Here is a 56,794-nt window from a genome sequence, read left to right as displayed (position 1 = left end):
CGATTTGTGCAACAAAGCCGACCGTTATGGTTAACACATTGCAGTGGTGGCACGGGGATTCAGCTACCGCCAACGCAAGACGGGAGGAAGGCATGTCTATCCAGTACGAATACGATTTACAGACGTATAACGCCGGGGCGAACATCACCGGCACCGGCTACAGGCCGTTCACGCAAGAGGAGGGAACCTACACCTGGCAGACCACCGTCGAAGAATTTAACGGCGATGGCCACGTCGACATCCTGCAGGGCATCGACGGCGGGCTGTTCAAGATCCACAACGGCGACGGCAACGGCAATTTCACCCAAGGCGCGGAGCCCATCCCCGAAGTCTCGGGTCACACGCGCGGCGCCGGGTTCTCTGCCATCGATCTGAATGGTGATGGCTTGCTGGACCTGATCGGCATGCAGGCCAGCGGGGCGTCGAAACTTGCGGTTTTCATCAACCAGACCGACGCGTCCGGCAATCCTGCGTGGTCGGGGGACATCGCCGCATCGACCCCGACGCTTGGCTTTGTGGAATCAAACGCCGGCCCGGCGGCGGCCGACATAAGCCACGATGGCTATTACGAGCAGATCGCGCTCGAAATCGAAACCGTGAATTCCGTGCTGCAAACCAATGCCTCTATGACGGCGGCGAGGATGCGGGCGACAACCTGACATGGACCCCGCGCATCATCGACACCTTTAGAGGCCGTGGCCATCGAGGCAATCGTGGGCGGCGCCGACGATGACGAGTTCAGGTGGGTCCAGTCCTCCGATGGGGCAGAGCGCGACACGTTGATCGGCGACGACCATCTGACCGCCTCCTGCGCCACCGATGACGGCATCGTGGTGGTCGAGAACGGCTTTGACACTAGCCTCGGCTTCGATGTCGCGCGGTTGTGGGTCGACACTGCCGCGACCGCCGACGCGCTGATCGCCGAGATCGCAGCCGGCTACGGCCCGAACGCGTTGACCACGCTGACCTCGGTCGCGCTTACCGTCGCCGAGATCGATGAGTTCTATATCCGCATCGAGGGCGAAAGCGGCGTCTACGCAAGGCTCGACGCGGATGATTTCGCCGTCTGACAAGAGGGCCGAAAAACCGGGCCGTGCGGGACAAGCGACATCCCGCACGGCCCTTTTGCTGCGTCCAACACGTGGCGGACCCTGCGCCCCCATCGGGCGCTTGCGGACAGGCCCCCCAAGGCCCGCCGCACGGGGGTCCCTCAGCGCCTGCGGATCTGGCGGGCGAGCGCCGCGATTTCGGCAGCGTGGTCTTCCTTTATCTCGCTGATGGCACGGCTGATGCAGGCGCGGTCTTGCGAGGTCCACGGTCTGGGATAGTGAGACACGGCACTCATGGTTAATGTCGGGAACCCCGCACCGAACGGCAGCCCGAGATAGGCTCCGATATTCAGGTCTGGGATGGCAAGGCAATCGCGCAGCAACGGATGCGCGGCGGCGTTTTCGATGCTCAGCGGAACGCCCATTCCGACGGTGTGCTGACAGATCGAATGGCTCAGCGGCATCTCGCGCGCGAATTCCGGTGGCAGCGGCGCACCGATATGCACCAGCACGTATTGCCTGTCTGACGTCACATCGTTGATCAGCACCTGATCCGCTTCGAGAAATTCATGCGCTCTCTTGACGATGCCAAGAAGGTTTCTCTTCGGCGCTCTACAGGTATCGCACCCGTGCATGTTCGCCCACCCGCTGTTCGCGCAGGGCAATGCCGAAAGAAGTCACACGGCCCCGCCCGTCCTGCTATGCGGGAAAATCCGCAAAAAATCCATCCTAAAATCACCTTTAGCCTGCGCGTCGGCGGGCGTCTCCCGCAGAGCCATGCCATCTGAAACGCCGATATCGGGAACCAATTCGGTGCCATCGCGCTTTTACTCGAACAAAGGAGAGGTTCGATGCCTGATAAAGCCCCCGCCTGGGTCGTGCCCGTGATGCGTGCTGGCTACGCCGCGCGCGGCGCCGTCTACATCATCGTCGGGGGGCTGTCCCTGTCCGCCGCCATCTACGGAGGACAGGCCCAAGGCACCACCGATGCGCTCTCGACCCTGCGCGACGAGCCGTGGGGCATTGCCCTGCTCTGGGCCATCGCCATTGGCATGATGGCCTATATGGTCTGGCGGCTGATCGACGCCGCCATGGATCTTGAGTGCGAAGGCTCGGATGCCAAGGGCCTCGCCGCCCGCGCCGGTCAGGCGATCACCGGGTTGATCCACGGTGCCATCGGTGCCTCGCTCGCCGCCACCGCAATGGGGGCCGGCTCGCAAGGCGGCGGCGCGCAGACCGCCACGCAAAAGCTGATGGCGATGCCGTGGGGGCCCTATCTGGTGATGGTGGTCGGGATCGTGACCATCGGCGCGGGTTTCTATTATGGCTACAAAGGCATCGCGGAAACCTACAAGGCCGATATCCGGGTCACCGATCTGACGCAGAAGCTGAATCCGGCAATGAAGGCCGGGTTTATCGCCGAAGGTGTCGTTGTCGCCATCATCGGCGGGCTCATCTTCTTTGCCGGTCTCAACCACAACCCCGGCGATGCAGGCGGCGTTGGCGAGGCGCTCTCGACCCTGCGCGCTGCCCCCTATGGCGCGATCCTGATGGGAGTTATCGCCGCTGGTCTCGTCGGCTTTGGCATCGAAAACCTTGTCGAGGCCCGCTACCGCATCGTGCCGCGCCATTCGGGCGAGGATGTGATGACTTTTGCCCGTCGTGCCAAGCTGAAAGCCGAAGGCAAGCTGCGCGAGGCGACGGCATGAGCCTGTGGGCGGGCTAAGCGCTTTACCCTGCCCGCTCATCCAGCTATCCACCACCGCAACAAATGCTGTGGTGAGACGATGCCCGACCTTCTGATCGAACTCTTTTCCGAAGAAATCCCCGCGCGTATGCAAGGCCGTGCCGCCGAGGATCTCAAGAAGCTCGTCACCGATGGGCTGGTCGAGACCGGTCTGACCTATGCCGGTGCCGCCGCCTTTTCCACCCCGCGCCGACTGACACTGACGGTGTCCGGTCTGCTTGCGGCATCCCCGGCGATCCGCGAAGAACGCCGTGGCCCCAAGGTCGACGCCCCCGCGAAGGCCATCGAAGGCTTCCTGCGCGGCGCGGGCGTGAGCCGCGAGCAATGCGAGGAGCGCACCGACAAGAAGGGCACGGTGCTGTTCGCCATCATCGAAAAGCCGGGCCGCCCCGCCGCCGAGATCGTCGCCGAGGTGCTTGAAAAGACCATCCGCAACTTCCCTTGGCCGAAATCCATGCGCTGGGGCGCGGGCAGCCTGCGCTGGGTGCGCCCGCTGCAATCGATCCTGTGCCTGCTCAGCGATGACGGCGGCAGCGAGATCGTACCGCTAAGCGTCGATGGCATCACCGCCGGGCGCAGCACGCAGGGCCACCGTTTCATGGGCAATGGCGCCTTCGATGTTTCTGGCTTTGATGATTACGAGGCCAAGCTCAAGCGGTCCAAGGTGATCCTGTCAGCGCGAGAGCGCGCCGATACCATCTGGCACGACGCCACCACCGCCGCCTTTGCGCAAGGGCTCGAGGTAGTCGAAGATGCTGGCCTGCTGGCCGAGGTCGCCGGCCTCGTGGAATGGCCGGTGGTGCTGATGGGCAAGATCGGCGCGCCCTTCCTTGGCCTGCCACCCGAGGTGCTGCAAACCTCGATGAAAGAGCATCAGAAGTTCTTTTCGGTGAAAAATCCCGCCACTGGCCGGATCGAAGGCTTTGTGACCGTCGCCAACATCGAGACCAGCGATGACGGCGCGACCATCCTTGCGGGCAATAACAAGGTGCTGTCGGCGCGCCTGTCGGATGCGCGGTTCTTCTGGGAAAACGATCTGCGCGTCGCCAAGACCGACGGGCTGGAGGCGTGGACGGAACGTCTGTCGAACGTGACCTTCCACAACAAGCTCGGGAGCCAGAAGGACCGGATCGAGCGCATCGCCGCCCTCGCCCGCGAGATCGCGCCGATGGTCGGCGCCGATGCGGATCTCGCCGAACAGGCGGCGCGGGTCGCCAAGGCGGATCTGTCCTCTGAAATGGTGTTTGAATTCCCTGAACTTCAGGGGCTGATGGGCCGCTATTACGCCGATGCGGCGGGCCTGCCCACCGAGGTTGCGGCGGCCTGCCAAGAGCATTACTCGCCCCTCGGCCCGTCCGACGACGTGCCCACCGCGCCGGTCTCCGTCGCCGTGGCGCTGGCCGACAAGCTCGACACGCTGACCGGGTTCTGGGCCATCGACGAAAAGCCCACTGGCTCGAAAGACCCCTTCGCCCTGCGCCGCGCCGCGCTTGGGGTGATCCGGCTGGTGCTGGTGAACGGGCTGAAGGCCAGCCTTGTGACGACGCTCGGCAAAGCATTCACCGCACATGGCGAGAACGCCCCTGCCGACGATCTCCTCTCCTTCTTTCACGACCGGCTCAAGGTCCATCTCAAGGATGAAGGCATTCGCCATGACGTGATCGACGCCGTGCTGGCGATGCCCGGCAACGATGACCTGTCGCTGGTGGTGGCGCGCGCGCGGGCGCTGTCCGAGACGCTGAGCACCGAAGACGGCGCAAACCTCGTGCAGGGGTTCAAGCGGGCCAACAACATCCTCACGCAGGCCGAGGAGAAGGACGGCGTTGAATATAGCTTCGGCGCTGACGTGAAATTCGCCGAAACCGACGAGGAAACGGCGCTTTTTGCGGCACTCGATGCGGCGGATGCCACCATCAAGCCCGCCATGCAGGCCGAGGATTTCGGCAAGGCCATGTCGTCCATGGCCAATTTGCGCGCGCCGATCGATGCGTTTTTCAACGCCGTGCAGGTCAATTCCGACAATCAGGTGGTGCGCCGCAACCGGCTCAACCTGCTGTCGCGCATCCGCACCACCTGCCTTCAGGTCGCCGACCTGACCCGGCTCGAAGGCTGACGCGAGGCCGATTTCACAAATGGTGCCTGAAGGTTGCAAAGCGACCTTCGGCAGGGGCAGCCATGTATACCATTGTTGCCCCCGAGGCCCACGCGGATTAACGTCATCTTCGCTACCAAACGTGATAGTGTCAAAACCCGTTTTCGGGTTATGCTGCGCCGCAGAAACTTTAGATGGACGCCCTTGTGCCCGATACGCTTCGCCCCGAAGATCACGACCCCGACGTGACGCTGATCACGTCATCGGCGCCGATTTCGGTGCCGACCCATGGCGGGCGGGCCAAGTGTCTTCAACGGCTTGTGCGGCTCGATCTGCCGGTGCCCCGGACCGTCGCGCTCAGCTTTGACACGGTGCACCGTATCGCGCAGGGCGATCTGCCAGATATCAGCGCGATTCTGTCGCGCTTTGCCGAAGGCGCGCTGCTTTGCGTGCGCCACTCCTCCGAAGACATGGATTGGGGCGGCCCCGGCTCGGTGCTCAACATCGGGATGAACGACGCGACCTATGTGGCGCTGTGCGACGAGATCGGCAAGGAAGCCGCCAGCGCGCTGTATCAGCGCTTTGTCATGGCCTTTGCCATCCATGTCGCCCGGCTTGATCCCGATGTGTTCGAAGACATCGGCTGCGTCGGCCAAGAAGGGCTGTCAGCCGCGCTCAAAGCGTATGAGGAAGAGGCCGAAGAACCGTTTCCCCAATGCGCCGAACGCCAGTTGGCCGAGGTGCTGCGCTCGATGGCGCGGGCATGGGAAGGCACCACCGCCCGGTTGCTGCGGCAAGCGCGCGGCGCGCCGGTCGATGCCGGTCTGGGGCTGATCGTGCAGGAAATGGCGCTGGGTCTGGGCATCGGCGAGTGCGGCTCGGGGGTGTTGCAACTGGTCGATTCCGACACCGGCCTGTCGCAGGTGACTGGCCGCTACCTGAGCCAGAGCCAAGGGCGCGAGGCGCTGCACGGCACGGCCTCGCTCTATCTGGCGCGCGATCCGCGCGGCCCCTCGCTCGAAGAGCTGGAGCCAGCCGCCTTTCAGGAACTGAAGGAATACGCCGCCTTCATGCGCCAGAAGCTGCGCGCCGAAATGCAGATCGAATTCACCATCGAGAACGGGCAGGTGCATATTCTCGACGGGGTGCGGGTCAAGCGCAGCTCGCGCGCGGCGCTGCGCATCGCGGTGCGACTGGCCGAAGACGGCATCATCTCCAGACAGGAAGCGGTGATGCGGGTCGAACCGCACGCGCTGACCGAATTGCTGCACCGGCAGGTCGCCCCCGAAGCGCAGCGCGATTTCATCGGGCGCGGGGTTGCCGCCTCGCCCGGCGCCGCCACCGGGCGGATCGTGTTCAGTTCGAACGAGGCGCAGGCCTCGGCGGCGCGGGGGGAACCCTGCGTTCTGGTGCGGCGCGAAACCTCGCCCGAGGATGTGCGGGGCATGCATTGCTCCGCTGCGGTTCTGACCGAGCGCGGCGGCATGACCAGCCACGCGGCGGTGATCGGGCGCGGCATCGGCCTGCCCTGCGTGGTGGGTGCGGTGCGCATGGGATTCCGCCACGATGACAAGGTGTTGCTGGCCGAGGATGGCCGCCGCTTTCGCGAAGGCGACATCATCACTGTCGATGGCAGCGCCGGGCAGGTTCTTGCCGGTGCGCCAAAGATGATCGAGGCGGCGCTGGACGACGTGTTCCACGTCTTCATGTCCTGGGCCGACGCGGAACGTGACATCGGCGTGCGCGCCAACGCCGACACCCCGCAAGACGCGGCAACCGCGCGCAACTTCATGGCGCAGGGCATCGGCCTGTGCCGCACCGAACACATGTTCTTCGAAGAAGACCGCATCACCCCGATGCGCGAGATGATCTTTGCCGACAGCCCCAAGGACCGCGAGGCGGCGCTGGCGCGACTGTTGCCAATGCAGCGCAAGGATTTCACCGAGCTGTTCCGCATCATGGAAGGCATGCCGGTCTGCATCCGCCTGTTCGACCCGCCGCTGCACGAATTCCTGCCCAATGATCGCGCCGGGCTGCGCGCGCTGGCCGAAGCGGTCGACCGCCCGGTGTCCGAGGTGACCCGCCGCGTTGCAAGCATGGGGGAATACAACCCGATGCTGGGGATGCGCGGCGTGCGGCTTGGCATTGCGGTGCCCGAGATCTACGACATGCAGGCCCGCGCCATTTTCGAGGCGACGCTGGATGCCAGCCGCATCGGCGCGCCGGTGGTGCCCGAGATCATGCTGCCGCTGGTCTCGGCCTGCCGCGAGGTCGAACTGGTGCGCAACCGCATCGACGCTGTCGCCTCGGCAGTGCGCAACGAGCGCGGGCGCGATTTCGACTACTCGCTTGGCGTCATGGTGGAAACGCCGCGGGCCTGCCTGCGCGCCGACGAAATCGCGCAGCACGCGCATTTCCTGTCCTTCGGCACCAACGATCTGACCCAGATGACCTACGGCCTATCTCGCGACGACGCGGGGCGGTTCATGTCGCATTACGTGCAGCAGGGCGTCTTTCCCGAAGACCCGTTCCATCGGCTCGATGCCGAGGGTGTGGGCGAATTGATTCGCATCGGGGTCGAACGCGGGCGACGGGCGAATGGCGGCGTAATGCTGTCGGTCTGCGGCGAACATGGCGGCAATCCCGAATCGATTGCCTTCTGCCGAAGCGCCGGAATCGATTATGTCAGCTGCTCTCCGTTCCGGGTTCCGGTCGCCCGGCTGGCTGCTGCTCAGCTTGCGATCAGAGACAAGATCTCGTAGTCGCTGGAATTTTATCCACTGAATACATCGCCTTAACAGAAGCTTTTGGCCAAAATCCGCCGATCTGCCGCCCTGCGGGTAGACGCGACGGAACAAATTCAATAGCTCACCCCCCGGACGAACGGCGGCTTTGGGGAGCCGCACCGGGACGTAACGAGGGACTGATGATCAAAGCAACGATGTTTGCGCTGGCTGCGTTTGCCGCGGCCCAGCCTGCTGCTGCCGAAGTGAAGCAGGATAATCTTCGCCACTTGGTGAATCTGGAACAAAAAGGGCTGAGCAGCGCGAAGCCATCGCATCTCAGATCGCTGCTCGCGCTAGATGCAAGCGGGGCGATCACCCCCATCTCATACAACCGGGAATGGCTGTCAAGCCAGCCGGTCGCCAAGGGCGGCTCGCAATGGGAATGCCTCGCCGAAGCGCTGTATTTCGAGGCACGCGGTGAAAGCGTCAAGGGGCAGTTCGCGGTGGCCGAGGTGATCCTCAACCGTGTCGACTCGCCGCGTTTTCCCGCCACGGTCTGCGGCGTGGTGAATCAGGGAACCGGGCGCAAGCACGCCTGCCAGTTCACCTTTACCTGCGATGGTGTGCCCGAGACGATCTCCGAGCCGTTGGCCTGGGACAGGGCTGGCAAGATCGCCCGCCAGATGCTTGACGGCGCGCCGCGGGCGCTGACCGAAGGCGCCACCTTCTATCACACCCACGCCGTGAACCCCTACTGGGCCAAGAGCTTCACCAAGACCACGTCGATTGGCGATCATCAGTTCTATCGCGCTGGCTACCGCGTCAGCAGCAACTGACGCAGGCGGGCGGTGAAATGCCGCCTCCGGGCCTCGCGCCCGCGCGCGGCCTGCGCTAAAGGTCGCGGCAAGGACCACAACCCGGAGCCCCCGCCATGGCCGACGAGATCCGCCTTGCCTTTGCCCACCCGTCGGAACGGGCGATTTCCACCGAAGGCACGGCGCCGCGCGACCGCATCTCGCTGCGCGAGCATGTGCGCGAGGTCGAGATCGGTGCCTTTCAGGCCGAACGCGGCCACACCCAGCGCATCCGCTTCGATGTGGTGGTCGAGGTCACGCCCACCGGCGGGCCGCTTGACGACGATGTCGACCGCATTCTCAGCTACGACCGCGTCACCGAGGCGATCAGCACCGAGCTGGACGCCGAACGGGTCAACCTGCTGGAAACGCTGGCCGAGCGCATCGCGGAACGCATCCTGCTTGAGCCGCAGGCAATGCGGGTGTTCCTGCGCATCGAAAAGCTTGATCGCGGCCCCGGTGCGCTGGGGGTCGAGATCGTGCGTGCGCGCAGCGATTATGGCCGTCACCTCGCCGAAGTCGCCCGCCCGCGCCCGCATCCGCGCCTTGTGTACCTGTCGAACGAGGCCATCGCCTCGGGCAGCCTGACGGCGCGAATCGACGCGCTGGCGGCGCTGCCCGAGCCGCTGATCCTCTGCGTCGGCCTGCCCGATCTGCCCCGCCCGCACGCCAGCCACCCGCTGGCACAGCGGCGCATCGATCTGCTGGCCATCGAACAGAACGGCTGGGTGCTGGCGGCGCGCGATCCGCGCTGCAAGGTGGTCGCCACCCGCACCGAACTGGACTGGGCGATGAAGAACGGCCAGATCTGCATCTGGGCCCCATCGAAGATCGTGCTCGACGCGACGCAAGGCCCGGCCTCGCAGCAAGCCGACAGCGTGGCGCTGGCGGGCTGGTTCGCGGCGCAGATCGACGCTTGCGAACTGGTCACCATCGGCGCCCCTCTGCCCGAGGCGATCACGCTGCCCGCGCGGGCTGTCACGCTTTGAAACATCGCGCCGGGCGGACGCTTGCCAATGCCCGCGCGCAGGGGCACAAGAGCGCCCATGCGTGACTATTTCCGACCCCTCATCCGATCCGATGCCCCGCGCCCAAGCGATGCCCTGCCACTTGCGGGCGGCCCGCGTTGGTTCACCCATGTCGCCCGCCACCGGCGCGACGGCAGCGTCACCCGCCTGCCCGCCAGCGCCCTGCCAGATCCGGTGCGCGACCGGCTGACAGCGCCGCGCGGCACGGTGATGGGACTGCGCATGGATCGCCCGCAGATCATGGGGATCCTCAACGTCACCCCCGACAGCTTTTCCGACGGCGGCCGTGACAGGTCCGCCCCCGAGGCGGCACTGCGCGGCCGTCGGCTGATGCAGGACGGCGCAGACCTGCTGGACATCGGCGGTGAAAGCACCCGCCCCGGTGCCACCGAGATCAGCACCGGCGAAGAAGTCGCCCGCACCGAACCGGTGATCCGCGCGCTCGCAGGGGTCCCGATCTCGATCGACACGCGCAAGCTGGCAGTCGCGCGCGCCGCGATCCGCGCCGGGGCCTCGATGGTGAACGACGTGTCCGGGCTGACCTTCGATCCGGATCTGGCGCGTTATTGCATCGACAACGCGCTGCCGGTCTGCGTGATGCACTCCAAGGGCGATCCGCAAACCATGCAGGACGCGCCGGAATATGAAAACGTGCTGCTTGACGTTTATGATTTTCTGGAAACCCAGGTCGAGATGCTGCTGGCAAACGGGCTTGACCGCGCCAAGATCATCGTCGATCCCGGCATCGGCTTTGGCAAGTCGCAGGCCCATAACCTTGCGCTGCTGAACGGATTGTCCCTGCTGCACGGGCTTGGCTGCCCGATCCTGCTTGGCGTATCTCGCAAGGGCTTCATCGGACGCATCGGCAATGCACCCGAGCCAACGCAGCGCGCCCCCGGCTCGATCGCCGTTGCGCTGGCCGGCGTGGCGCAAGGCGCGCAGATCCTGCGCGTTCACGACGTTGCGCAAACCCGTCAGGCGCTGGCGCTCTGGCAGGCCGTAGAAACAGGAGCCCCCCATGACGCGTGATCTTTTCGGCACCGACGGCGTGCGTGGCACCGCCAACCTGCATCCGATGACCGCCGAAATGGCGCTGCGCATCGGGGCCGCCGCCGGGCGCTATTTCCGCCGCGAAGCGGGCGGCGTGCACCGCGTGGTGATCGGCAAGGACACCCGCCTGTCAGGCTACATGTTCGAAAACGCGCTGACGGCAGGGCTGACCTCGACCGGGATGAACGTGCTGCTGCTCGGCCCGGTGCCGACCCCGGCGGTGGGCCTGCTGACGCCCTCGATGCGCGCCGATCTCGGCATCATGATTTCCGCCAGTCACAACCCCGCCGACGACAACGGCATCAAGTTCTTCGGCCCCGACGGCTTCAAGCTCTCGGACGAGGCTGAATCCGAGATCGAGGCGATGGTTCTGGCCGGCGTCGCCCCGGCGCAGGCGGGTAACATTGGCCGCGCCAAACGCATCGACGACGGGCGCTTCCGCTATCAGGAACGCATCAAAGGTTCGCTGCCGCACGGGCTCAGCCTCGAGGGCGTGAAGGTGGTGATCGACTGCGCCAATGGCGCGGCCTATCGCACTGCCCCTGAGGTGCTCTGGGAACTGGGCGCCGAGGTGATCCCGCTCGGCACCGCGCCAAACGGGCGCAACATCAACGACAACTGCGGCTCGACCAAACCGCACGCCGCCGCCGAGGCGGTGGTGGCCCATGGCGCGGATGTCGGCATCTGCCTTGACGGCGACGCCGACCGCATCATCCTCATCGACGAGACCGGCAGCATCGCAGACGGCGATCAGCTGATGGCGCTGATGGCCTCGCGTTGGGCCGCCGAAGACCGTCTCAAGGACGGCGTGCTTGTCGCCACGGTGATGTCCAACCTCGGGCTTGAACGCTATCTCGGCGGCAAGGGCCTGCGGCTCGAACGCACCCGCGTCGGCGATCGCTACGTGGTCGAGGCGATGCGCGCCAATGGCTGGAACCTTGGCGGCGAACAGTCGGGCCATATCGTGATGACCGATTACGCCACCACCGGCGACGGTCTGCTGGCGGGCCTGCAATTCCTCGCCGAAATGGTCCAGACCGGCCAGCCGGCCTCGGCGCTCGCACGTCGCTTCGATCCGGTGCCGCAGCTGCTGAAAAACGTCCGCTTCACTGCCGGGCAGAAACCGCTAGACGCAGCCTCCGTGCACAGCGCCATCAAACACGCCGAGGCGCAGCTGGTCGGCAAGGGCCGCCTGCTGATCCGCAAATCGGGCACCGAGCCGCTAATCCGCGTCATGGCAGAATGCGAAGACGACGCCCTGCTCACGCAACTGGTCAATACCATCGTCGCCGAAATCGAAGCCGCCGTCTGATCACTGCGCCGACCCCCGGCTTCTTCTGGCCATAAATATCCCGGGGGCGCGCGCAGCGCGGGGGGCTGGCCCCCCTCTGCCCTCAACCCGGGGCGCGCCCCTCCGGGCAAGCCGCCCTGTCACCCGCGCACAACCCGCGGTCGGCGGCGCAACATCCGACGCGCCAACCCCGCCACAAGTGCCAGCGCCAGCCAGCCCGCGCCGAACCCGGCGGCAGCATAGGTCACGCCCTCGAAACTGACGGGCAGCGCCGGGCGAAACGCCTGCCAGGCCCGCGCGGCAATGTCCGGATCGCCCAGATGCCCCGCAAGCCGCGCCCGCATGAACGGCCCCGCCCCGTCGAGCGCCGCCAGATCCCCGGCCAGCCGTTGCTGCCGCGCGATGGTCTGGCGCATCGACTCCGCCCGCGCCGCGCCAAATTCACCCCCCGTCGCAAGCTGTCGCAGCGCTTCGCCGCGATCCAGCCCCACCCCCGCCGCATCGCGGTCGAACTGGGCGACAACAGCGCTCAGCTCATCGACCGCGCCGCCAAGGCGCTGGGTGTATTGCTGCGAATATTCGGGAAACTGTGACAGCCCGACCGCCCCGGTCATCCCGGCGATCATGGCAAATGCGCGTGTGATCATCTCTGCCTCCTGACCCTCTGGCGGGGTCGCTGGGCGCGATCATAGCGCAGAAGGGCCCGCCCTGTCAGCGGGCCCCGTGCAAGCTCAATCCATCAGATCAGGCGGCAGTCACACCGTAGATCGCCGCGATCTTGGCCACGGCGGCCTCGGGCGGCAGCTCTTCGCTCTCGCCGGTGCGGCGCGAGGTCAGCTCGACCACGCCATTCTTCAGCCCGCGCGGGCCGACGGTGATGCGCCACGGCAGGCCGATCAGATCCATCGTCGCGAATTTCGCGCCAGCGCGTTCCTTGCGGTCATCATATAGCGGGTCGAGCCCCAGCGCGACAAGCGCCGAATGCAGCGCATCGCAAGCTGCATCCGCCTCGTCATCGCCTTGCTTGAGATTGACGATGCCGCAATGGAACGGCGTCACGCCCTCGGGCCAGATGATGCCCTTGTCGTCATGCGACGCCTCGATGATCGCCCCCAGCAGGCGCGACACGCCGATGCCGTGGCTGCCCATATGCACCGCCACATCCTTACCCTGCCCATCATTGACGGTGGCGTTCAGCGCGTCGGAATATTTGGTGCCGAAGTAAAAGATCTGTCCGACCTCGATGCCGCGCGCGGTGCGGCGGCGTTCCTCGGGAACCTGCGCTTCGAACTCCGCCTGCACATGGGTTTCATCGGTGCGGGCGTAGCGCGAGGTGAATTCCTCCATCACTGCCTGACACTGTTCCACGCTGTCAAAATCGATGGCGCGCTCGCCGAATTTCAGATCGGTGATCTGCGAATCGTAGAACACCTCGGATTCGCCGGTCTCGGCCAGCACGAGGAATTCATGGGTGTCCTCGCCGCCGATCGGGCCGGAATCCGCGCGCATCGGAATCGCCTGAAGGCCCATGCGCTCATAGGTGCGCAGGTAGCTCACGAGGTGGCGGTTGTAGGCGTGCAGCGCATCTTCTTTCGTCAGATCGAAGTTGTAGCCGTCCTTCATATAAAATTCACGACCCCGCATCACGCCAAAGCGCGGGCGGATCTCGTCGCGGAATTTCCACTGGATCTGGTAAAGCGTCAGCGGCAGATCCTTGTAGGACGACACATTGGCGCGGAAGATGTCGGTGATCAGCTCTTCGGCGGTGGGCGTGAACAGCATGTCCCGGTCGTGCCGGTCGGTGATGCGCAGCATCTCGGCGCCGTAAGCGTCATAGCGGCCCGACTCGCGCCACAGATCCGCAGACTGGATGGTCGGCATCAGCATCGGGATATGCCCGGCGCGCGCCTGTTCCTGATGGATGATGTCCTCGATCTTGCGCAGCACCTTGAAGCCGAGCGGCAGCCAGGAATAAATTCCGGCGCTCGCCTGCTTGATCATGCCAGCGCGCAGCATGTAGCGGTGGGAAACGATCTGCGCCTCGGCGGGCGTTTCCTTCAGGACGGGCAGAAAGTAGCGGGATAGGCGCATGGGGTGCGGGCCTCAAACTGAATTCAGGGGTCCGCGTCGGGGTATGCCAAAGGCCGCGTTCAGGCAAGGGGGCAGCGCTTGCAGACCCCGGCAAGATCGGACCATTGACGCAAGCAGCCTATGGCCGCGCCCGGCCAGCGCCCTTGCAACCTGCCCCGCAAATCGCGATGTAGGGTCAGGACCTACTCAACGAGGCGCGACATGGCCCTGCCCGTCAGGATGCAACTGAAATACTGGGGCATCGCCGCCATCGTGCTGGCGGTGATCCTGTGGTTCCTTGGCGACGTGCTGCTGCCCTTTGTGCTGGGCAGCGCCATCGCCTATTTCCTCGACCCGGTGGCCGACCGGCTGGAACGCGCGGGGCTGAGCCGGGCCGGGGCCACCGCAACGATCACCGTTGCCGCGATCCTGATCTTCGTCATCCTTGCACTGGCGGTGGTGCCGGCGCTGGTCAAGCAGACGACGCAGCTTGTCGACACCGCGCCGCAGCTGTTCCGCAACCTGCAAACCTTTCTGACCACGCATTTCCCCGAGATGATGACCGAGGGCAACCCGGTGCGCGAAACGCTGGTGTCGCTGGGCGACACCGTCAAGGAGCGCGGCGGCGAGCTGATCAATACCGTGCTCAGCTCGGCGGCCTCGGTGATCAACATCCTGATGCTGTTCGTCATCGTGCCGGTGGTGGCGGTCTACATGCTGCTGGACTGGGACAACATGGTCGCCCGCGTCGATGAGCTGCTGCCGCGCGATCATGCGCCGGTGATCCGCCGTATCGCCAGCGACGTCGATGACACGCTGGCCGGGTTCCTGCGCGGCATGGGGTCGGTCTGCCTGATTCTGGGCTGCTATTACGCGGTGGCGCTCTGGGCGGTGGGGCTGAATTTTGGCCTTGTGGTGGGGGTGGTCGCAGGGCTGCTGACCTTTATTCCCTATGTCGGGGCCATTGTTGGCGGCGCGCTGGCCATCGGGCTGGCGCTGTTCCAGTTCTGGGGAGACTGGGTGTGGATCGCCGCCGTGGCGGGGATTTTCTTCATTGGCCAGTTTCTCGAAGGCAATTTCCTGACGCCCAAGCTGGTCGGAGAATCCGTCGGGTTGCACCCGGTGTGGCTGATCCTTGCGCTGTCGGTGTTCGGCTCGCTGTTCGGCTTCATCGGGATGCTGGTGGCGGTGCCGCTGGCCGCGGCGCTGGGGGTCATCATGCGTTTCGTGGTAGACCAGTACCGATCGAGCCGTCTATATACCGGCCTTTCCAGCGACCCGGACCAGTGACCCAGCCCATGCAACCGCCGCCGCGCCAGCTTACCCTTCCCCTTCCCGTGCGCGAAGCACTGGGGCGCGAGGATTATTATGTCTCGCGCTCGAACGGGCTGGCGCTGGCGCTGCTGGATGACTGGGCGGGATGGCCCAATGGCAAGATGATCCTTGTCGGCCCGCGCGGCGCGGGCAAGACCCATCTGGCCCACGTCTGGGCCAAGGAGACCGGCGCCACCATCATCCCCGCCGCCGATTTGCCGGGCGCGGATATCCCCGCCCTTGTGCGCCGTCCCGTCTGCGTCGAGGATGCCGACCGCATCGCCGGCATGCGCCCCGCCGAAGAGGCGCTGTTTCACCTGCACAATCTTGCGCTGGCCGAAGGGCGCGCCTTGCTGCTGACCGCCTCGGCGCCGCCGCGCGGCTGGGGGCTGACCCTGCCCGACCTGCGCAGCCGGATGGAGGCGAGCCAGACCGCCACCCTGCCCGACCCCGATGACAACCTGCTGAGCGCGGTCATTGCCAAGACCCTCAATGATCGCGGCTGCCTGCCCGCCCCCGAGGTCATCCCCTATCTGGTGCGCCACATGCCGCGCAGTTTTTCAAGCGCGCTGGCTCTGGTCGATGCGCTGGATTCACAGGCGATGGGGCGGCCCAAGGGCATCACCCGCGCCCTTGCCCGCGACGTGCTGGTGCGGATGACCGGCCTGCCGGACGCAGACGATTGACCCTGCTGTTCGCAATGCGCATGATCCGTCACGTTCCTGTTGCAATTTCTAAGACATAAGCGGTTCCATGAACATCGCAGATTTCCTCACCGCCCCCATCCCGCCCGCCACCGAAATGCCCGAGATGGACATCACCGGCCCCGAGCGGTTTTACAATCGTGAACTCAGCTGGCTGGGCTTCAACTGGCGTGTGCTGGAAGAAGCCGAGAACCCGCGCGTGCCGCTGCTGGAACGGCTACGGTTCCTGTCGATCTCGGCCACCAACCTTGACGAGTTCTACACCGTGCGCGTCGCTGGCCTGCGCGAACTCGCCCATGCTGGCAACACCAACCCCGCCGCCGACGGGCTGAGCCCGGCGCAGCAGCTGGTCAAGATCAACGAGATCGCGCGCGCGCTGATGATGCATCAGCAAAAGGTGCTGCACCAGCTCGAAGCCGAGCTGGCCGAACAGGGCATCGACATCGTGCGCCTTCACGAGCTGACCGATGCCGACCGCGCCCATCTTGAAGAGCAGTTCCTGACGCAGGTGTTCCCGGTGCTCTCGCCGCTGGCGATTGACCCGGCGCACCCGTTCCCGTTCATCGCCAACATGGGCTTTTGCCTTGCCATCCAGCTAGAACGCAAGCGCGACCGCCGGGTGCGCTCTGCCCTGCTGCCGATCCCGCATCAGATCGACCGGTTCATGCGCCTGCCCTCTGACGATGGGCAGTTCCGGTTCATCTATCTTGAAGACGTGCTGCTGTTGCACATCGAAAGCCTGTTCCCCGGCTACCGGGTGAAAGAACATTTCGGCTTCCGCGTGCTGCGCGACAGCGATCTGGAAGTCGAGGAAGAGGCAGAGGATCTTGTCCGTGAATTCGAGGTGGCGCTGAAACGGCGCCGCCGGGGCGAGGTGGTGCGCCTGACCATCACCGCTGGCACCTCTGAGACCCAGCGCCGCGCGCTTCAGCGCGAATTGCATGTGCAGGACGACGAGGTGATCGAGCTGGACGGCATGATCGGCATCGCCGACCTCAAGGAGCTGGTGCTGGATGCCCGCCCCGACCTGCTGTGGCCGACCTTTACCCCCCGCGTGCCGGAACGGGTGCAGGATCACGACGGCGACATGTTCGCGGCCATCGCGCAAAAAGACATGCTGCTGCATCACCCCTATGAGACCTTCGACATGGTGGTGCGCTTTCTCAATCAGGCGGCGCTGGACCCCAATGTGGTGGCGATCAAGCAGACCCTGTACCGAACCTCGCGCAATTCGCCCATCGTCGCCGCGCTGTGCGAGGCCGCCGAAGAGGGCAAGTCTGTCACCGCGCTGGTCGAGCTCAAGGCCCGTTTCGACGAGGCCGCCAACATCCGCCAGTCGCGCCGGCTGGAACGCTCGGGCGCGCATGTGGTCTACGGCTTCCTCGACTGGAAGACCCACGCCAAGATCAGTCAGGTGGTGCGCCGCGAGGGCGACCGGCTGGTGACCTACACCCATTGGGGCACCGGCAACTATCACCCGATCACCGCCAAGATCTACACCGACCTGTCGTTCTTTACCTGCGATGCGGCGCTCGGGCGCGATGCGGCCAAGGTCTTTAACTACCTCAGCGGCTATGCCCGCCCCGAGGGGATGGAGAACGTGGTGATCTCTCCCAGTGCGCTCAAGCCGCGCATGCTGGAACTGATCGCCGCCGAAGCCGAACACGCGCGGCAGGGTCGACCCGCGCGGATCTGGATCAAGATGAACTCGCTGATCGAGCCCAACATGATCGACGCGCTCTATGCCGCCAGTCAGGCCGGGGTAAAGATCGATTGCGTGATCCGTGGCATCTGCGGGCTGAAGCCGGGCATCAAGGGCCTGTCGGACAACATCCGCGTCAAATCGATCATCGGGCGGTTTCTGGAACATTCGCGCATCGCCTGTTTTGGCAACGGCCACGGCCTGCCGCATGCGAAATCGCGGGTGTTCATCTCGTCTGCCGACTGGATGGGGCGCAATCTCAACCGGCGGGTCGAAACCGGGGTCGAGATCATGAACGCCACGGTCAAGGCGCAGATCGTCAGCCAGATCATGGCGGCGAACCTTGCCGACACCGCGCAAAGCTGGGTGATGGAACCGGATGGCACCTTCCTGCGCCACCCGGTGCCCGAAGGTGCGCCGCTGTTCTCCTGCCACCGGTTTTTCATGGAAAACCCGTCGCTTTCGGGCCGCGGCTCTGCCGGGGCCAAGGACGTGCCCTCGCTGACCCACGACGACTGAGGCCACGAAAATGCGGCGATCCGCGCACGGCTCGCCGACATATTCCGGCCATAGAATCAACACCTTGATACCGTGAACGCTTAAGTCGCGGGTAAGCTGGCCTTGCGAGGGTGATCTCGCGCCTGCGAACAGGTGGCACGTGTGGTCGATGGCATGTCGCCAGGGCGCGTTTCCGGCCGAAAGAGTCGGACAGGACGGCTCATGAACAGGGGGCCAGCTCTGCGCGAAATGCGCCGGTCAGACAAGGCGGGGCCCATGTCCAGTTTGCTTACCAACAGCGGCGCGTCGGTCGCGCTGCAAACACTCAAGTCGATCACCAGCGAAATCTCGACCGTTCAGGCCGAGCTATCGACCGGGCGCAAGGTATCGGGATCAGAGGACAATGCCGCCGTCTGGGCGATCGCAACGCGGATGGAAGCCGACGTGGCGGGCTATGCCAAGGTCTCGGCCAGCCTCGCGCTTGGCAGCGCAACCGTGGCGGTGGCGCGCTCCGCCGCCGAGACCATCACCGAGCTGCTGACCGACATCAAGGGCAAGGTCATCGCCGCACAGGAAGAAAATGTCGATCGCACCAAGATCCAGTCCAATATCGACGCGCTGCGCGAGCAGATCGGCGTGGTGGTCGAGATGGCCCAGTTCAACGGTCTGGATCTGCTGACCAACACCGATACCACCGTTGGATCGGGCCGCGAGGCCATTCTTGGCTTTCTGCAACGCGACTCCGCCGGGGTGCGCGAGGTCGATATCCATGTGGCGCGGCAGGATCTGGGCACCGGGGCCAGCGCGGTTTCCGCCACCGGGGGCACGTTTTCCAACGGCGTTGCCAGCGCCACCCTCAGCGCGACGAAGACCGCCACCATTGATGCCTCTGCCGTGAGCGTGGTGGCCGGACAGGCGTTCTCGCTCAATGTTTTCGGAACCGATGCCGATGGGTCCGGGTTTGCTCAGGCCGATCTGCGCACCAGCGCCGCCAACAGCCAGACCCAGAGCGAAATGGCGGCCTCGGAGATCACCTACGTGGCGCGCGACGGTGACACCGCCAGCGACGTGATGCGCGCGCTCGCCAGCCGCTTCACCGGCTATGCCACCAGCAAGGGCATCGAGCGCAATGTGCTGAGCATCACCGCCTCGGGCCGGTCGCTGAACCTGACCAGTTCTGTGACCAGCGCCGCCGATCAGATCGCCGTGTCACTGACCTCGCTCAGCGCCGATGCGGGCAACACCATCGGCGGCGGGCTGGAACTGCTCGCAGGCCTTGATGTGACAAGCGAGGCTGGCGCCGATCTTGCGCTCAGCAACCTCGACTCCCTGATTGAAGTGTCGATCTCGGCAGCCGCCGGGTTCGGTTCGGCGCAGAACCGCCTTGCCACGCAGAGCGCCTTCAACGACATGCTGGTCGACGCGATGAAGAGCGGCATCGGCACATTGGTCGATGCCAATCTCGAACAGGCCTCGGCCCGGCTTCAGGCCTTGCAGGTGCAGCAACAGCTTGCCGCGCAGGCGCTGGCGATCGCCAACAGCGCCCCGTCGAACATTCTGAGCCTGTTTCGCTGATCGCCCCTAAATCATCGGCCCGCAGGGAACCCTTCAGCGCTGACACAGGTTCCTCCCTGCGAACCCCTTTCGCCTAGCGCGCGATACATGCTAGGGAACGGACCAGAGACAGCCGGAGAACGACATGGACGGGCAATCCGATTCCGCTCAGGGCGAAAACCGGGGCGACTGGGGGCCTTTCGGCCGTCCGCTCTTCGATGACCCCAAGGCGCGCCGCCTCGCCCGCGTTGGCGTTGTCGACATCGGGTCGAATTCGGTTCGGCTCGTGGTGTTTGACGGCGCAGCCCGCAGCCCGGCGTATTTTTACAATGAAAAGGTGATGTGCGGCCTTGGCGCGGGGTTGACCGAAACCGGCCATCTCAACGTGCAGGGCAAAGAGCGCTGCCTCTCTGCCATGGCGCGGTTCAAGGCGCTCGCGATCGGGATGGGCCTGCCGCCCCTGACCGCCGTTGCCACCGCCGCCATGCGCGACGCCAGCGACGGCCCCGCCTTCCGCGCCCAGATCGAGCGCGAGACCGGCATCAAGATCTGGGTGATCGACGGCGAAGAAGAGGCGCGCCTGTCGGCACAGGGCGTTCTGCTTGGCTGGCCCGGCGCCAGCGGCATGGTCTGCGACATCGGCGGCTCGTCGATGGAACTGGCCGAACTGTCGGGCGGACAGGTCGGCAAGCGGCATACCTCGCCGCTGGGGCCGCTGCGCTTCAAGGATCTGGACGGCGGGCGCAAGGCGCGCGAGCGGCACGTGCAAAAGCACATCGCCGCCCTTGCCGAAAAGATGCAATGGAACGGCGAGCGGATCTATCTGGTCGGGGGGTCATGGCGGGCCATCGCCCGGCTGGACATGGAACGCCGCGCCTACCCACTGCACGTTCAGCACGAATACCGCATGACCTGCGAAGACGTGCTGGAAACGCTGAAATTCATCGAGAAAGCGGATCTCGAGGCGCTGCGGTCAACCTGTTCGATCTCGTCGGCGCGGATGAGCCTTGTGCCCTATGCCGCCGAAGTGCTGGCCGAGCTGATCTCGGCCTTCAAGCCCAAGGACATCGCGATTTCCTCCTATGGCATCCGCGAAGGGCTGCTGTACGAGCAGATGCCGCAAAGGCTGCGCGACCGCGATCCGCTGATCGAAGCCTGCCGCTTTTCCGAAGCCAAGGATGCGCGCCGCCCCGGCTTTGGCAAGACGCTGTACAATTTCGTGCTGCCGCTGTTTCAGGATGCAACGCCTATGCGGCTGCGGCTGGTCAAAGCCGCCTGCCTGCTGCACGATGTCAGCTGGCGCGACCATCCCGATTACCGCGCGCAGACCTGCTTTCACAACGTCACACAGGCGGAACTGAGCGGGCTGAACCATCCCGAACGGGTGTTCCTCGGCCTGGCGCTGCTGCATCGCTACAAGAACAAGCGCGACGGGCTGGATTTCGAACCGCTGTTCGCGCTGATCAGCGCCGAGGATCAGCGCCGGGCCGAGATTCTCGGCAAGGCCATGCGCTTTGGCGCGATGCTGTGGATGCCGCATGATGACGAACGCGCAGCCGCCGCGCTGGAATGGGATGCGGACTCGGGCCGCTTGCTGCTGAAGCTGACGCAGGACAGCGCCCCGCTGTTCGGCGAAGTGGCCGAAGCCCGGTTCAACGCGCTTGGCCGCGCATTCGGCGCGCAGGAGCTAAGCACAAAGATCGGCGCGTTATAGATCGATGCGGTTGCCGTCGAGCGGCGGCAGCCCCTTGCGCTCGCGCGGCTCCAGCGGGCGATCCTGCGGCATGGCAGGCATGTCGGGGATATCCGGCAACGCGGGCTGCGCCTGTTGCGGTGCGTCCTCCTCCGCGTCGGGTTTGCGGCGAATGAGAATGTCGCCGTTGGGCAAAGTCTCCGGGGCCTCATAGACCGACCAGTCCTCGACCTCGCCCATCAGATCGCGAAAGCCGGGGCCGATACTGCCCAGAAACTCTTCGATCGCCGGCCCGGCGCTTTCGGCGCGCTCGCGCAGGCCGCGCATCGCCGGGTCCAGCTCGTTGCGCAACCCGTCGAGAAACATCCGCGCGCCTTCGTCCATGAGCAAGCGGCCCTCGTCCTGCGCAAGCGCAGGAGAGGCGATCAGCGAGGCGACAAGCAAGGCAGAAAAACGTGTCATGCCCTGCAATATAGCACTGCCAGCCGGTTTGATAAGGGTCAGAGCGGCCCGGTTCGCCACAGCCGCACCTTGAGCGAGCCATGCGCCACATGCGGCCCCGGCGGCAGGAACGGCAGGCCCGTCGCCTTGGCAAGGCCCGGATCTGTGGTGATGATGCCGACGCGCCAGCCCCGAAAGCGCTCCATCAATGCCGCCCCGACATCGCGGTGCAGCCCGTGCAGAGGCCCCGGCTTGCCGATGCGCTCGCCGTAAGGCGGGTTGATCATCACCAGACCGGGCGGGCCGTCGGGCCGCTCGATCGCGGTGGCCGAGCGGCAGTCGAACCGCACCAGCTGCTCGACCCCGGCCCGCGCGGCGTTCTCGCCCGCCATGCGCACCGCGCCCTCGTCGCGATCCGAGCCGTAAAACCGCAACGCGATCGGGCGCGGCGCGGCATCGGCCTTCATCTGCGCCCAGGCTTGCGGGTCGAACGATGCCAGCCGTTCGAAATCGAACCGCCGCGCCCGGCCCGGCGCAAGGCCGCAGGCGATCTCGGCCGCCTCGATGGGAAAGGTGCCCGAGCCGCACATCGGGTCCAGAACAGGCTCGGTGCCGGTATAGCCGCATTCGCGCAGGAACAGCCCCGCAAGCGTCTCGCGCATTGGCGCCTTGCCAACCGCCACTTTGAACCCGCGCCGGTGCAACGGCCCGCCCGAGGTGTCGATGGAAAAGCTCACGAGGTTTTCCTCGATCCGGGCCAGCAGGCGCACACCATCATCGGCGATGGGCGCGCCCAGCTCTTCGGTGATGGCCCGCTCGACACGGCCCTTGACCGCGCCCTCGTGGTAAAGCTTCGAGCGATAGCAAGTCGCCTCGACCCGCACCGGCACGTCAGCGCGCAGGATCTCGCCCCAGCCAAAGCGTCGCGCCCGCTTGTCGAGCTGCGCCAGATGCACCGCCGGAAAACCGCCGATGCGCGCCAGCACCCGCGCCGCACCGCGCAGCAGCAGATTGGCCCGCCACACATCGCGCCAGCCGCCGTCAAAGGCCACCCCGCCCGCCATCGGCCGCAGCGGCCCAAAGCCCTGCCCCTTGGCCTCGCTTACCAGCGAAGCCTCCAGCCCTGGCGCACAGGCCAAGAAAATCTCGAATCTGTCATCCATCGCTCAGCCAATAACGCGTGCGCGCAGCTTTGCACAGATGCGGTGCGCGCGATGCGGATTGATGCCCCCTGCCTGCGCCCCCTATCTGACAGGCAACAGACACAAAGGAGACAGGCCCAATGAAAAGCATCGGCTTTCTGTCCTTCGGACATTGGTCGCCCACGCAGGGCTCGGCGGTCAAAAGCGCCTCTGACGTGCTGCTGCAAAGCATCGATCTGGCCGTGGCCGCCGAAGAGCTCGGCCTCAACGGGGCGTATTTCCGCGTGCATCACTTCGCGCGCCAACTCGCCTCGCCCTTCCCGCTGCTGGCGGCGGTGGGCGCGCGCACCAAATCCATCGAGATCGGCACCGGCGTCATCGACATGCGCTACGAAAACCCGTTCTACATGCTCGAAGACGCCGGCTCCGCCGATCTCATCTCCGGCGGGCGGCTGCAACTTGGCATCTCGCGCGGCTCGCCCGAACAGGTCATCGACGGCTGGCGGCATTTCGGCTACGCGCCAGAGCCAGGCGAAACCCACGCCGACATGGCCCGCCGCCACGCCGAGGTCTTCCTTGATCTGCTCGACGGCAAGGGCTTTGCCCAGCCAAACCCGCAGCCGATGTTCCCCAATCCGCCGGGCCTGCTGCGGCTTGAACCGGTTCCGGACGGGCTGCGCGAGCGGATCTGGTGGGGCGCGGCCTCGAACGCCACCGCCCGCTGGGCGGCGACGCTGGGCATGAACCTGCAAAGCTCGACCCTGAAGATCGACGAGACTGGCGAGCCGTTCCACGTTCAGCAAGCCAATCAGATCCGCGCCTACCGCGACGCATGGAAAGACGCAGGCCACACCCGTAGCCCGCGTGTCTCGGTCAGCCGGTCGATCTTCGCGCTGACCAACGACCAAGACCGCTATTACTTCGGGCGTGCCAAGGAAAGCGATCAGATCGGCGTCATCGACGAGACCCGCGCGATCTTCGGGCGCGGCTATGCCGACGAGCCAGACCGACTGATCGAGGCGCTCAAGGGGGACGAAGCCATCGCCGAAGCCGACACGCTGCTGCTGACCGTGCCCAACATGCTCGGCGTCGATTACAATGTGCATGTGATCGAATCGATCCTCAAACACGTCGCCCCGGCGCTCGGCTGGCGCTGACCCAGCCAACACCGGGCGCAGGCTACCCCCCTGCGTCCGCCCCGCGCCTTCATCTTGCCAGATAAACTCCGGGGGGAGTCGCCGCTCAGGCGACGGGGGCAGCGCCCCCACCACCGCGCCGCTGTGGCCAAGATCAGACACCTCGTTGCGCCAAAGGCACGCAGCCCCGCATTGCCCCCTTCCCCCCGCCCGCCTTCCGCGCCATAACGCCGCCATGCTCAAGACCCGCATCATCCCCTGTCTCGATGTCGCCGATGGCCGTGTGGTCAAGGGCGTCAACTTCGTCGATCTGCGCGATGCGGGCGATCCGGTCGATGCCGCCCGCGCCTATGATGCCGCCGGCGCCGACGAGATCACCTTTCTCGACATTCACGCGACGCATGAAAATCGCGGCACCATGTTCGACGTGGTGACGCGTACCGCCGAGCAATGCTTCATCCCGCTTACAGTGGGTGGCGGCGTGCGTACGGTGGCCGATGTCCGCGCCCTCCTGCTCGCGGGCGCGGACAAGGTCAGCTTCAACTCCGCCGCCGTGGCCAATCCCGATGTGGTGGCCGAAGCGGCGGATCACTTCGGCTCGCAATGCATCGTCGTTGCCATCGACGCCAAGACCGTCGCCCCCGGTCGCTGGGAAATCTTCACCCATGGCGGGCGCAAGCCCACCGGCATCGACGCGGTGGAATTCGCCCGGACGGTAGCGGCAAAAGGCGCCGGAGAGATCCTGCTCACCTCGATGGACCGCGATGGCACCAAGGCGGGTTTCAACCTGCCCCTGACCCGCACCATCGCCGATGCAGTCGACATCCCGGTCATCGCTTCAGGCGGCGTCGGCACGCTCGATCACCTTGTCGAGGGCGTCACCGAAGGCCATGCCTCGGCAGTGCTCGCGGCCTCGATCTTCCATTTCGGAACCTATACCATCGCCGAAGCCAAGGCCCACATGGCCAGCGCCGGTATCCCGGTAAGACAAGCATGACCCTCGAAGACCTCGAACAGATCGTCGCCCGCCGCAGCGAAGCCTCCCCGGATGAGAGCTGGACCGCCAAGCTGCTCGCCAAGGGCCCGGAAAAATGCGCCGAGAAGTTCGGCGAAGAGGCCATCGAAGCGATCATCGAAGCCGTCAAGGGCGACCGCGAAAAGCTCGCCTCAGAAACCGCCGACGTGCTGTTCCACCTTCTGGTGATGCTCAAGGCCCGCGATGTGCCGCTGTCAGACGTCATGACCGTGCTGGCTGCTCGCCAAGGCCAATCCGGCATCGCCGAGAAAGCCGCCCGCAAGGGCTAAGCGCAGCGGGACGGCGGGTGGGGCGCCTTTGCCGCAGGCAAACAGCGCCATCCCCGTCACAGCTTCGAAGAAATGACCCCGGTGTTGAACCCGGCCTTGCGCAGCTCACCATTCAGCCGCTGGTGCTCGATCTTGGGGCAGCGGTTCATCACCACGTCGACGCCCCGCGCCCGCGCCGCCTGCGCCGCCGCCGCGTTCTCGACCCCGATCTGCATCCACACCGTCTTCAGGCCCGGCAGATGCGCCAGCGCCGCATCGACAATCGGCGCAACCGTCTCGGAACGGCGGAAGATATCGATCATGTCGACCTCGGGCGGCAGATCCGAAATCGCCCCCCGCACCTCTTCGCCAAACAACATCGCCCCCGCATGGCCGGGGTTGACCCCGATCACCCGGTAGCCGCGCAACGACAGGTAACGCGCCACGTAATAGCTTGGGCGCACCGGGTTCAGCGATGCGCCCACAACCGCGATCACGCGGGTTCGATCAAGGATGGTTTTCAGGTCAGCATCGTTCATGCACCAATCTAGCGCATGAGCGCAGGGCCAAGACAAGCCCCTACATCAGCAGCAACACCAGCAGCTGCGGCGCAAAGATCCGCAACCCCATCACCAGCGGATAGACGCTGGCATAGGCGATGGCCGCCGCCGGTGCCGGGCTTTGCGCATTGGCAAAGGCCAGCGCGGGCGGATCGGTCATCGACCCGGCAAGCACCCCGCACAGCGACAGGTAGTTGAACCCGAACAGCGCCCGCGCCACCAGCCCGACGATCACCAGCGGAATCAGCGTGATGAGCGCGCCGTACAGGATCCACGACAGCCCGTCGCCGTTCAGCAGTGTATCCAGAAACCGGCTCCCGGCCTTGAGCCCCACCACCGCCAGAAACAGCACGATGCCGAATTCGCGCAGCGCATGGTTCGCCACCGGAGGCATCACCCATGTGAACGGCCCCCAGCTGCCAAGCTGCCCCAGCAGGATTGCCGCCACCAGCGGTCCGCCTGCCAGCCCCAGCTTCAGCGGCGCCGGCAATCCCGGCAGCGCCAGCGGGATCGAGCCCAGCAGCACCCCGAACATGATGCCGATGAACAGCCCCGGAAAATCCACCATCTCAAGCTTTGAGCTCTGGTCGCCCAGCACGCCGCGCACCGTCTCGATCGCGTCCTTGGCACCAACCACGGTCACGATATCGCCGAACTGCAGCGTGCTGTCCCCGCGCGGCGACAACTCGACCCCCGCCCGCATGATTCGGCTGATGGTCACGCCATAAGCCTCGTCGAGCGCCAGAGTCCGCAACCGGTGCGACGTGGCGTGCTTGTCGGTTACCACCATCCGGCCCCAGCGCAGATCGGTGCCCTTGGTCGACAGCGGCGTGTCCACCACCTCGCCCAAAATCATCTGCATGGCGTGGATCTTGTCCTGCGGCCCCACAAGATGCAGCACGTCGCCCATGTGCAGGATCGTATCGCGGCGCGGCACGATCAGCCCAGCCTCGGTCTTCATCCGCGACGCCACCAGCCCGTCATCGAACAGCCCCGGAACTTCGGCCAGCTTGTGGCCTTCGAAATTGGCGTTGTGAACCGCGACATTCATGGTCGGCAGGCTGGCGCTCGCCCCCTTGCGACGCTCCACATCAAAGCGAGCGGCCTCGGCCTTGATGTCGACCTTCAGCGCGAAGCGCACCAGCAGCATCGACAGCAGAATGCCCACGATTCCGAACGGATAGGCCACGGCATAGCCCAGCGGCGGCGCGGCGATATCTTCGGCGCTCGCGCCAGCGTCGCTCAGTGCCTGAACCGCCGCGCCAAGGCCGGGCGTGTTGGTCACCGCCCCCGACATCAGACCCACAAGCTGCGGCACCGGCACATCGAAAATGATCCCGATCGCCACCGTCACCAGCACCCCAAGGCAGACAATCGACGCCGCCGCGAGGTTGAACTGCAACCCCGCCTTGCGCAACGAGGCGAAAAAGCCCGGCCCCACCTGCACACCGATGGTAAAGACAAACAGGATCAGCCCAAATTCCCGGATGAACTCGAACATCTCGGCGCTGAAATGAATGCCCGCCCGTGCGCTCAGATCGCCGACCGCGATGCCTGCGAACAGCACGCCGCCGATGCCAAGCCCGATGCCGCGAAAGCTCAGCCGGCCAAACAGCAACCCGAGCACAGCGGCCAGCGACACCGCCATCATCGTCAGCGCCACCTCGCCCATGCGAGTAGTCAGGAAGTCTATGATAAAAGTCACGATTCCGGCCCCTTCCGTCCTTGCGGTTGCAGGCTCCTCCCGGTTTCGTGTTCCTACCTGCCCCGAGTCCTGTCAAGCGACGGAGCCCGCATCATGGGTAGAAAAGGCGGGACATTTGGCCGCAACCAAGACGCATCACTGCGGCGCCCGTTGCCGAGCGACTGACGAAACGATTGGTTTGAAAAGAAAAAGGCGCCCAAGTAAAACTTGGGCGCCAGTGCGGAACGAGGGACAGTGAAGGTTTCGCGAGAGTTCCAATCTCGCGTCCTGAGCCAGATATGGGCATGAATGTCACGATTGAAAGGCCAGTCGCGAAACCGTGACAAAAGGCTTTGACATTTCGCCCCTTGTCAGGGTCCGACCTATTCCGCCGCCAGTTTCGCGCCGCCCATCAACGACCAGAGCCGCATCGGCGTGAACGGCATGTCGACCTGCCGGATGCCCAGCGGCCACAGCGCATCCTGCACGGCATTCGACACCGCGGCGAGCGCGCCGACCGTACCAGCCTCTCCGCAGCCCTTCATGCCCATGGGGTTTCCGGTTGAGGGCACCGGTTCGACATCAAACCGAATGAACGGCATATCGTCCGCGCGCGGCAGAGCGTAATCCATGAAACTCGCCGACAACAGCTGGCCATCTTCGTCAAAGACGACATTCTCGCACAATGCCTGCCCAAGGCCCTGCGCAACCCCGCCGTGCACCTGACCTTCTGCCAACATTGGATTAATAAGATTACCAAAATCATCAACTACGGTGTATTTCACCACCTTGGCCACGCCGGTGTCACGTTCGATCTCGACTTCCGCGAAATGCGCGCCGTTGGGGTAGCTGCGGGCGGCGATCTTGTCGCGAACCTTCCAAGTCAGCAGATCTTCGCGGCCCTTGGCGCGGGCCATCTCGGCCAGATCCAGCAGGGTTGGCGTCAGGTTCGAGCCTTCGGCGCGGAAGCGTTCGTCATCAAAGCTGACCTGCTCGGCTGCCACCCCGGCTTCCTCGGCGAAAAAGGCGCTGAACCCTGCGATCATCTTCGACACCGCCGCCAGCGTCACATTGGCCTGCGTCGTGACCGAGCGCGAACCACCGGTGCCGCCGCCCGTCGGGATCAGGTCGCTATCGCCCTGAACAAACGCGATCTTTTCGAACGGAATACCGGTCTGATCCGACAGAAACTTGGCAATGACCGTCTCGTGGCCCTGCCCATTGGACTGGGTGCCGACATAGATCGTCGCGCGCCCCTCGGGGGTGAATTCAACCTTCACATCCTCGGACGGATCGCCAAGGATCGACTCGATGTAAAAGCACAGGCCAAGACCGCGCAGCTTGCCCTCTGCCTCGGATTTCGCCCGCCGCGCGGCAAAGCCCGCCACATCTGCATCGGCAATGGCATGATCCAGAACGCGCGGAAAATCTCCGACGTCATAGGTTTCACCTGTCGGCGTAAGGTACGGAAATTCCTTGATGAAGTTGATCTTGCGCAGCTCGATCGGATCAAGCCCCAGCTCGCGCGCCGCCCGGTCGATGACGCGTTCAAGCACATAGATTGCCTCGGGGCGGCCCGCGCCGCGATAGGCGTCGACCTGCGTGGTGTTGGTGTAAAAGCCTTCGACCCGCATGTAGGCGGTGGGAATATCGTAGGTTCCGGTCAGTACCTTCGAGAACAGCAATGTCTGGATCGGCTGCCCGAACCCGGAGTTATAGGCGCCAAGATTGCATGCAGTATGAATACGATAGCCAAGGATCTTGTGGTTCTGATCGAAGGCAAGCTCGGCCATGGTCACCAGATCGCGCCCGGCGTGATCCGACAGCATGCCTTCGGTGCGCTCCGAGATCCAGCGCACCGGCTTACCAAGCAGCCTCGCCGCCTGAGCAACCACGAAGTATTCGTTGTAAGACGCTGCTTTCATTCCGAAACCACCGCCAACGTCGGGGTTAGTGATGCGCACATTTTCTTCCGCCAGACCCAGCGCCTGCGCCATCTCGCCCTTGATGCCCCAGACGCCCTGACCGTTGAACGCGACATGCATCCGCGTCCCGTCCCATTCGGCGAAACAGCCGCGCCCTTCCATGGCGTTGACGATCACCCGGTTGTCGCCAACCTCAAGCCGAACCACCCGCGCCGCCGCCTCGAAGGCGGCATTGGTCGCAGCCTCATCGCCCATACCCCAGTCAAAGGCGCGGTTGTCCGGAGCCTCGGCGTGGATTGCCTCGCCGCCGGTATGCAGCCCCATGTGGGCCGGCAGTTCGTCGTATTCCAGCTCGATCAGCTCGGCCGCATCGCGCGCCTGATGCAGCGTTTCGGCGACGATCAGCGCCACCGGCTCGCCGACATGGCGCAGCTTGCCACGTGCCAGCAACGGGCGCTCGGGCTGCGCCCCCTTGCTGCCATCGCGGTTGTCGACCACGGCGCCCGGCATGTTGATCTGCATATCCGCCGCCAGCAGGTCATCCACCGTCAGCACCAGCGCCACGCCATCGGAGTCGCGCGCGGCGCTTACGTCCAGCGCGGTGATCGTTGCATGCGCGACCGGGGCACGCAGCAAGACCGCATGCAGAGCCCCCTCGGGCGCGATGTCGTCGATATAGCGGCCATGCCCGGTCAGGAACCGGATGTCTTCGCTACGTTTCATCGACTGGCTCTTGCCGAATTTTTCCATTGGGGATCCCTCGTCTGGCATGTCTGCTGGCCGGAGATTGGATCGCCCCCACCGCACTGTCCAGTCGAGCGCAGCGTTTTCTTCAGCCTCTGCGCATTGGCGCAAGTTCCTGCGCGCTCCGTAGCCGTTAAATCCGGTCCACAAGGCGCGCGAACAGGCGCCCATATCCTCGAACACGAAATACACGCCCGCGGCGAAGGTCTGCAGCAACAGCGCCGTGCCCGGCAGGTACCTCCGGGGCAAGGTTGCTATCACATAGCTCACAAGGCCCGGAAAGCCGCTCCGAAAGCGGTCGGCAATTCCCGGAAGTCGGTCGGCGGGGCAGCGCCCGGTCCACGGTACAGGCCCGGATCGAACGGTGGTCGATGCAGGGCACCATAACTGGCTTTATCATCCGGCGCGGCGCGATGCTGAAAGAGACTGTGCGTGCCATGGCGCTTGCCTGCATCGGGCCAAGCGCCCAAACCGAGGTTCTGGCCCGGCTATGCCAGTTGACCACGGGCGAAACCGTGCACGCCACCTCGGGGCGGCTCGACCTGATGTCGGTCCTGTGCCCCGGATCGACCGAAGCGCTTGATGCCAGTCGAGAACGTCTTGCCGAAACGCGCGGCTAGCCAGGTCGGAAAGACTGATCCATCTCACGACAAAACTTGACCGACGCCGCTGAGCGGCTGATGTCGCCTCGCCGCAAACAGACTGGCTCGCAACGCAAAACGGCGAAGGCCCGGGCCCCCGCCGCAATGACACCGCGCGCGATCCAGCTCAGCCGACGGCGCGCGCATCCGGTTTGAAGCTGATCCGCTCGGATGCGGTGAAGCGACCGCCACGGGTCTTCTCGATCTTGCCTTCACGCAGAAGCTGGCCGAACGAGCGCAGCCGGTCTTCACGGCTGGATTCGTGCTGCTCGACCTGCCGCACCTTGGTCATCAGCTGCGGGCGCGAGAACTGCTCGCGGCGTTCGACGAAGGACATGTAGGCCGCCGCCGCCTCGAGCAACTCGGGCAGCTCCCGCGCCCCGACACTTTCCGCATAGTCCGCAAAGCCTTCGTCGGTTGCAGCGGACTCTTCCTCGAAATCCGCGACACGCACCCGACGCGGCCTGGTCGGAACCCGCTCTGCATCGACCCGCTGTTCTGCCACCAGCTTGAGCGGTGCCGGGCGGGCGACCTCGACCGGGCGTTCGGTCTGCACCACCGGTGCATCGGGACGGCGCGGGCGAACAACATCGGCCAGATCTTCGCGGTAGGGTTCCGAAGCCTTTTCGGGATCTTTCTTGCGCCCGAGCTTGCGATCGGCACGGGTTGCCGCAACTGCCGCGCGCAGATGCGCGATGGCGCTGCGGCGGCGGTTGCCCTCTGGCTCGCGCAGTTGCGAATTGGTCTCATCGAGAATGCGCGAGGCGTCGTTGTCCTCGACGCTTGTCTCGGTCAGCATGACCCGGCCCGGACTGGACATCTTGATCGCCTTGCGAACCTCTTCCTGCGCCATGCGGGCAAGATGTGCCGTCACAGACAACGTACGGTCTTCTTCGGCCGACGCGGGCGTCTCTGCCTCGGGCGCATCGGTTTTGTCGTCAAGGCTGCGGTGCTGCGCGTCGTCGAACTCGTCGTCGTCATCCGCAAGCAGGTCGACAGGTTCCGCCTCCTGCGTCGGCGCAGGGCGCGGTACCGGGGCTTGGTCCTGCATCATTGTCGCGGCCTGATGCGGTTCGGGGGCGGCGGCGTCTTCATCATCCTCGTCGTCGAGATCGTTTTCCCAACCCTCGCCAAGCAGCCATTCATCATCGCCCCCGGGCGCTTCGGCCCGGCGCAGCGGCGCTGCGCTCGATGTCGGAACCGCGGCGATCTCATCGTCTTCTGCCTCGTCTTCGTCATCGGCCCATGCCTGCGCAAAACCCGCCTGCAGCTCGGCCCGCACCGCCTCGAGTTCGCGGGCAAGGTCGTCTTCGTCTTCGGCGCTGAGGCTGCTGATCGTATCCTCGGCAGAGGTCACTCCGCGGTCCGCCGCCGCGTCAAAGGTGCTGCGCTCGACCTTGACCACCCGCGCACGCGGGAGCTGCGCCGACGCGGCATCTTCGACGGGCGAGACCAGCGGCTGCGCTGCCATGGTGGCCTGAGCAGTCAGCGGCGCAGGCTCTGCATGGCTCGGCTCGCCAAGAAGGTCAGGCTCCGCGCGGTTGTCGCCGGTTTCGCCCGCATCAAACGCAGCGCCGTGAAGATCGGTTTGGTCGAAGGCGCTTTCGTCAGCGTCGAAGGCGTCCTCCTCGGCCAGATCTTCTTCGGCCAGCGCTTCGTCGTCGGCGACTGCGTTCTCTGGCTCGTCATGCAACAGGGTCGGATCCGGCGCCGCTTCGGGTTCGGCCACCGCGCCCTGAGCGACAACCGCGCGGATGCGCTGCAGCTTTGCGGTGATCGCATCGGGATCGCTCAACCCCGTCGGCGGCGCAACAGGGGCTTCCCCGGCGGACACGGACAGGATCTCAGGCATCTCGGGCGTCTCGGGCGTCGACATCGCCTCGGAACTCAGCAGCGATGCGATGCTGTCCTCGGCGGTCGGTGCGTCGCTGGCAGGCGCGACTTGCGCGTCCTGCTCGGCGAGGGCGGACAGCACTTCGGAGGTGACATCCTCGATGATCGGGGGCTCCTCTGCCACGTCCGGTTCGGGCATCGCTGCGGCATATGGCTCGGGCTCGGCAACCGGGCGCTGAAGCGCTGTGCCCATGGCATTGGCAGAGGCCTCGCCAGCGCCAAGCGTCAGTTGCCCCTCGCCATGGCGAGGCGCGAGTTGCGCCGACAGGATCTCGGACGCCATTTCGGGGTCGAACTGCGGCGGTTCGGCTCCGAAGAACCGATCATCCCGAACCACGCCGCGAAAGAACTGCGTTGTCTCCTTCACCACGCCAAGCGGGTCTTCGAACCCCTCTGCCGTACAGGAGAATGTGCCGTAGGAGACCGTCAGGATCTTGCTCGAACTCACCATATACTGCTCACTTTCCATCGCTGTGCAACAGTCTGTTTACCATCTGTGCTGGGACCAAAGCCGACCGAATTTCAGGCAACTATGGTATCATTTCATGGCGTCATTGTGGTCTGTTTCGCAAAAGGCCATTAATTCGACATGAATCACCCTGTCCTATGCTCTGAAAATCCTATTCTTCTGGTCGGCGGTGGGCAGTCTGCCCCCTCAGCGCTGGATTGCCTTGCATCGGAATGCGCGCTGCGAGTCGCGGCGGATGGCGGCGTCGACAGATTGCTGGCACGCGGCGTAATGCCGGACGCGGTGATCGGGGATCTTGATTCGATCTCGGATCAGGCGCGCGCCGCAGTGCCCGCGGAGCGCATTCACCATATCCCCGAACAGGATAGCACCGATTTCGACAAATGCCTGCGCAACATCGACGCGCCGCTGGTCTGGGGCATGGGGTTTCTGGGCGGTCGCATCGACCATGAGCTGGCCGCGCTGACGGTGCTGGCAGGGCGCGCCGACCGGCGCTGTATCCTGCTTGGGCCCGAAGACTGCATCGCCCTGCTGCCCCCCAGCCTGACGCTGGATCTGAAGGAAGGCGTGCGCCTGTCGCTTTATCCGCTTGGCGAGGCGCGCGGGCGCAGCACCGGGCTGCGCTGGCCCATCGACGGCATCACGATGTCACCGGGCACCCGCGTCGGCACCTCGAACGAGAGCTGCGCCGCGCGGGTGACGCTGGAGATGGACGCCCCGCTAATGCTGATCATTCTGCCGCTTGAATGGCGCCAGGCACTTGCGCAGGCGCTGCAAGACGCGCCCGGTGGCTGGCCCGCTCGCGCAGGAAGATGAACAGCCCCGCTGCCATGATCACCAGAATGCCGGTGCTGGCGAGCTGGTTGGGCAGCTCTCCGAAGAGCGCAAAGCCAAGCGCGGTGGCAAAGGGCAGCTCGAGATACTGCATCGGCGCCAGCGTCGCTCCGGGGGCAAAGCGCAGCGACCAGGTCATCAGAAGATGTGCCACCGTGCCGACAAACCCGATGCCGATCAGCAGGCTGAAGGTGCCTTCGGGAAAACCGACCCAGGACAGTTCCGGCGCGATTCCGGCCGGCATCAGCAGCAGCATCGGCCCCACCAGCACCACCGCCATCAGCCCCGACGTGGCCTGAAGCGAAATTGCGTCGATATCCCGCGCCATCCGCCGCGTCGCCACCATGAACAGCGAGAAATTCACCGCCACGCCCAGCGGCAGCAGTGCCGGCCAGCCAAAGGTCTGAAACGCGGGCTGCACCACCATCATCGTGCCGACAAACCCGACGGCGCAGGCCGCCAGACGCACCGGCCCCACCTCTTCATTCAGCAGCGCCTTGCCGAGGATCAGCATCAAAAACGGCATGACGAAGGCGATCGCCACCGCATCGGCCAGCGGCAGATAGCGCACCGCTGTCACCATCATGGCGATTCCACCGATATGCATCAGCGTGCGTAGCCCCGCGAGCAGGAACACATCGCGCGACATGTAGAGATTGCGCCCGGTCAACAGCATCAGCGGCACCAGCAGGATGACCTGCACCGCGAAGCGAAAGAACACCAGCTCTGCGATCGGAACAGAGTCGCCAAGAAGCTTTGCAATGGCATCCGCGAGCGGGGCGAGGATGCAGAACCCAAGCATCAGGGTCATGCCAAGAAGCGGATTGTCCTGTTTCATGCGCCGAAGCTAGCCAGCACCCGCAAAGCGGGCAATACGCCACCAGAGGCAAACACCGATAAACATGAGACAACTTTGCCGCGACATTGACGCGCCTTGGCGTCACCTGCGATGCTAGGGCGTCGCTATCTGGCACTGCGACATGGGCTGATGCAAAACTAGGGCGCGACCTGCGGGCGGCATCGTTACCGTCATTGACCCGCAATCGCCGGGTTGCGCCCCTGCCCCGCTTACACTAGACAGCCCGCCAAGACCGCAGGCTTCGGGACCATCCATGCAAAACGTCATCCTTATCGTCCATCTCATCCTCTCGCTGTCTCTGATCGGCGTGGTGCTGCTTCAGCGCTCCGAAGGGGGCGGGCTCGGCATGGGTGGCGGCGGCGGCGCCATGAGCCAGCGCGCCGCGGCGACCGCCATGGGCAAAGTGACCTGGATCCTTGCAGCAGCCTTCATCGTGACCTCGCTGACGCTGACCGTGCTTGCCGCGCAGGAAGCCTCTGGCATCTCGGTCATGGACCGGCTGACCGGCGGCGCGAGCACGCAAGAGCCCGCCGCAGACGGCACGCTTGACACTGACGCGCTTCTGCCGCCGCCCTCCGCGAGTGGCGCAGATGCCGACGCACCGCTGGTTCCGCGCGCCGACTAAGGCGCGCTACACCATCAATACAACAGCTTGAGGGCCGCGCGCCGCGCCGCAACAGTATCTTGCGGTCGTATGGACTTTGCGTTGCGAATCTCTTATACATGGACTCCCGTGATACTGCGGCCTAATCGGGCTGCGGGTGTTCATCCAATGCAGACATTCACGGGGTCGGCCTGACATGGCACGTTACATCTTCATCACCGGCGGCGTCGTTTCTTCGCTCGGCAAGGGTCTTGCATCCGCCGCGCTTGGCGCGCTGCTTCAGGCGCGTGGATATTCGGTGCGCCTGCGCAAGCTCGACCCTTATCTCAACGTCGATCCGGGCACGATGTCGCCCTTCGAGCATGGCGAGGTCTTCGTGACCGACGATGGCGCGGAAACCGACCTTGATCTTGGCCATTACGAACGCTTCACCGGCGTTTCGGCGCGCAAGACCGATTCCATCTCGTCGGGGCGGATCTATACCAACGTGCTCGAGAAAGAGCGGCGCGGCGATTACCTTGGCAAGACGATTCAGGTGATTCCGCACGTCACCAACGAGATCAAGGATTTCCTGTCGATCGGCGATGACGAGGTCGATTTCATGCTTTGCGAGATCGGCGGCACCGTCGGCGACATCGAGGGCCTGCCGTTTTTCGAGGCGATCCGCCAGTTCGCGCAGGATCGCCCGCGCGGCCAGTGCCTGTTCATGCACCTGACCCTGCTGCCCTTCATCAAGGCGTCGGGCGAGCTGAAGACCAAGCCGACGCAACATAGCGTCAAGGAACTGCGCAGCATCGGCCTTGCGCCCGATATCCTCGTGTGCCGCTCCGAAGGGCCGATCCCGCAGAAGGAACGCGAAAAGCTTGCGCTGTTCTGCAACGTGCGCCCCGATTGCGTGGTCGCCGCGCAGGATCTGAGCTCGATCTACGACGCGCCGCTGGCCTATCACCGCGAAGGGCTGGACCAGGCGGTGCTGGACGCGTTCCAGATCCACCCCGCCCCGCGACCCAATCTTGCCAAGTGGGAAGATGTCTCCGAGCGCATCCACAACCCCGAGGGCGAGGTTAACGTCGCCATCGTCGGCAAATACACCCAGCTCGAAGATGCCTATAAGTCGATCGCCGAGGCGCTGACCCATGGCGGCATGGCGAACCGGGTCAAGGTCAAGCTCAAATGGGTCGATGCCGAGCTGTTCGAACGCGAAGACCCCGCGCCCTATCTGGAAAAATACGATGCGATCCTCGTGCCCGGCGGCTTTGGCGAGCGCGGCACCGAGGGCAAGATCAAGGCGGCGCAATACGCGCGCGAACACAAGATCCCTTATCTGGGCATCTGCCTTGGCATGCAGATGGCGGTGATCGAGGCGGCGCGCAACGTCGCTGGCGTCGCCAAGGCCGGATCCGAGGAATTCGACCATGAAAAGGGCGAAAAGCGCTTCGAGCCGGTGGTTTACCATCTCAAGGAATGGGTACAGGGCAACCAGCGGGTCAACCGCTCGGTCGCTGATGACAAGGGCGGCACCATGCGCCTTGGCGCCTATGACGCGGTGCTGACCGAAGGATCGAAGGTGGCCTCGGTCTACGGACGCAAAACCATCGACGAGCGCCACCGTCACCGCTACGAGGTCGACATCAAGTACCGCAAGGCGCTTGAGGAATGCGGGCTGCGTTTCTCGGGCATGTCGCCCGACGGTCGCCTGCCCGAGATCGTGGAATGGCCCGATCATCCGTGGTTCATCGGCGTGCAGTTCCACCCCGAGCTGAAATCCAAGCCCTTTGCCCCGCACCCGCTGTTCCGCGATTTCGTGCGCGCGGCCAAAGAGGTGTCGCGGCTGGTCTGAGACCACCCCGCAGCGTAACGACGGCGCGGCCTTGCACAGAGGGCCGCGCCGTTTGCGTTTTGCGCGGCAGGATCTTTGCCCTAACCCGGCGCGGACTGGTCGGTGGTCTCGCCATCGGTTTCGAATGTGTCAGAGGGCGGGTTTTCTTCGGGCGTGATGTCCGGGCTGTTTTCTTCGGGGATGCTGCCCGGCTCTTCGTCCTCGGGCTGATCCCTAGGCACGATGCGATGGTCGTCGCCAAACCGCTCACGAGCATATTCGGCGTTCTGGCGCAGGACGCGGCTTTCCAGCCGGCGCAGATAGCGCATCAGCTCGGCAAAGGACGGCTCGTCGCGCTCGATATAATCGCGAGCATCGCGCATGGCCCGTTGCATCACCGGCACCGGCATGCGCGCCAGATCGTCGCGATACTGCCAGCGCGGCCCACCCAGCCAGACCGCCGCAAACATCACCATGGCGCGCCGCTCGGGCGTGCCCGAGGCGATCAGCCCGTCAAAGAACATGCGGTGCACATCCTGCCAGCGGGCCTCGTGATACATCAGCCCGCCTTCGTTTCCGATGCCACAATAGGCGTCGTGCAGGGCGCCAGCATTGGCATATTCCGGCGCTCTCGGTTCGCCGACGATCGACACGAAGATCGGCGGGATCGACGCCCCGTCGGTCAGCGTGCCCGAGGGCGCGACCCATGTGCGCCCCCGCGCATCGCGAAATTGCATCGGCGCGCTCATGCGGAAGAACTCGTAGGGACGGCTTGGCAGGGTGATTGGTGCGCCGCTCACCTTGACCGGGCTGCCCAGATAGGCGCAGTTGGCGCGTTGCGTGGCACAGGTGATTTGCGACAGCGCGTCCACATCATCGATCGCCTGCTGCGTCGGGGCACAGGCGCTTGCGGCGCAAAGCACAGCGGGTATCAGCCCAAAGAGCTGGAAACGTGTCATGGCAATATTCCGCAGGTTGAGAATGGGCGATTGAATACACCCATACTGCCGCCCAACCGCTTTGCCTTCAAGTCCCGGTTCCCGTCACCGATCAAGTCGGCTGACGCAGCGCATAGGATGGGACGCGCGCGGCCTATTGGAGCTGGGCCAGAAGCCCCTGCGCCGCCTCTTCGACCAGATCCAGCGCGGCGTCGAAATCGCGGGTGAAATAGGGGTCGGGCACCTCGGACTGGCCACTGTGCGGGGCAAAATCGATGAACAACCGCAATATGGCCCGCGCCCCTTGCGGCTGGATACGGCGCAGGTTCGACATATTGCTGGCGTCCATCGCGATCACCAGATCGAAGCTGTGAAAGTCCTGCGGCGACACCTGCCGCGCCCGCAACCCCGACAGATCGTAACCCCGCGCGGCGGCGGCGGCCTGCATCGGGCCATAGGGCGGCTCTCCGACATGCCAGTCCCCAGTACCGGCGCTGTCGATGGTCAGATCAAGGCCGCGCGCCTGTGCCAAGTGCCGCAACACCGCCTCGGCCGAGGGCGAGCGGCAGATATTGCCGAGACAGACGAAAAGGATACTCTGTGCCATGGCGGGCCTCCCTGAGTGTCAGCCTAACCTGTCGTCGCTACGGAGAAAAGCATGGCCGAAAAGATCGTGATCCTGACCGGGGCAGGCATTTCAGCGGAAAGCGGGCTGGGCACGTTTCGCGACGAAGGCGGGCTCTGGGCTCAGCACCGCATCGAAGACGTGGCCACGCCCGAAGGCTTTGCCAAGGACCCGGCGCTGGTGCACCGCTTTTACAACATGCGCCGCGCCGAGGCGGCCAAGGCGCAACCGAATGCGGCGCATCTGGCGCTGGCGCGGTTGCAGCGGGAGTTTTCCGGCGAGGTGGTCATCGTCACCCAGAACGTTGACGCGCTGCACGAGGCGGCGGGGGCAGAGGTGATCCATATGCACGGGGCGCTGGCCTCGGCGCTTTGCGCCGCCTGCGGGCATCGCTGGGGCGCGCCGCTGGTGATGGCTCCCGGTGAGCCTTGCCCCGCCTGCGGCGCTGGTGCCGGGCGGCCCGACATCGTCTGGTTCGGCGAGATGCCCTATTTCATGGAACAGATCGAAGATCACCTGCTGGGCTGCGATCTCTTTGCCGCCATCGGCACCTCGGGGCAGGTCTACCCGGCTGCGGGCTTTGTGCAACAGGCGCGCTACGCGGGTGCCCGGACAATCGAGATGAACCTGCGCGACAGCGACAGCAGCCATGCCTTCGAAGATCACCTAATCGGACCGGCCAGCAAGGTGGTGCCTAGCTGGGTCGAGACGCTGTTGTAAGGATGGCTGCCATCGGCCCCCGCGCCGTGGGATGCACAGCCATGGTAGGCCCGCATGACGGGCTGGGAACTGCCCACCGTTAGAAACGGGCTGCGCACATCACGTAATCCAAGCCCCGCGTCAGCCCCACAGTCTTTCGCGCCGCGCATCGTCCTCGCGCGCCTCTTGGCGCGCCGCGTCAAGCTGGGCGTCACCGCCCGCGCTGCGCTCGGCCCGCGCCGCCGCCACCAGCGAGCGGAACAGGCGTCGATGCGCCCGCCGGTAGACAAGATGTTCCGGGTGCCACTGCACCCCAAGCGCAAACGGGTCGGACATCCGCTCGATTGCCTGCACCATGCCGCCTTCGTCGCGGGCGGCCACGCGCAGCCCCTGCCCCAGAACATCCACCGCCTGCGAATGCAGCGCGTTGACGTAGATGCACGACGCCTTGGCCGAGCGCGATAGCAACGATTCGCCCTCGATCAGTACCCGTTTGCGCGGCAGCACGGTGCGCACATAACGGCTGCCCTGATAGACCTCGTAGGCATCCTGATGCAGCGTGCCGCCCAGCACCACGTTCAGCATCTGCGAGCCTCGGCAGATCCCGAGGATCGGCAGGCCACGATCAAACGCCCCGCGCAGCACCGATTGTTCCAGCGCGTCGCGCGCCGGGTCCAGCCGGACGCCAACGCGCAGCTCTCCGCCATATAAGGTGGGCGCAATATCGTCGCCGCCGCCGATGACCACGCCATCCACCGCGTCAAGATCGACGGTGCGATACCCGGCCTGCCAGCGCAGCGCCCGCCCGCCAGCAAGCCAGATCGCCAGCTTCATCAGTGGAAACACCCGCCAGCCGGATTTGCGCGACACGGTCACCCCGATCAGTGGCCGTGACGTCACAGGCCCGCCTCGCGCAGCATCCGTGCCACCGTTCCGGCCCAGTCATGGCGTAGAGAGGTCAGCGAGGCACGATGATCGCGCCAAGCCGCGCGCAACCGGCGCAGCAGGCTGGTGTCGGCGGCCACCTGTTCGACCAGCACCCAGCGGTTCCATTCGCGCGCCAGCGACCAGTCCGCTTCGTCGATGCGGCAATCCGGCAGGCGCCAGTGATAGGTCGGGCGCTTGCCGATCTGTTCCATGTCCATCGCTCGCGCCACGCGCGCCTCGTCGATCATGGTGAACAGCGGCAGCATGTCGAGCCCGTGATTGCGCGACGGCGACAGTTCGAGATAGGTCTCGATCAGCTCATGCATATGCTTGGGCGCGCGATGCGAGGCCAGCTTGTCGATCAGCGCCCTCGGGTACGGATCGACCCATGGCAGCAAGCGGCGCGACAGGTCGATCCCGGCCACCCGGCGGATGTGATCTTCGATCAACGCATAAGACGTGAGCACCGGCGCGATATCCCCAAATGTCAGCGACACCGCTTCGGGGTTGAAATGCACGCCAAAGCCCAGCAGAACGCCGCTGCTGGTCCCGGTTGCCCCCGCCTCGGCCAAGGCCAGCAAGGCACGGTCAAGATCGGCGATCTGCTCGACTTCGATCGGGGGGCTGACGATCTCGACCGGCACCACGGATCGCGCCGCGTCGCGCAGCTGGCGTGTCAGCATATTGTCATCGAGCTTGTTGAGCGGACGGCTGTCGAGATAGACCTCGAAATCGCCAAGCGCCGTGCCCTGCGCTTCCCAGCGGCCTCGGTGTTCCTGCCGTGGCGTGCCGCCCAGAACGTCGCACAGGATCTGCGCCACGCGATCCTCGTCGAGACCCGAAAATTCGACCTCGATCCCGACCTTGCGCCGGACGCCATCGGCGTTCAGCGGGCTTGGCAAGGCCTTCAGGGCCGGTGGTTCAGAAGTTCGGGACATCGGGCACCCGTGTCGGAGTGGTTTCGTCATGTTCAAACGCTTTGAGCTGGAAGCGCACGCGCACCACGAAAAGACCGTCTTCGTGCCCCTCCTCCAGCGCTCCGCCGATCTGGGTCGCGAAGGCATGGATCAAACGCGTCCCCAGCCCCGTCGGTTCCCCTGCAACCTTTTCGGGCTGGGGCGTGCCTTCGGGCGGCGTGGTATTGGCGATTTCCAGCACGGCACGACCGCTGCCGTCGCGGCTGAAACGCACCAGCACGCGGGCGTGATCTGCCCCCTGCTCCGGTGCGCCGTATTTCAGCGCATTGGTCAGCGCCTCGGCGGTCAGCAGCGACAGGGGCACCGCCTGATCCGGCACCGCCTCGATCTGTTGCAACTCGGTGTCGACACTCACCGGCGCGCCGTTGATCTCGGCCAGCTGCGTCATCTGCTCGACCAGATCCGCCAGCAGCGTGCCAGCATCGACATGGCCCAGATCCTCGGTCTGATAGAGATTGCGGTGGATCGTCGCCAGACTGCGGATGCGGTCCTGCAGACGCTGCAACACAAAGCGCGTCTCGGGCTCGCGCGAGCCGCGGATCTGCATGTTCATGATCGACGAGATGAGCTGAAGGTTGTTCTTGACCCGGTGGTGCACTTCCTTGAGCAGGATGGTCTTTTCCCGCAGGGCGTTTTCCTGCTGGGCCTCGTCGCGCAGGATCGCATCGGCCATGTCGAGGAAATCATCCTCCATGTCGGCCAGTTCCGATGGCATTTCGCGGCTGGCGCGGGTTTCGGGCACGCGGCGGGTGCGGGCGAAGATGCGCATTCGGCGCGAAAGCACCTTGATGTGCCGGATCACCAGCCGGTTCACCGCAAGGAAGGCCACGATCACCGATGCGCCCCACATCAGCAGCGGCAGCGCGCGGGCAAAGCCGCTGACGGAAATCGCCTGCGCCTCGTCGTTGTCCCGACTCCAGATACCGATAGCGCTGACCATGCCGGGCACCAGCGGCGCGGCGGCATAGACCCGCGTCGCGCCGTCCTGACTGCGCGCGGCAAAGCTCTGCGGTTTGGCGCCGATGAGGCTGGCAAGGTCGAGATCCGCCGGAAGCAGCCCTTCGACCTGATTGACCCCGCGGCGCGACGACAGGATGTGGCCCTTCGCATTGATGGTGACAATATCGACATAAGGGGGCGCGATGCCGTCCGCATCAGCGGCAAGCGGCAGCAAGGCCGACGGCACCGACAGCAGCACATGTCCGGCCAGTTCGCCTTCGACATAGAAAGGCTCTGCTACGACGATCACCGAGCGCTGGCTGATCGGCCCGTTCCGGTTCAGCCAGGCCGCAGCGCCGGGGTTTTCCAAAAGCTCTTGCAGGCGCGGAAAATCCGCCAGATCCAGCGCGCCGCCGGTCGAGGTGCAGGGAATGCGGCCATCCACGGTCATCAGGCCGGCAAAGGAATAGCCCGGCGAGGCGGAAAGATAGGATGCAAGCCGGCTTGAACAGGTTTCGACGTTATCCGCGCCATCCGGGCCGAACAGATCAAGCCCAAGCGTCGCGCCAAGCGCCTGAGCGCCGCCCTGCGCGCGCAGCACGGTTTCGCGCTCGTCCAGCGCCGCGGCCTCGGTCAGCGCCACCAGCGACAGCTGCGAGCGCAGCCGGGTTTCCTCCTGCAGCTTCGTCGTCTGAAACCAAGCGACAACCCCGATCGGCACAAGCGCAAGCGTCAGGAACAGGATCATCCGCGCTGCGAGGCCAAGCGGACGCATGCGCGGCACAGTATCGGTCATCTTCACCTGCCCGTAATTTTCTGCCGATCCCGGATGCTTCGGGCACGGTCGTCGTAATCCATATGTTGCGCCAAATCTTGCGGCGCTTTTGCTTTGCTCTGCTTCGGTACATACGAAGCAGGGGGCGGCTATCGTGCCGTCAGTCGTGATCCCGACACAACGGCCATGGTCGCCTGATCCGTCATCTCGAGCTTGTCGTGATCGTCAAGCTGGAGCAACTCTGCAAGTCGCGCACGGGCCCTGTTGACCCGGCTCTTGATGGTGCCCACCGCAACGCCGCAGGTCTCGGCGGCTTCTTCATACGAAAATCCCTGCGCGCCAACAAGGATAAGCGCTTCGCGCTGTTCATCGGTCAGTTTCACAAAGGCACGGCGGAAGTCGGCCAGTTGCAGACGCCCGTCATGTGCGGGCTTTTCCGACAGGCTCTCGGTAAAGATCCCCTCGGCGTCAGACACTTCGCGCCCCGCCTTGCGGCGGTTCGAATAATAGGTGTTGCGCAAGATGGTAAACAGCCAGGCGCGCATGTTGGTGCCGGGCTCGAAACTGGCAATCTTCGACCACGCCTTGACCAGCGTGTCCTGCACCATGTCATCTGCCACCGCGCCGTTGCGCGTCAACGACAGCGCAAAGGCGCGCAGGGCCGGAAGATGCTGTACGATCTCGTCACGGGGATCAGCACTCATTTGGCTGTGTCCTCGCTCGGCGCATCGTCCAGCGATTTCAACTGTGCAATCAGATCGAGGAAACGGTCAGGCACCTTCTCATCAAGCATGTCCTGGTAGACGCGCTTCAGGTTTTCGTCGATGACCTCGGATCCATTGTCTTTGCTCCGCTTATGACCCATTTCGTTCCTTGCTCTTTTTTCCGCTGCGATCTGGCACTATTTTGACCTCATGCGGGAACAAATGCACCATGGGAGCGTTTGGTTCCCGAAAAAATCGAAAAAGGATTGAGACATGGCAACGGGTGACCTGAGTCAGGCCATTGGGACAGCGCTTCCTTATCTTCGTCGGTACGCGCGGGCGCTGACTGGCAGCCAAAGCACCGGCGACAACTATGCGGCCGCCACGCTGGAGGCGATCCTCGCCGACCGCAGCGCTGCCTCCGAAGCGTCCTCGCCAAAGGTCGGGATGTTCAAGGTTTTCCACGGCATATGGGTCAGCACCGGGGCGCCGGTGGTGGATGAGAACGAGGCCGCCGCCGCCAAGGCGCAGGCGCGTCTGTCAAAGCTGACCACCAACAGCCGCGAAGCACTACTGCTGCATTCGATCGAGGAATTCGAGCTGCCCGAAGTGGGCGAGATCATGCAGATCGACACCGCAGAAGCCGAACAGCTGGTGACGCTTGCCCGTCAGGAAATGGCCGATGCCGTGACCGGGCGCGTGCTGATCATCGAGGACGAGGCGATCATCGCCATGGACCTTGAAAGCATCGTCTCCGAACTGGGCCACAAGGTGACCGGCGTTGCCCGCACCCGCGCCGCCGCGGTCGAGCTTGCGGCCAAGGAGACCCCCGATCTTGTTCTCGCCGACATTCAGCTGGCAGACAATTCCTCGGGCATCGACGCGGTGAACGACATCCTCAAGGCGCTCGGCGACCGGCCGGTGATCTTCATCACCGCCTTCCCCGAACGGCTGCTGACCGGTGAACGCCCGGAACCGGCCTTCCTGATCTCCAAGCCCTATTCCGAAGATCAGGTGCGCTCGGCGGTCAGTCAGGCGATGTTCTTCTCGTCAACCGAGACGCTGAGGGCCTGAGCCAGACGACGCGACAGCGCCGCGCCTCCGAAAGGAGTCGCGGCGTTTGCCTGCGCAAGATCGCAGGCCCGGCCTATTGGCTGGCAATGTTCTCTGGCGGCGGATCGTTGGCCAGTTCATCGGACGAGGTCAGCATGTCAGTTAGTACCAGCCCGGCAAGGGCAAGCAGAACTGCGAACACGATGCCCGCCACCCGATCAAGACGGCTTAGGTCGCTGATCGTGGCGTTTTCCGTGGAAAACTGGTCGCTTGGCACCCTTTCGGGCGTCACGGTGCTGGCTTGGCAGGGCATGGCACCATGGGGGAGGTCTTGGGTATTCGGGGACATCTGGCAGCTCGATGCTGGACTGTGAAGACAGGTACTTGGCGCAACACGGATGTGATGCGCCTTTCCGATGCTATTGTCTTTCAGAATCTTGAAGAGAGACACAACATGCGCAGCATTCTGCCCATGCTGAACGAAATATGCCACATCCGGGCCGGAAACCCCGCCTGCCGGAGGCGCCGATGCGCCCCCGGCGGCCGCCGCGCTGGCCTGTTTTCCCGTGAGTGGCTGCCGATCTTTCGGCGGGGACGTCGCGGCGGGGTGTGTCATCACTCGGTGGGTGCGGTCACGGGCGGCGCATCGGGCACGACGCTGTTGTCGGCCGGTGCCATAGCAGGCGGCGCGCCGCCGGCGTCATCGTCGCCAAGGCTGCCGATGCCGATGGCAAGCCCTGCCACCACAAGGGCGGCCACGATCCAGCCGACCACCCCACCCCGGCCCTTGCGGGCCTCGGGCGGGCGGGCGGGCGTGTCATTTTCGACCTGTGCGCGATAGGCATCGGAAACGTTCTTGCGTTCATCGAAATAGGCCATGTCGTTTCTCCTCTTGTCAGGTTGGTCTTGGATGTGCCGGCTGTGTCCGGCGCTTGTACAAAGCTAACCACGAAAGACGCCGTCGGTATCCCTGTATCGCCGCAGGCTCCCGTGTCCGGCGAGCGCCCGCCCAAATCGCCCTGCCGCATGGGCGCCGCTCCGCCGCGCCGCGTTGCGGCATGGGCGGAACCGGCGAAACCTTGCGCAAATCACCGCCATCAAGCGCCCTTTCCGCCGATGGCGCGGGCACTGGACCAATCTTTGCGCCGCGCCTATAACGCCGCCCATGATGGGCCGTACCGAGATCCTCATTCGAATTACCTGCCCGGCGCTCTGATCACACGAGCCGCCGGGACAAGGCGTATGCAAGCCGCGCGCCGCACACACCCAATCGCAGACTTCCAGACCCCGGGACCGCAAATCATGTGCGCCGACACCACCGACACCTCCGCCGTGCCTGACTACAAAGACACGCTGAACCTTCCGAAAACCGACTTTCCGATGCGCGCTGGCCTGCCCAAGCGCGAGCCGGAATGGCTTGCCCGCTGGGAGAAGCTCGGCATCTACGACCGCCTGCGCGAAAAAGCCGCCGGGCGCACGCCGTTCACCCTGCACGACGGCCCGCCCTATGCGAATGGCCACCTGCATATCGGCCACGCGCTGAACAAGACGATCAAGGACATGATCGTGCGCTCCCACCAGATGATGGGGCACGAGGCGCGCTATGTTCCGGGCTGGGATTGCCACGGTCTTCCCATCGAATGGAAGATCGAAGAGCAGTACCGCAAGAAGGGTAAGAACAAGGACGACGTTCCGGTTGTCGATTTCCGGCAGGAATGCCGCAAGTTCGCCGAGGGCTGGATCGACATCCAGCGCGAGGAATTCAAGCGCCTTGGCATCACCGGTAACTGGGCCGATCCTTACCTGACGATGAACTTCCACGCCGAACGCGTCATCGCCGAGGAATTCATGAAATTCCTGATGACCGGCACGCTGTATCAGGGATCGAAACCCGTGATGTGGTCGCCGGTCGAAAAGACCGCGCTGGCCGAGGCCGAGATCGAATACCACGACCACCAGAGCCACACGATCTGGGTGCCGTTCAAGGTGGTCTCCGATGGCCCGCTCAAGGATTACAAGGCGGTGATCTGGACGACGACCCCCTGGACCATCCCGTCCAACAAGGCCGTCGCCTACAACCCCAAAGTGTCCTACGGCGCCTACGAGATCACCGGCCGCCCGGAGGAATGCTGGTGCCGGATCGGCGAGCGCTACCTTCTGGCAGACGCGCTGGCCGAGGACACGCTTGGCAAGGCGCGGCTCGAGCCGGGCATGTATCGTCGTCTTCATGACGTGAGCGCCGAGGATCTCGCTGGGCTGGTCATGGCGCACCCCTTCGCCGGGATCGACGGCGCGGATGGCTTCTGGGATTACGACGTGCCGATGATCGACGGCGATCATGTCACCGACGACGCGGGCACCGGCTTTGTGCACACCGCGCCCAGCCACGGCGCCGATGACTACGAATGCTTCGTCAAGCGCAACTGGATCGACCGGATGACCCACAACGTTGGCGAGGAGTCCGAATTCCTGCCGCATGTGCCGTTCTTCGCCGGGCTTCAGGTGTTCGACCGCAAGGGCAAGGAAGGCAAGGCCAACTCCGCCGTCATCGCCAAGCTGGTCGAGGCGGGCGGCATCATCGCGCGTGGCCGGGTGAAACATTCCTACCCGCATTCGTGGCGCTCCAAGGCGCCGGTGATCTTCCGCAACACGCCGCAATGGTTCGCCAGCATCGACCGCGCCGTGGGCGACGGGCAGGATCAATACGGCACCACCATCCGCGAACGCGCGCTGCATTCCATCGACAACCTAGTAAAGTTCACGCCGCAGACCGGGCGCAACCGGCTGTATTCGATGATCGAAACCCGGCCCGACTGGGTGCTGTCACGCCAGCGGGCGTGGGGCGTGCCGCTCACCTGTTTCGTCAAGAAAGACACCCTGCCCACCGACCCCGATTTCCTGCTGCGCGATGCGTCGGTCAACGCCCGCATCGCCGAGGCGTTCGAGGCCGAGGGCGCGGATGCGTGGTACAAGGACGGTGCCAAGGAACGGTTCATCGGTGATGCCGCCAACCCCGACGACTACGATCAGGTGTTCGACGTGCTGGATGTGTGGTTCGATTCCGGTTCGACCCACGCCTTTGTGCTGCGCGACCGGCCCGACGGCACGGCGGATGGCATCGCAGATGTCTATATGGAGGGCACCGACCAGCATCGCGGCTGGTTCCATTCCTCGATGCTTCAGGGCTGTGGCACCATGGGCCGCGCGCCCTATCGCAACGTGGTGACGCATGGCTTCACGCTGGACGAGAAGGGCAACAAGATGTCCAAATCGCTCGGCAACACCATCGCCCCCGAGGACGTGGTGAAACAATACGGCGCCGACATCCTGCGCCTGTGGGTGGCGCAGGCCGATTACACCGCCGATCAGCGCATCGGGCCGGAGATCCTCAAGGGCACCGCCGACGGCTACCGCCGCCTGCGTAACACCCTGCGCTTCATGCTGGGCGCGCTGGGGCATTTCACCGAAGCCGACCGGGTGGATGCGAAAGACATGCCCGAGCTGGAACAATGGGTGCTGCACCGGCTTGCCGAGCTCGACACGCAGGTGCGCGAGGGCTACCGCAGCTTTGACTTCCAGAAGGTGTTCAGCGCGGTGTTCCACTTCTGCACCATTGATCTGTCGGCGGTGTATTTCGACATCCGCAAGGATGCGCTCTATTGCGATGGCGACACCGCGCGCCGCCGCGCCGCGCGTACGGTGATGGACCTGCTGTTCCACCGCCTTGTCACATGGCTTGCCCCGGTGCTGCCCTTCACCATGGAAGACGTCTGGCTCGACCGCTTCCCCGGCGATGACAGCTCGGTGCATCTGCAGGACTTCCCCGAAACGCCGGGCGACTGGCTGAACCCGGCGCTGGCCGACAAATGGGCCAAGGTGCGCGCCGCCCGCCGCGTCGTCACCGCCGCGCTGGAAATCCAGCGCACGGACAAGGTCATCGGCGCCTCGCTTGAGGCGGCGCCGGTGGTGCATGTCGAGGATGCCGCCATGCTAGAGGCGCTCAAATCGGTTGCCTTCGAGGATCTGTGCATCACCTCGGCAATCACCCTGACCGCCGATCCAGCCCCGGCCGAGGCGTTCCGCATGGCGGAAGTTCCCGGCGTCGGTGTGGTGTTCGAAAAGGCGAGCGGCCAGAAATGCCAGCGCTGCTGGAAGATCCTGCCGGATGTGGGCTGCCACACGCACCCCGCGACCTGTGCACGCTGCGACGACGCCCTAAGCTGATCGCCCAACAAACATGCAGCCGCGGCGAAGATTTGCCGCGGTTGCCCCGATTTGCACCGTTGACGCGCAAAAGAGCTTGCCGACGTGCCCCCGGCCAAGGCAAGATTAACGCTATCCGGCAACGGCGCCGGAGACCCACTTTTGGGAAAATGAGCAAGGCTGCTCGATCCGTCGCCAAACCGCGACGTGTCGGCGGCTTTTTTTGTGTTTGGACCCCTGCATCGGAGCCATGATCATGACTCGCAAGACTGGCCATATCGCCCTTGTCGGCGCCGGACCCGGCGCGCTCGATCTGCTGACCCTGCGCGCCCATAGCCGCATCAAGGATGCGGATGTGGTGCTGTACGACCGCCTTGTCGATCCAGCGATCGTCGATTTGGCCCGGACCGGAGCCGAGCGGATTTATGTCGGCAAGGAGGTCGGGCGCTGCGCATGGCCGCAGGGGCGCATCGACCGGCTGATCGTTGCCAAGGCGAAACTGGGCCTGCGCGTGGTGCGGCTGAAATCCGGCGATCCGTCGGTGTTCGGACGCGCCTGCGAAGAGATCGCCGCCGCCCGCGCCGCCGGTATCGAGGTCGAGATCGTTCCCGGTGTCACCGCCGCCTCGGCCGCTGCCGCCTCGATCGCCACGCCGTTGACCGAACGCGGCGAGACCGACAGCCTCATCCTGACCACCGGCACCGCGCGCCCCGGCGATGCTGCGCCCGACCGCGCGCGGCTGGCCTATCCCGGCACCTCGATGGCGTTCTACATGGCGGTGCAGCGCGCGGCCGAGGTGCAGGCCGATCTGCTCGCCGCCGGGGCCCCCGCCGCCTGCCCCGTCGACATCGTCGAGCGCGCCAGCACGCCAAGCGAGCGGCATGTGCAGACCACGCTGGGCCAGCTGTCGCAAAGCATCGCGGAACAGGGCGTGCAGAATCCGGCGATCCTGTTCATCCGCTACCCCAAGTCGCTGGCGGCCGCCCTGTCGGGCGCGGCGCGCATTATCGCCGCCTGACAGCGCAACCATTGGCAGCGGCGCGCAGCGCAGGATTGATTTGCGCCGCGCAACAGCCGATCTTTTTGGCAGCCATTGCCTGCGGAGGCCCCAATGTCGCTGTTCGCCGATCTGCTGTCCACCGTCTTTGAACGCCGCGCCCTGATCGGGCCGATCTTGCGGCGCGACCCGCGCAGCACCGAGGCGCTGGTCAGAGACCTTGCCGCCGCCACCTCGGAAACCGCGCAGCTGTGGCTTGCAACGCGCATCCTGCAGCGCTTTGCCGAAATGGACGACGCCGCGAAGCTGGCGTTCTTCCACCACCTCGCCGAGACCTACACGCTGAACATTCCCGCCCTGCGCGCGGCGCTCGACGGGTTCGAATCCGATCCCTCGGGCCGCAGCTACCGTGCCGTCACCGCCGCCTGCGAACCGCCCCGGATGGAGCTTATGCGCCGCTTCAACGCCGTGCCCGGCGCCACCGAAATGCTGGTGCGCATGCGCGCCGACCTGCTGCGGCTGGGCGCGGGCGATGCGACGCTTCAGCAACTGGATGTCGATATGCGCCACCTGCTGCGCAGCTGGTTCAACCGCGGCTTTCTGGTGCTGCGCCCGATCAGCTGGGAAAGCCCGGCGCATATCCTTGAAAAGATCATCGCCTACGAGGCGGTCCACGCCATTCACAGCTGGTCCGACCTGCGCCGCCGCCTGCAACCGACCGACCGGCGCTGTTTCGCGTTTTTCCACCCCGCGATGCCCGACGAGCCGCTGATCTTTGTCGAGGTGGCGCTGACCAAGGGCATTCCCGGCTCGATCCAGCGGCTATTGGCCGAAGACCGCGCCCCGATGCCGCCCGAAGACGCCGATACCGCAGTGTTCTATTCGATCTCGAATTGTCAGCCGGGGCTGGCGGGGATCTCGTTCGGCAATTCGCTGATCAAGCAGGTGGTCGGCGATATCAGCTCCGCGCTGCCCGGGCTGAAGACCTTTGTCACGCTCTCGCCGATCCCGGGACTGATGCGCTGGCTCGCCGCGCAATCCATCGCTTGCGATGCGCAGGATGACAGGGCCATGGCAATGCTCGCCGCGCATTACCTGCTGAACGCCAAACGCCCCGACGGCCAACCGGTCGATCCGGTCGCGCGCTTTCACCTTGGCAACGGCGCGCGGATTCAGGCGGTGCACCCGGGCGCAGATCTGTCGGAAAACGGGCTGAGGCAATCCGGCGGGGTGATGGTCAACTACCTTTACGATTTGTCCAAATTCGAGAGATACCACGACGCTTACGCCGAAACCCGTGAGGTCAAGGCGGCGCAACCGGTGCGCGCGCAGGCGGCGGGGTTCGAAAAGCGTATCATGGCCTGATATGCGCCTTACGCAAGGCTTTTGCGATAAGCTATGCGTTTTAGGAATACCCGTTCTGCTGGTCCCATCGACATCTGGTCGCCGCCGGGCATAACTGCGTAAATACTGCGCAGCATATGAGCGCAGTCCGGCCTTGACACGACAGAATATGTCGCAAGGCCGTAGCCCGGAGGAGCCATGACCCTGCACGCCCGCATCCAGAACCCCGACTTCCGCAGCAAGATCATGAGCGCCGAAGACGCCGCCGCCCTGATCCACAATGGCATGACCGTCGGCATGAGCGGCTTTACCGGCTCGGGCTATCCCAAATCGGTGCCCACCGCGCTGGCCGCGCGGATCGAGGCTGCCCATGCCGCTGGCGATCCCTTCCGGGTCAAGGTCTGGACGGGGGCCTCGACCGGGCCGGAACTGGACGGCGCGCTGGCCAAGGCCGACGGCATCGAACTGCGCCTGCCCTATAACTCCGACCCGATCGCCCGGGAAAAGATCAACTCTGGCGAGATGAACTATTTCGACATGCATCTAAGTCAGGTCGCGCCGATGGCGTGGCAGGGCTTTCTTGGCCCGCTCGACGTGGCGGTGGTCGAGATTTCCGGCATCACCGCCGAGGGCGCGCTGATCCCGTCGTCGTCGATCGGCAACAACAAGACGTGGCTCGACCGGGCCGACAGGGTGATCCTTGAACTTAACCGCTGGCAATCTGGCGCGCTGAACGGGATGCACGACATCTACTACGGCACGGCGCTGCCGCCGCACCGGGTGCCGATCCCGCTGGTCCGTCCTGATGATCGCATCGGGCAGCCGCATTTCACGGTCGATCCGGCCAAGGTGGTCGCCGTGGTCGAAACCGATGCGCCCGACCGCAACCTGCCCTTCGCCAAGCCCGACGCGGTGGCCAATGCCATCGCCGGCCACCTGCTGGAGTTCTTCGCCCACGAAGTCGCGCAAGGCCGCCTGCCCGCCAATCTGCTGCCGCTGCAATCGGGCGTGGGCAATGTGACAAACGCCGTGCTCTCGGGGCTGATGGACGCCCCTTACCACGACATGACCGCCTATACCGAGGTCATTCAGGACGGCATGCTCGACCTGCTGGATGCGGGCAAGCTGCGCATGGCATCGGCCACGGCGTTTTCGCTGTCGCCCGACGCGGCAGAGCGGTTCAACAACGACGCCGCGCGCTATGCCAGAAAGCTGATCCTGCGCCCGCAGGAGATCTCCAACCACCCCGAACTGGTGCGCCGACTGGGCTGCATCGCGATGAACGGGCTGATCGAGGCCGACATCTACGGCAACGTCAATTCAACCCAGGTCATGGGCTCGCGCATCCAGAATGGCATCGGCGGCTCGGGGGATTTCGCCCGCAACGCCTATGTGTCGATCTTCATGACGCCGTCGATTGCCAAGGGCGGCAATATCTCGGCCATCGTGCCGCAGGCGTCGCATGTGGATCACATCGCGCAGGACGTGCATGTGATCGTCACCGAACAGGGACTGGCCGATCTGCGCGGCCTTGCGCCCAAGCAACGCACGCAGCTGATCATCGAGCGCTGCGCCCACCCCGATTACCGCGATGCGCTCCATGATTACTACGCCCGCGCGCTGAGCGGCAGCTTTGGCAAACACGCGCCCTCGCTGCCGGGTGAGGCGCTGAGCTGGCACCAGCGCTTCATCGACACTGGTACGATGCGTTAAAGCGCACCCTTGGTCGAGGGGATCGCATCAAGCTTGCGCGGGTCGGGTTCCACCGCCTCGCGCAAGGCGCGGGCGACGGCTTTGAACGTTGCCTCGACGATGTGGTGGGAATTGAACCCGTGCAGCATGTCGATGTGCAGCGTGATGCCGCCATGGGTCGACAGCGCCTGAAAGAACTCGCGCGCCAGCTCGGTGTCGAAGGTGCCGATCTTCTGGGTTGGAATCTCGACGTTCCAGATGAAGAACGGCCGCGCCGACAGATCGAGCGCGCAGCGAATCTGCGCATCATCCATCGCCAGCAGACAGGCGCCATAGCGCCGGATGCCGCGCTTGTCGCCAAGCGCGCGGCTCAGCGCCTGCCCCAGCGCGATGCCGGTATCCTCGACCGTGTGGTGATCATCGATGTGGGTATCGCCCTTGGCGCGCACCGTCATATCGATCAGCGAATGCCGCGACAGCTGGTCGAGCATATGATCGAAAAACCCGACCCCGGTCTGCATGTCATACGCGCCCGAGCCGTCAAGATCGACGCTGACTTCGATCTCGGTCTCGGCGGTGTTGCGGGCGATGCTGGCCTTACGCATGTCGGGTCTCCTGATCTGTCGCGCCCCTGTGTCGGCGCGCCGCCTGATTTGCGCCCGCTTATAGGCGCGCGCCCTGCCCCCGCCAAGGACATCTTGCCGGGGCCAGCGCCCCGTGCCAGTTTGCCCCGCAAAGGAGATTGCCATGACCACCTGCGTTTTCGTCCAGATCCGCTGCACCCCCGGCACGCCCTATCAGGTCGCCGAACAGATCGCGCTCAAGGAACTCCATTCCGAGCTGTATTCCACCTCGGGCGACTGGGATCTGCTGGTCAAGCTGTACATCCCTGAGGGTCAGGACATCGGCCATTTCATCAACGAAGAGCTGGTGTCCGGCGTGCCGGGCATCGAACGCACGCTGACCACGCTGACCTTCAAGGCGTTCTAGTCTGGCTTTCTGATCGCCTTGCGCGCGGCCTCCAGCCCGGCCTGAAACCCCTCGGCATCGCCATAATCGAGAAACTGGGCATAGCGCGCATGTGGCGCACGCACCCGCGCGGCGTGCTTGATCGGGCACCAGAACGCCTCGGTCCGCGAGGCGATCTCGGTCACGTAGGACAGCAGCCCGTTGCAATAGCCGCAGAACATGCAGTTCAGTTTCTGCACGGCGTTCAGATAGGCAAGATGCTGGCGGTCGATGCGGATGTGATCGCCCCGGCGCACCCGGGGGATGCCATAGGCGCGAAAGCACACCGCCTGATAGACCGTGACGAAGGCATCGAGCAGCACGAAGGGCACGATCAGCGCATAGATGAACGGTGCGGTGAGGATATGCCAGAGCGGCGCGCGGACCAGAAAGGTCGCAAGCCCGATGCGGGCGTCCCGCTGGACGCGGCGGGCCTCGGCCTCAAAGCGCACGCGGCCCTTTTCCAGCCGGTAGCGAAACGCCTCGCGGCGCTGCGCGATCTCGTCTTCAAGCTCGTCGTAGAGCGCATCGATATGCGCGAGGATCTGCTCGATGCGCGTGGTCATGGCGGCCTCCGTCTTGCGCGGTCACGATAGCCGCGCAAGGCGCCTCGCTCAATACAGGCGTTCCGGTCAGACCGCGCCTTCTGCGATCCGCAGCGCCTTTGCGCAGTCCGGTTCGCTCATTGAGCGACAGACCTCCTCGATTTCGGATAGGGCCGTCAGCCCATTGAGGCACATCTCGGTCATGTCGTGATGATCGCGGCGCCATGGGCCGGCATCCTCTTGCAGCGTCGCAGCCGAGACCCGACCGAACAGTTGTTGCAGAACCGCCTCCATCTCGGGGGCAAGGCCGCTGCCCAGGCGGCGGATCCGCTCTTCGAGGTCAGCGCGCCGAGCGATGCTTTCGCCGCGCCTGACGCGGATCACCCGCCGTTCGAACGAAGTCGCCACCGCCCTGAGGATGGCGTCGAGCCCCAGCTCTTCCTTGACAAGATAATCGTCGCAACCGTTGCGCATTGCCTCGATCACCACGTCGTGGTGATCGACGCTGGTGACCATGATCGCGATCGCAGCGCGCTGAAGAGGGTGCGCGCGCAGCGCCGCAAGCGCCTCCTGCCCACTGTCGATCCCAAGCCGGTAATCGAGAAAGGCGATGTCAAAGCGGCGCGTGTCCATCGCCGCCCTCATCTTCGACAGGCTCTCTGCCTCGTGGAAGTCAAATCCCAGACCGGCCTTTCGGCACATCCTGATGAGCCGGAACCGGTCGGCGTCGTCATCATCCACGATCAGGGCCTGAGGAACGCCGCGTTCCTCCCCATGGCACCCGTATTCGGCTATCTGCATCGCTTCTGCGGTCTCCTCGTGTCACGCGCTTCACGATCAGAGCCTAGACCGGGGCGCGTGAACACAAGCTTAACGCGGGAACAACCCCCGAGGACCCATCGCAACAATCGGCGCGGGCTTGATCGGCCTGCGCGCAAACAGGCTGCCCGGCGCCCGCCACGGCACTGCAAAACACCCGCCAGTTATCGGCATGAGCGCAGCCCGTCGGCCACAGGTGCTAGTGCGATGGCACAGCCCGACAACCCCTAAGAACACAGCACAAGTGCGGCGCGTGATGGTGTCGCAGGGCCTTGGCCGCGGCGCGGGTCATCCCCATCTATATCAAACAAGGAGGAAGAGATCATGATCAAGCTCATGACACAGATGGGTGCCACGCCGATGGAGGTCAGGCTTTCGGGCAAGATCACCGACGACGATTACGAAGACGTGCTGACCCCCGCGCTGGACGCCGCGATCGAGGCCAATGACAGGGTGCGCATACTGGCCATCATCGCCGATGATTTCGAGGGCTACGAGTTTGACGCGATGCTCGAGGATGCGCGGCTCGGGCTGCGCCACTGGAACGGGTTCGACCGCGTGGCGATGGTCTGCGGCCTGCGCAGCATCAATATGCTCGTGCGGGGGTTTTCGGCGCTATACCCCTGCCCGGTTGCGATCTTCGCCCCCGGCGAGGAAGACGACGCCCGCCGCTGGCTGCGCGAATCTCTTGGGGCGCTGCATCAGGAGGATCTGGGCGACGGCGTGCTCAAGGTCTCGCTGCTGGGCAAGCTCGACGCTGCGGCCTATGACGGCGAGGCAGAGGATATGAACGCCTTCATCCGCCGCAATGACCGTTTCCGCCTGCTTCTCGACCTGCGCGATTTCGATGGCTGGCAGGGGCTTGCGGCGCTGGACGCCCATCTGGGGATGATCCGCGATCATCGCCAGCTTGTTGATCGGGCGGCGATCGTCGCAGATGCCGCCTGGATGCGGCTCGCTGCACGGGTCGGGCGCAGGCTGCTGGGGGTCGACGCCCAAGTCTATCCGTCCGATGCGTTCGAGACCGCGAAGGCGGATCTTCTGGCCTGATCCTCTTCGGCCCGGCTTGCAGGGTCAGCGGATCTGTAGGGGCGCGCCCGGCGACTTGCCTCGCATCGGCCCAGCTAGGGTCAGGATGCATT

The 56,794-nt window shown here is 64.9% G+C and carries 51 protein-coding genes; 29 read left to right on the top strand and 22 right to left on the bottom strand.

Annotated features, from left to right (window positions below; genetic code table 11):
• Both KO516_RS19560 and KO516_RS19555 read left to right on the top strand, forming a co-directional pair.
• On the top strand, positions 1-659 hold a 659-nt coding region (locus tag KO516_RS19560; protein ID WP_216005477.1), incomplete at its 5' end, for a VCBS repeat-containing protein.
• 36 nt (positions 660-695) lie between these two features.
• Positions 696-1,070 (top strand): hypothetical protein, encoded by a 375-nt coding sequence (locus tag KO516_RS19555; protein WP_216005476.1) that lies wholly within the window; start codon positions 696-698, stop codon positions 1,068-1,070.
• Positions 1,071-1,210: 140 nt separating this feature from the next.
• Here KO516_RS19555 and KO516_RS19550 read toward each other — a convergent pair whose 3' ends face one another.
• Complete coding sequence (locus KO516_RS19550) at positions 1,211-1,684, bottom strand: GAF domain-containing protein (protein ID WP_216005475.1); 474 nt, start codon at positions 1,682-1,684, stop codon at positions 1,211-1,213.
• 216 nt (positions 1,685-1,900) lie between these two features.
• On the opposite strand from KO516_RS19550, the gene KO516_RS19545 reads away from it, so the two are divergent.
• From KO516_RS19545 to glmM, 7 genes are all read left to right on the top strand, one after another.
• Complete coding sequence (locus KO516_RS19545) at positions 1,901-2,758, top strand: DUF1206 domain-containing protein (RefSeq protein ID WP_216005474.1); 858 nt, start codon at positions 1,901-1,903, stop codon at positions 2,756-2,758.
• A gap of 78 nt (positions 2,759-2,836) precedes the next feature.
• Positions 2,837-4,909: a glycine--tRNA ligase subunit beta gene (gene glyS, locus KO516_RS19540; protein ID WP_216005473.1), complete on the top strand. Its 2,073-nt coding sequence runs from the start codon at positions 2,837-2,839 to the stop codon at positions 4,907-4,909.
• Between the two features lie 173 nt (positions 4,910-5,082).
• On the top strand, positions 5,083-7,650 hold the full coding sequence (locus tag KO516_RS19535; protein WP_216005472.1) for a putative PEP-binding protein: 2,568 nt from the start codon (positions 5,083-5,085) through the stop codon (positions 7,648-7,650).
• Between the two features lie 164 nt (positions 7,651-7,814).
• On the top strand, positions 7,815-8,450 hold the full coding sequence (locus KO516_RS19530; protein ID WP_216005471.1) for a cell wall hydrolase: 636 nt from the start codon (positions 7,815-7,817) through the stop codon (positions 8,448-8,450).
• 95 nt (positions 8,451-8,545) lie between these two features.
• The gene (locus KO516_RS19525) at positions 8,546-9,457 is read left to right on the top strand and encodes a dihydroneopterin aldolase (protein ID WP_216005470.1); all 912 of its coding nucleotides are present in this window, start codon (positions 8,546-8,548) and stop codon (positions 9,455-9,457) included.
• A gap of 57 nt (positions 9,458-9,514) precedes the next feature.
• A complete protein-coding gene (gene folP / locus KO516_RS19520; RefSeq protein WP_216005469.1) occupies positions 9,515-10,525 on the top strand; it encodes a dihydropteroate synthase in 1,011 nt (336 codons plus the stop codon).
• Positions 10,515-11,858 (top strand): phosphoglucosamine mutase, encoded by a 1,344-nt coding sequence (glmM, locus tag KO516_RS19515; protein WP_216005468.1) that lies wholly within the window; start codon positions 10,515-10,517, stop codon positions 11,856-11,858. The genes folP and glmM overlap by 11 nt, the downstream gene beginning before the upstream one ends.
• A 119-nt stretch (positions 11,859-11,977) precedes the next feature.
• Here the strand turns inward: glmM and KO516_RS19510 are convergent, their stop codons facing one another.
• Together KO516_RS19510 and proS are read right to left on the bottom strand one after the other, a co-directional pair.
• Positions 11,978-12,484 carry a DUF2937 family protein gene (locus KO516_RS19510; RefSeq protein ID WP_216005467.1) on the bottom strand — a complete coding sequence of 169 codons (507 nt, stop codon included), beginning with the start codon at positions 12,482-12,484 and terminating at the stop codon, positions 11,978-11,980.
• A 97-nt stretch (positions 12,485-12,581) separates the two neighbouring features.
• On the bottom strand, positions 12,582-13,928 hold the full coding sequence (proS, locus tag KO516_RS19505) for a proline--tRNA ligase (RefSeq protein WP_216005466.1): 1,347 nt from the start codon (positions 13,926-13,928) through the stop codon (positions 12,582-12,584).
• A gap of 201 nt (positions 13,929-14,129) precedes the next feature.
• On the opposite strand from proS, the gene KO516_RS19500 reads away from it, so the two are divergent.
• From KO516_RS19500 to KO516_RS19480, 5 genes are all read left to right on the top strand, one after another.
• The gene (locus KO516_RS19500) at positions 14,130-15,197 is read left to right on the top strand and encodes an AI-2E family transporter (protein ID WP_216005465.1); all 1,068 of its coding nucleotides are present in this window, start codon (positions 14,130-14,132) and stop codon (positions 15,195-15,197) included.
• Positions 15,198-15,205: 8 nt separating this feature from the next.
• Positions 15,206-15,907 (top strand): chromosomal replication initiator DnaA, encoded by a 702-nt coding sequence (locus KO516_RS19495; RefSeq protein ID WP_216005464.1) that lies wholly within the window; start codon positions 15,206-15,208, stop codon positions 15,905-15,907.
• 67 nt (positions 15,908-15,974) lie between these two features.
• Complete coding sequence (locus tag KO516_RS19490) at positions 15,975-18,146, top strand: RNA degradosome polyphosphate kinase (RefSeq protein ID WP_216005463.1); 2,172 nt, start codon at positions 15,975-15,977, stop codon at positions 18,144-18,146.
• Between the two features lie 255 nt (positions 18,147-18,401).
• Positions 18,402-19,700 (top strand): flagellin, encoded by a 1,299-nt coding sequence (locus KO516_RS19485; RefSeq protein ID WP_216005462.1) that lies wholly within the window; start codon positions 18,402-18,404, stop codon positions 19,698-19,700.
• Positions 19,701-19,824: 124 nt separating this feature from the next.
• On the top strand, positions 19,825-21,393 hold the full coding sequence (locus KO516_RS19480; protein ID WP_216005461.1) for a Ppx/GppA family phosphatase: 1,569 nt from the start codon (positions 19,825-19,827) through the stop codon (positions 21,391-21,393).
• Here the strand turns inward: KO516_RS19480 and KO516_RS19475 are convergent.
• Positions 21,388-21,834 carry a hypothetical protein gene (locus KO516_RS19475; protein WP_216005460.1) on the bottom strand — a complete coding sequence of 149 codons (447 nt, stop codon included), beginning with the start codon at positions 21,832-21,834 and terminating at the stop codon, positions 21,388-21,390. The two genes, KO516_RS19480 and KO516_RS19475, sit on opposite strands and share 6 nt — an antisense overlap.
• Before the next feature lie 38 nt (positions 21,835-21,872).
• On the bottom strand, positions 21,873-22,976 hold the full coding sequence (locus tag KO516_RS19470) for a class I SAM-dependent RNA methyltransferase (protein WP_216005459.1): 1,104 nt from the start codon (positions 22,974-22,976) through the stop codon (positions 21,873-21,875).
• 119 nt (positions 22,977-23,095) lie between these two features.
• On the opposite strand from KO516_RS19470, the gene KO516_RS19465 reads away from it, so the two are divergent.
• The 3 genes from KO516_RS19465 to KO516_RS19455 all read left to right on the top strand — a co-directional run bounded on the left by KO516_RS19465 (position 23,096) and on the right by KO516_RS19455 (position 25,396).
• The gene (locus KO516_RS19465) at positions 23,096-24,112 is read left to right on the top strand and encodes an LLM class flavin-dependent oxidoreductase (protein ID WP_216005458.1); all 1,017 of its coding nucleotides are present in this window, start codon (positions 23,096-23,098) and stop codon (positions 24,110-24,112) included.
• 214 nt (positions 24,113-24,326) lie between these two features.
• Positions 24,327-25,088, top strand: coding sequence for an imidazole glycerol phosphate synthase subunit HisF (gene hisF / locus KO516_RS19460; protein WP_216005457.1), 762 nt, complete (start codon positions 24,327-24,329; stop codon positions 25,086-25,088).
• Positions 25,085-25,396 carry a phosphoribosyl-ATP diphosphatase gene (locus KO516_RS19455; RefSeq protein ID WP_216005456.1) on the top strand — a complete coding sequence of 104 codons (312 nt, stop codon included), beginning with the start codon at positions 25,085-25,087 and terminating at the stop codon, positions 25,394-25,396. The genes hisF and KO516_RS19455 overlap by 4 nt, the downstream gene beginning before the upstream one ends.
• A gap of 56 nt (positions 25,397-25,452) precedes the next feature.
• On the opposite strand, the gene KO516_RS19450 is transcribed toward KO516_RS19455, so the two are convergent.
• The 3 genes from KO516_RS19450 to KO516_RS19440 all read right to left on the bottom strand — a co-directional run bounded on the left by KO516_RS19450 (position 25,453) and on the right by KO516_RS19440 (position 30,294).
• Positions 25,453-25,914, bottom strand: coding sequence for a CoA-binding protein (locus KO516_RS19450; protein ID WP_216005455.1), 462 nt, complete (start codon positions 25,912-25,914; stop codon positions 25,453-25,455).
• Between the two features lie 40 nt (positions 25,915-25,954).
• The gene (locus tag KO516_RS19445; RefSeq protein ID WP_371742115.1) at positions 25,955-27,640 is read right to left on the bottom strand and encodes a putative transporter; all 1,686 of its coding nucleotides are present in this window, start codon (positions 27,638-27,640) and stop codon (positions 25,955-25,957) included.
• 362 nt (positions 27,641-28,002) lie between these two features.
• A complete protein-coding gene (locus tag KO516_RS19440; protein WP_216005454.1) occupies positions 28,003-30,294 on the bottom strand; it encodes a xanthine dehydrogenase family protein molybdopterin-binding subunit in 2,292 nt (763 codons plus the stop codon).
• Between the two features lie 365 nt (positions 30,295-30,659).
• Between KO516_RS19440 and KO516_RS19435 the strand changes: the two genes are divergently transcribed.
• Positions 30,660-30,908 carry a hypothetical protein gene (locus tag KO516_RS19435; RefSeq protein WP_216005453.1) on the top strand — a complete coding sequence of 83 codons (249 nt, stop codon included), beginning with the start codon at positions 30,660-30,662 and terminating at the stop codon, positions 30,906-30,908.
• A 148-nt stretch (positions 30,909-31,056) separates the two neighbouring features.
• Here KO516_RS19435 and KO516_RS19430 read toward each other — a convergent pair whose 3' ends face one another.
• Positions 31,057-33,273 carry a hypothetical protein gene (locus tag KO516_RS19430; RefSeq protein WP_216005452.1) on the bottom strand — a complete coding sequence of 739 codons (2,217 nt, stop codon included), beginning with the start codon at positions 33,271-33,273 and terminating at the stop codon, positions 31,057-31,059.
• 138 nt (positions 33,274-33,411) lie between these two features.
• On the opposite strand from KO516_RS19430, the gene KO516_RS19425 reads away from it, so the two are divergent.
• Positions 33,412-34,107: a thiamine diphosphokinase gene (locus KO516_RS19425; protein WP_216005451.1), complete on the top strand. Its 696-nt coding sequence runs from the start codon at positions 33,412-33,414 to the stop codon at positions 34,105-34,107.
• Here the strand turns inward: KO516_RS19425 and KO516_RS19420 are convergent.
• A complete protein-coding gene (locus KO516_RS19420) occupies positions 34,022-34,963 on the bottom strand; it encodes a DMT family transporter (protein WP_216005450.1) in 942 nt (313 codons plus the stop codon). The two genes, KO516_RS19425 and KO516_RS19420, sit on opposite strands and share 86 nt — an antisense overlap.
• Before the next feature lie 274 nt (positions 34,964-35,237).
• Here KO516_RS19420 and secG point away from each other — a divergent pair, with 274 nt between their 5' ends.
• A complete protein-coding gene (gene secG, locus KO516_RS19415) occupies positions 35,238-35,609 on the top strand; it encodes a preprotein translocase subunit SecG (RefSeq protein WP_216005449.1) in 372 nt (123 codons plus the stop codon).
• A gap of 175 nt (positions 35,610-35,784) precedes the next feature.
• The gene (locus KO516_RS19410; RefSeq protein ID WP_216005448.1) at positions 35,785-37,428 is read left to right on the top strand and encodes a CTP synthase; all 1,644 of its coding nucleotides are present in this window, start codon (positions 35,785-35,787) and stop codon (positions 37,426-37,428) included.
• An 80-nt stretch (positions 37,429-37,508) separates the two neighbouring features.
• Here KO516_RS19410 and KO516_RS19405 read toward each other — a convergent pair whose 3' ends face one another.
• Positions 37,509-38,366, bottom strand: a complete 858-nt coding sequence (locus tag KO516_RS19405) for a DUF1353 domain-containing protein (RefSeq protein WP_216005447.1) — start codon at positions 38,364-38,366, stop codon at positions 37,509-37,511.
• Positions 38,367-38,499: 133 nt separating this feature from the next.
• Complete coding sequence (locus KO516_RS19400; RefSeq protein WP_216005446.1) at positions 38,500-38,952, bottom strand: low molecular weight protein-tyrosine-phosphatase; 453 nt, start codon at positions 38,950-38,952, stop codon at positions 38,500-38,502.
• A gap of 51 nt (positions 38,953-39,003) precedes the next feature.
• Between KO516_RS19400 and KO516_RS19395 the strand changes: the two genes are divergently transcribed.
• Positions 39,004-39,690, top strand: a complete 687-nt coding sequence (locus KO516_RS19395; protein ID WP_216005445.1) for an NAD-dependent deacylase — start codon at positions 39,004-39,006, stop codon at positions 39,688-39,690.
• A gap of 120 nt (positions 39,691-39,810) precedes the next feature.
• Here KO516_RS19395 and KO516_RS19390 read toward each other — a convergent pair whose 3' ends face one another.
• From KO516_RS19390 to KO516_RS19370, 5 genes are all read right to left on the bottom strand, one after another.
• A complete protein-coding gene (locus KO516_RS19390) occupies positions 39,811-40,569 on the bottom strand; it encodes a gamma-glutamyl-gamma-aminobutyrate hydrolase family protein (protein WP_371742114.1) in 759 nt (252 codons plus the stop codon).
• The gene (locus KO516_RS19385) at positions 40,566-41,534 is read right to left on the bottom strand and encodes an amidoligase family protein (protein ID WP_216005444.1); all 969 of its coding nucleotides are present in this window, start codon (positions 41,532-41,534) and stop codon (positions 40,566-40,568) included. The genes KO516_RS19390 and KO516_RS19385 overlap by 4 nt, the downstream gene beginning before the upstream one ends.
• Positions 41,518-43,308 carry a sensor histidine kinase gene (locus KO516_RS19380; protein WP_216005443.1) on the bottom strand — a complete coding sequence of 597 codons (1,791 nt, stop codon included), beginning with the start codon at positions 43,306-43,308 and terminating at the stop codon, positions 41,518-41,520. The genes KO516_RS19385 and KO516_RS19380 overlap by 17 nt, the downstream gene beginning before the upstream one ends.
• Before the next feature lie 128 nt (positions 43,309-43,436).
• Positions 43,437-43,991 carry an RNA polymerase sigma factor gene (locus tag KO516_RS19375; RefSeq protein WP_216005442.1) on the bottom strand — a complete coding sequence of 185 codons (555 nt, stop codon included), beginning with the start codon at positions 43,989-43,991 and terminating at the stop codon, positions 43,437-43,439.
• Entirely contained in the window at positions 43,988-44,152 is a 165-nt protein-coding gene (locus KO516_RS19370) for a NepR family anti-sigma factor (RefSeq protein WP_216005441.1), read from the bottom strand. Before KO516_RS19370 ends, KO516_RS19375 begins: the two co-directional genes overlap by 4 nt.
• Before the next feature lie 112 nt (positions 44,153-44,264).
• Between KO516_RS19370 and KO516_RS19365 the strand changes: the two genes are divergently transcribed.
• Complete coding sequence (locus KO516_RS19365; protein ID WP_216005440.1) at positions 44,265-45,065, top strand: response regulator; 801 nt, start codon at positions 44,265-44,267, stop codon at positions 45,063-45,065.
• Positions 45,066-45,138: 73 nt separating this feature from the next.
• Here the strand turns inward: KO516_RS19365 and KO516_RS19360 are convergent, their stop codons facing one another.
• Together KO516_RS19360 and KO516_RS19355 are read right to left on the bottom strand one after the other, a co-directional pair.
• Positions 45,139-45,393, bottom strand: coding sequence for a hypothetical protein (locus KO516_RS19360; protein ID WP_216005439.1), 255 nt, complete (start codon positions 45,391-45,393; stop codon positions 45,139-45,141).
• 266 nt (positions 45,394-45,659) lie between these two features.
• Positions 45,660-45,923: a hypothetical protein gene (locus KO516_RS19355; protein ID WP_216005438.1), complete on the bottom strand. Its 264-nt coding sequence runs from the start codon at positions 45,921-45,923 to the stop codon at positions 45,660-45,662.
• A gap of 423 nt (positions 45,924-46,346) precedes the next feature.
• On the opposite strand from KO516_RS19355, the gene ileS reads away from it, so the two are divergent.
• The 4 genes from ileS to KO516_RS19335 all read left to right on the top strand — a co-directional run bounded on the left by ileS (position 46,347) and on the right by KO516_RS19335 (position 53,301).
• Positions 46,347-49,268, top strand: coding sequence for an isoleucine--tRNA ligase (gene ileS, locus KO516_RS19350; RefSeq protein ID WP_216005437.1), 2,922 nt, complete (start codon positions 46,347-46,349; stop codon positions 49,266-49,268).
• A 235-nt stretch (positions 49,269-49,503) separates the two neighbouring features.
• Positions 49,504-50,265, top strand: coding sequence for a uroporphyrinogen-III C-methyltransferase (gene cobA / locus KO516_RS19345; RefSeq protein WP_252737721.1), 762 nt, complete (start codon positions 49,504-49,506; stop codon positions 50,263-50,265).
• Between the two features lie 93 nt (positions 50,266-50,358).
• Positions 50,359-51,609: a malonyl-CoA decarboxylase gene (locus KO516_RS19340; RefSeq protein ID WP_216005435.1), complete on the top strand. Its 1,251-nt coding sequence runs from the start codon at positions 50,359-50,361 to the stop codon at positions 51,607-51,609.
• Between the two features lie 177 nt (positions 51,610-51,786).
• Positions 51,787-53,301: an acetyl-CoA hydrolase/transferase family protein gene (locus tag KO516_RS19335; protein ID WP_216005434.1), complete on the top strand. Its 1,515-nt coding sequence runs from the start codon at positions 51,787-51,789 to the stop codon at positions 53,299-53,301.
• Here KO516_RS19335 and hisB read toward each other — a convergent pair.
• Positions 53,298-53,885 carry an imidazoleglycerol-phosphate dehydratase HisB gene (gene hisB, locus KO516_RS19330; protein ID WP_216005433.1) on the bottom strand — a complete coding sequence of 196 codons (588 nt, stop codon included), beginning with the start codon at positions 53,883-53,885 and terminating at the stop codon, positions 53,298-53,300. The genes KO516_RS19335 and hisB overlap by 4 nt on opposite strands.
• Before the next feature lie 142 nt (positions 53,886-54,027).
• Here hisB and KO516_RS19325 point away from each other — a divergent pair, with 142 nt between their 5' ends.
• On the top strand, positions 54,028-54,270 hold the full coding sequence (locus tag KO516_RS19325) for an Lrp/AsnC family transcriptional regulator (protein WP_216005432.1): 243 nt from the start codon (positions 54,028-54,030) through the stop codon (positions 54,268-54,270).
• Here KO516_RS19325 and KO516_RS19320 read toward each other — a convergent pair.
• Positions 54,267-54,854, bottom strand: a complete 588-nt coding sequence (locus tag KO516_RS19320) for a hypothetical protein (protein ID WP_216005431.1) — start codon at positions 54,852-54,854, stop codon at positions 54,267-54,269. The two genes, KO516_RS19325 and KO516_RS19320, sit on opposite strands and share 4 nt — an antisense overlap.
• A gap of 66 nt (positions 54,855-54,920) precedes the next feature.
• Positions 54,921-55,634 carry a response regulator gene (locus KO516_RS19315; RefSeq protein WP_216005430.1) on the bottom strand — a complete coding sequence of 238 codons (714 nt, stop codon included), beginning with the start codon at positions 55,632-55,634 and terminating at the stop codon, positions 54,921-54,923.
• A 342-nt stretch (positions 55,635-55,976) separates the two neighbouring features.
• Here KO516_RS19315 and KO516_RS19310 point away from each other — a divergent pair, with 342 nt between their 5' ends.
• Positions 55,977-56,702 carry an STAS/SEC14 domain-containing protein gene (locus tag KO516_RS19310; RefSeq protein WP_216005429.1) on the top strand — a complete coding sequence of 242 codons (726 nt, stop codon included), beginning with the start codon at positions 55,977-55,979 and terminating at the stop codon, positions 56,700-56,702.
• The last annotated feature ends 92 nt before the right edge of the window (positions 56,703-56,794 follow it).

Source organism: Citreicella sp. C3M06 (genome assembly GCF_018860705.1).
Classification (GTDB): Bacteria; Pseudomonadota; Alphaproteobacteria; order Rhodobacterales; family Rhodobacteraceae; genus Salipiger.
The sequence above is the reverse complement of the archived record's forward strand: the minus strand, read 5'-3'. Positions and strand labels throughout refer to the sequence as shown.

Coding starts and splice junctions, on each gene's coding strand:
- KO516_RS19365 (WP_216005440.1), top strand. CDS start 44,265: ATGGCAACGGGTGACCTGAGTCAGGCCATTGGGACAGCGCTTCCTTAT.
- KO516_RS19405 (WP_216005447.1), bottom strand. CDS start 38,366: ATGACACGTTTCCAGCTCTTTGGGCTGATACCCGCTGTGCTTTGCGCC.
- KO516_RS19425 (WP_216005451.1), top strand. CDS start 33,412: ATGAATCACCCTGTCCTATGCTCTGAAAATCCTATTCTTCTGGTCGGC.
- KO516_RS19465 (WP_216005458.1), top strand. CDS start 23,096: ATGAAAAGCATCGGCTTTCTGTCCTTCGGACATTGGTCGCCCACGCAG.
- KO516_RS19340 (WP_216005435.1), top strand. CDS start 50,359: ATGTCGCTGTTCGCCGATCTGCTGTCCACCGTCTTTGAACGCCGCGCC.
- KO516_RS19430 (WP_216005452.1), bottom strand. CDS start 33,273: ATGGTGAGTTCGAGCAAGATCCTGACGGTCTCCTACGGCACATTCTCC.
- KO516_RS19380 (WP_216005443.1), bottom strand. CDS start 43,308: ATGACCGATACTGTGCCGCGCATGCGTCCGCTTGGCCTCGCAGCGCGG.
- KO516_RS19325 (WP_216005432.1), top strand. CDS start 54,028: ATGACCACCTGCGTTTTCGTCCAGATCCGCTGCACCCCCGGCACGCCC.
- KO516_RS19420 (WP_216005450.1), bottom strand. CDS start 34,963: ATGAAACAGGACAATCCGCTTCTTGGCATGACCCTGATGCTTGGGTTC.
- ileS (WP_216005437.1), top strand. CDS start 46,347: ATGTGCGCCGACACCACCGACACCTCCGCCGTGCCTGACTACAAAGAC.
- KO516_RS19315 (WP_216005430.1), bottom strand. CDS start 55,634: ATGCAGATAGCCGAATACGGGTGCCATGGGGAGGAACGCGGCGTTCCT.
- secG (WP_216005449.1), top strand. CDS start 35,238: ATGCAAAACGTCATCCTTATCGTCCATCTCATCCTCTCGCTGTCTCTG.
- KO516_RS19435 (WP_216005453.1), top strand. CDS start 30,660: ATGCAGGGCACCATAACTGGCTTTATCATCCGGCGCGGCGCGATGCTG.
- KO516_RS19495 (WP_216005464.1), top strand. CDS start 15,206: ATGCAACCGCCGCCGCGCCAGCTTACCCTTCCCCTTCCCGTGCGCGAA.
- KO516_RS19500 (WP_216005465.1), top strand. CDS start 14,130: ATGGCCCTGCCCGTCAGGATGCAACTGAAATACTGGGGCATCGCCGCC.
- KO516_RS19320 (WP_216005431.1), bottom strand. CDS start 54,854: ATGACCACGCGCATCGAGCAGATCCTCGCGCATATCGATGCGCTCTAC.
- KO516_RS19545 (WP_216005474.1), top strand. CDS start 1,901: ATGCCTGATAAAGCCCCCGCCTGGGTCGTGCCCGTGATGCGTGCTGGC.
- KO516_RS19400 (WP_216005446.1), bottom strand. CDS start 38,952: ATGGCACAGAGTATCCTTTTCGTCTGTCTCGGCAATATCTGCCGCTCG.
- KO516_RS19485 (WP_216005462.1), top strand. CDS start 18,402: ATGTCCAGTTTGCTTACCAACAGCGGCGCGTCGGTCGCGCTGCAAACA.
- KO516_RS19440 (WP_216005454.1), bottom strand. CDS start 30,294: ATGGAAAAATTCGGCAAGAGCCAGTCGATGAAACGTAGCGAAGACATC.
- KO516_RS19360 (WP_216005439.1), bottom strand. CDS start 45,393: ATGTCCCCGAATACCCAAGACCTCCCCCATGGTGCCATGCCCTGCCAA.
- KO516_RS19375 (WP_216005442.1), bottom strand. CDS start 43,991: ATGAGTGCTGATCCCCGTGACGAGATCGTACAGCATCTTCCGGCCCTG.
- KO516_RS19395 (WP_216005445.1), top strand. CDS start 39,004: ATGGCCGAAAAGATCGTGATCCTGACCGGGGCAGGCATTTCAGCGGAA.
- glmM (WP_216005468.1), top strand. CDS start 10,515: ATGACGCGTGATCTTTTCGGCACCGACGGCGTGCGTGGCACCGCCAAC.
- KO516_RS19475 (WP_216005460.1), bottom strand. CDS start 21,834: ATGACACGTTTTTCTGCCTTGCTTGTCGCCTCGCTGATCGCCTCTCCT.
- cobA (WP_252737721.1), top strand. CDS start 49,504: ATGACTCGCAAGACTGGCCATATCGCCCTTGTCGGCGCCGGACCCGGC.
- KO516_RS19355 (WP_216005438.1), bottom strand. CDS start 45,923: ATGGCCTATTTCGATGAACGCAAGAACGTTTCCGATGCCTATCGCGCA.
- KO516_RS19335 (WP_216005434.1), top strand. CDS start 51,787: ATGACCCTGCACGCCCGCATCCAGAACCCCGACTTCCGCAGCAAGATC.
- KO516_RS19385 (WP_216005444.1), bottom strand. CDS start 41,534: ATGTCCCGAACTTCTGAACCACCGGCCCTGAAGGCCTTGCCAAGCCCG.
- hisB (WP_216005433.1), bottom strand. CDS start 53,885: ATGCGTAAGGCCAGCATCGCCCGCAACACCGCCGAGACCGAGATCGAA.
- KO516_RS19310 (WP_216005429.1), top strand. CDS start 55,977: ATGATCAAGCTCATGACACAGATGGGTGCCACGCCGATGGAGGTCAGG.
- proS (WP_216005466.1), bottom strand. CDS start 13,928: ATGCGCCTATCCCGCTACTTTCTGCCCGTCCTGAAGGAAACGCCCGCC.
- glyS (WP_216005473.1), top strand. CDS start 2,837: ATGCCCGACCTTCTGATCGAACTCTTTTCCGAAGAAATCCCCGCGCGT.
- KO516_RS19455 (WP_216005456.1), top strand. CDS start 25,085: ATGACCCTCGAAGACCTCGAACAGATCGTCGCCCGCCGCAGCGAAGCC.
- KO516_RS19530 (WP_216005471.1), top strand. CDS start 7,815: ATGATCAAAGCAACGATGTTTGCGCTGGCTGCGTTTGCCGCGGCCCAG.
- KO516_RS19470 (WP_216005459.1), bottom strand. CDS start 22,976: ATGGATGACAGATTCGAGATTTTCTTGGCCTGTGCGCCAGGGCTGGAG.
- KO516_RS19480 (WP_216005461.1), top strand. CDS start 19,825: ATGGACGGGCAATCCGATTCCGCTCAGGGCGAAAACCGGGGCGACTGG.
- KO516_RS19370 (WP_216005441.1), bottom strand. CDS start 44,152: ATGGGTCATAAGCGGAGCAAAGACAATGGATCCGAGGTCATCGACGAA.
- KO516_RS19510 (WP_216005467.1), bottom strand. CDS start 12,484: ATGATCACACGCGCATTTGCCATGATCGCCGGGATGACCGGGGCGGTC.
- KO516_RS19490 (WP_216005463.1), top strand. CDS start 15,975: ATGAACATCGCAGATTTCCTCACCGCCCCCATCCCGCCCGCCACCGAA.
- KO516_RS19535 (WP_216005472.1), top strand. CDS start 5,083: ATGGACGCCCTTGTGCCCGATACGCTTCGCCCCGAAGATCACGACCCC.
- folP (WP_216005469.1), top strand. CDS start 9,515: ATGCGTGACTATTTCCGACCCCTCATCCGATCCGATGCCCCGCGCCCA.
- KO516_RS19550 (WP_216005475.1), bottom strand. CDS start 1,684: ATGCACGGGTGCGATACCTGTAGAGCGCCGAAGAGAAACCTTCTTGGC.
- KO516_RS19450 (WP_216005455.1), bottom strand. CDS start 25,914: ATGAACGATGCTGACCTGAAAACCATCCTTGATCGAACCCGCGTGATC.
- hisF (WP_216005457.1), top strand. CDS start 24,327: ATGCTCAAGACCCGCATCATCCCCTGTCTCGATGTCGCCGATGGCCGT.
- KO516_RS19525 (WP_216005470.1), top strand. CDS start 8,546: ATGGCCGACGAGATCCGCCTTGCCTTTGCCCACCCGTCGGAACGGGCG.
- KO516_RS19410 (WP_216005448.1), top strand. CDS start 35,785: ATGGCACGTTACATCTTCATCACCGGCGGCGTCGTTTCTTCGCTCGGC.